This is a genomic window from Vitreimonas sp. (assembly GCF_036392335.1).
Lineage (GTDB): Bacteria > Pseudomonadota > Alphaproteobacteria > Caulobacterales > Aquidulcibacteraceae > Vitreimonas.
In genome coordinates, this window is the sequence record NZ_DASVYD010000017.1 from 1 (window position 1) to 57,157 (window position 57,157).

At 64.0% G+C, this 57,157-nt stretch carries 54 protein-coding genes (1 of these 54 cut by a window edge); 14 read left to right on the forward strand and 40 right to left on the reverse strand.

Going from position 1 to position 57,157, the window contains the following annotated elements; all coding sequences use genetic code 11:
* Positions 1–287: 287 nt before the first annotated feature.
* Together VF769_RS03455 and VF769_RS03460 are read left to right on the forward strand one after the other, a co-directional pair.
* Entirely contained in the window at positions 288–614 is a 327-nt protein-coding gene (locus VF769_RS03455) for a PadR family transcriptional regulator (RefSeq protein WP_331006972.1), read from the forward strand.
* Between the two features lie 5 nt (positions 615–619).
* A complete protein-coding gene (locus VF769_RS03460; protein ID WP_331006973.1) occupies positions 620–1,741 on the forward strand; it encodes a PspC domain-containing protein in 1,122 nt (373 codons plus the stop codon).
* 58 nt (positions 1,742–1,799) lie between these two features.
* On the opposite strand, the gene VF769_RS03465 is transcribed toward VF769_RS03460, so the two are convergent.
* The 13 genes from VF769_RS03465 to folK all read right to left on the reverse strand — a co-directional run bounded on the left by VF769_RS03465 (position 1,800) and on the right by folK (position 14,171).
* Positions 1,800–2,843, reverse strand: coding sequence for a M48 family metallopeptidase (locus tag VF769_RS03465; RefSeq protein ID WP_331006974.1), 1,044 nt, complete (start codon positions 2,841–2,843; stop codon positions 1,800–1,802).
* A gap of 12 nt (positions 2,844–2,855) precedes the next feature.
* Positions 2,856–3,434 (reverse strand): LemA family protein, encoded by a 579-nt coding sequence (locus VF769_RS03470; RefSeq protein ID WP_331006975.1) that lies wholly within the window; start codon positions 3,432–3,434, stop codon positions 2,856–2,858.
* A 104-nt stretch (positions 3,435–3,538) separates the two neighbouring features.
* Positions 3,539–5,782 (reverse strand): DNA topoisomerase IV subunit A, encoded by a 2,244-nt coding sequence (gene parC, locus VF769_RS03475; protein WP_331006976.1) that lies wholly within the window; start codon positions 5,780–5,782, stop codon positions 3,539–3,541.
* A gap of 101 nt (positions 5,783–5,883) precedes the next feature.
* Entirely contained in the window at positions 5,884–6,612 is a 729-nt protein-coding gene (gene recO, locus VF769_RS03480) for a DNA repair protein RecO (RefSeq protein ID WP_331006977.1), read from the reverse strand.
* A 3-nt stretch (positions 6,613–6,615) separates the two neighbouring features.
* Positions 6,616–7,545, reverse strand: a complete 930-nt coding sequence (gene era / locus VF769_RS03485; RefSeq protein WP_331006978.1) for a GTPase Era — start codon at positions 7,543–7,545, stop codon at positions 6,616–6,618.
* Entirely contained in the window at positions 7,538–8,236 is a 699-nt protein-coding gene (gene rnc, locus VF769_RS03490) for a ribonuclease III (protein WP_331006979.1), read from the reverse strand. Before rnc ends, era begins: the two co-directional genes overlap by 8 nt.
* Before the next feature lie 10 nt (positions 8,237–8,246).
* Entirely contained in the window at positions 8,247–9,011 is a 765-nt protein-coding gene (gene lepB, locus VF769_RS03495) for a signal peptidase I (protein WP_331006980.1), read from the reverse strand.
* Positions 9,012–9,135: 124 nt separating this feature from the next.
* Positions 9,136–9,561 carry a holo-ACP synthase gene (gene acpS / locus VF769_RS03500; RefSeq protein ID WP_331006981.1) on the reverse strand — a complete coding sequence of 142 codons (426 nt, stop codon included), beginning with the start codon at positions 9,559–9,561 and terminating at the stop codon, positions 9,136–9,138.
* A complete protein-coding gene (locus VF769_RS03505; protein ID WP_331006982.1) occupies positions 9,558–10,307 on the reverse strand; it encodes a pyridoxine 5'-phosphate synthase in 750 nt (249 codons plus the stop codon). The genes acpS and VF769_RS03505 overlap by 4 nt, the downstream gene beginning before the upstream one ends.
* Positions 10,304–10,888: an orotate phosphoribosyltransferase gene (gene pyrE / locus VF769_RS03510; protein ID WP_331006983.1), complete on the reverse strand. Its 585-nt coding sequence runs from the start codon at positions 10,886–10,888 to the stop codon at positions 10,304–10,306. Before pyrE ends, VF769_RS03505 begins: the two co-directional genes overlap by 4 nt.
* A 44-nt stretch (positions 10,889–10,932) precedes the next feature.
* Positions 10,933–13,179, reverse strand: a complete 2,247-nt coding sequence (locus VF769_RS03515) for a bifunctional (p)ppGpp synthetase/guanosine-3',5'-bis(diphosphate) 3'-pyrophosphohydrolase (RefSeq protein WP_331006984.1) — start codon at positions 13,177–13,179, stop codon at positions 10,933–10,935.
* 4 nt (positions 13,180–13,183) lie between these two features.
* Positions 13,184–13,534 (reverse strand): DNA-directed RNA polymerase subunit omega, encoded by a 351-nt coding sequence (rpoZ, locus tag VF769_RS03520; RefSeq protein ID WP_331006985.1) that lies wholly within the window; start codon positions 13,532–13,534, stop codon positions 13,184–13,186.
* A 109-nt stretch (positions 13,535–13,643) separates the two neighbouring features.
* Complete coding sequence (folK, locus tag VF769_RS03525) at positions 13,644–14,171, reverse strand: 2-amino-4-hydroxy-6-hydroxymethyldihydropteridine diphosphokinase (RefSeq protein ID WP_331006986.1); 528 nt, start codon at positions 14,169–14,171, stop codon at positions 13,644–13,646.
* A 49-nt stretch (positions 14,172–14,220) separates the two neighbouring features.
* Here folK and VF769_RS03530 point away from each other — a divergent pair, with 49 nt between their 5' ends.
* Positions 14,221–14,820, forward strand: coding sequence for an NYN domain-containing protein (locus tag VF769_RS03530; RefSeq protein WP_331006987.1), 600 nt, complete (start codon positions 14,221–14,223; stop codon positions 14,818–14,820).
* Positions 14,792–15,457, forward strand: coding sequence for a uracil-DNA glycosylase (locus VF769_RS03535; protein ID WP_331006988.1), 666 nt, complete (start codon positions 14,792–14,794; stop codon positions 15,455–15,457). Before VF769_RS03530 ends, VF769_RS03535 begins: the two co-directional genes overlap by 29 nt.
* A gap of 12 nt (positions 15,458–15,469) precedes the next feature.
* Here the strand turns inward: VF769_RS03535 and VF769_RS03540 are convergent, their stop codons facing one another.
* Genes VF769_RS03540 through dapA form a run of 3 tightly spaced genes read right to left on the reverse strand, consistent with a single transcriptional unit; the run spans position 15,470 to position 17,643 of the window.
* Complete coding sequence (locus VF769_RS03540) at positions 15,470–16,291, reverse strand: tetratricopeptide repeat protein (RefSeq protein ID WP_331006989.1); 822 nt, start codon at positions 16,289–16,291, stop codon at positions 15,470–15,472.
* Positions 16,291–16,767: an SsrA-binding protein SmpB gene (smpB, locus tag VF769_RS03545; protein WP_331006990.1), complete on the reverse strand. Its 477-nt coding sequence runs from the start codon at positions 16,765–16,767 to the stop codon at positions 16,291–16,293. The genes VF769_RS03540 and smpB overlap by 1 nt, the downstream gene beginning before the upstream one ends.
* Positions 16,768–16,770: 3 nt before the next feature.
* Positions 16,771–17,643, reverse strand: a complete 873-nt coding sequence (dapA, locus tag VF769_RS03550; RefSeq protein ID WP_349258090.1) for a 4-hydroxy-tetrahydrodipicolinate synthase — start codon at positions 17,641–17,643, stop codon at positions 16,771–16,773.
* Between the two features lie 125 nt (positions 17,644–17,768).
* On the opposite strand from dapA, the gene VF769_RS03555 reads away from it, so the two are divergent.
* Complete coding sequence (locus tag VF769_RS03555) at positions 17,769–19,832, forward strand: lytic transglycosylase domain-containing protein (protein ID WP_331006992.1); 2,064 nt, start codon at positions 17,769–17,771, stop codon at positions 19,830–19,832.
* On the opposite strand, the gene VF769_RS03560 is transcribed toward VF769_RS03555, so the two are convergent.
* Together VF769_RS03560 and hrpB are read right to left on the reverse strand one after the other, a co-directional pair.
* Positions 19,826–20,770 (reverse strand): threonine ammonia-lyase, encoded by a 945-nt coding sequence (locus tag VF769_RS03560; protein WP_414731761.1) that lies wholly within the window; start codon positions 20,768–20,770, stop codon positions 19,826–19,828. The two genes, VF769_RS03555 and VF769_RS03560, sit on opposite strands and share 7 nt — an antisense overlap.
* Positions 20,771–20,775: 5 nt before the next feature.
* Positions 20,776–23,214 (reverse strand): ATP-dependent helicase HrpB, encoded by a 2,439-nt coding sequence (gene hrpB, locus VF769_RS03565; RefSeq protein ID WP_331006994.1) that lies wholly within the window; start codon positions 23,212–23,214, stop codon positions 20,776–20,778.
* Positions 23,215–23,313: 99 nt separating this feature from the next.
* Here hrpB and VF769_RS03570 point away from each other — a divergent pair, with 99 nt between their 5' ends.
* Positions 23,314–23,859, forward strand: a complete 546-nt coding sequence (locus VF769_RS03570; RefSeq protein WP_331006995.1) for a hypothetical protein — start codon at positions 23,314–23,316, stop codon at positions 23,857–23,859.
* Here VF769_RS03570 and tgt read toward each other — a convergent pair.
* The 6 genes from tgt to gyrA form a co-directional block, all read right to left on the reverse strand.
* A complete protein-coding gene (tgt, locus tag VF769_RS03575; RefSeq protein ID WP_331006996.1) occupies positions 23,856–24,968 on the reverse strand; it encodes a tRNA guanosine(34) transglycosylase Tgt in 1,113 nt (370 codons plus the stop codon). The genes VF769_RS03570 and tgt overlap by 4 nt on opposite strands.
* Positions 24,965–26,023 carry a tRNA preQ1(34) S-adenosylmethionine ribosyltransferase-isomerase QueA gene (gene queA, locus VF769_RS03580; protein WP_331006997.1) on the reverse strand — a complete coding sequence of 353 codons (1,059 nt, stop codon included), beginning with the start codon at positions 26,021–26,023 and terminating at the stop codon, positions 24,965–24,967. The genes tgt and queA overlap by 4 nt, the downstream gene beginning before the upstream one ends.
* A gap of 133 nt (positions 26,024–26,156) precedes the next feature.
* The gene (locus VF769_RS03585) at positions 26,157–26,618 is read right to left on the reverse strand and encodes a peptidylprolyl isomerase (protein WP_331006998.1); all 462 of its coding nucleotides are present in this window, start codon (positions 26,616–26,618) and stop codon (positions 26,157–26,159) included.
* Positions 26,591–27,463, reverse strand: coding sequence for a peptidylprolyl isomerase (locus tag VF769_RS03590; protein ID WP_331006999.1), 873 nt, complete (start codon positions 27,461–27,463; stop codon positions 26,591–26,593). Before VF769_RS03590 ends, VF769_RS03585 begins: the two co-directional genes overlap by 28 nt.
* 20 nt (positions 27,464–27,483) lie before the next feature.
* Positions 27,484–27,987, reverse strand: a complete 504-nt coding sequence (gene coaD, locus VF769_RS03595) for a pantetheine-phosphate adenylyltransferase (protein WP_331007000.1) — start codon at positions 27,985–27,987, stop codon at positions 27,484–27,486.
* Positions 27,984–30,713: a DNA gyrase subunit A gene (gene gyrA / locus VF769_RS03600; protein ID WP_331007001.1), complete on the reverse strand. Its 2,730-nt coding sequence runs from the start codon at positions 30,711–30,713 to the stop codon at positions 27,984–27,986. Before gyrA ends, coaD begins: the two co-directional genes overlap by 4 nt.
* Before the next feature lie 116 nt (positions 30,714–30,829).
* On the opposite strand from gyrA, the gene VF769_RS03605 reads away from it, so the two are divergent.
* Positions 30,830–31,414: a superoxide dismutase family protein gene (locus VF769_RS03605; RefSeq protein ID WP_331007002.1), complete on the forward strand. Its 585-nt coding sequence runs from the start codon at positions 30,830–30,832 to the stop codon at positions 31,412–31,414.
* Here VF769_RS03605 and VF769_RS03610 read toward each other — a convergent pair.
* Positions 31,398–32,291, reverse strand: coding sequence for a DMT family transporter (locus tag VF769_RS03610; RefSeq protein ID WP_331007003.1), 894 nt, complete (start codon positions 32,289–32,291; stop codon positions 31,398–31,400). The genes VF769_RS03605 and VF769_RS03610 overlap by 17 nt on opposite strands.
* A 96-nt stretch (positions 32,292–32,387) precedes the next feature.
* Between VF769_RS03610 and VF769_RS03615 the strand changes: the two genes are divergently transcribed.
* Complete coding sequence (locus tag VF769_RS03615; protein ID WP_331007004.1) at positions 32,388–33,386, forward strand: hypothetical protein; 999 nt, start codon at positions 32,388–32,390, stop codon at positions 33,384–33,386.
* Here VF769_RS03615 and VF769_RS03620 read toward each other — a convergent pair.
* The 4 genes from VF769_RS03620 to ssb all read right to left on the reverse strand — a co-directional run bounded on the left by VF769_RS03620 (position 33,383) and on the right by ssb (position 36,356).
* Complete coding sequence (locus VF769_RS03620) at positions 33,383–34,384, reverse strand: LLM class flavin-dependent oxidoreductase (protein WP_349258091.1); 1,002 nt, start codon at positions 34,382–34,384, stop codon at positions 33,383–33,385. The genes VF769_RS03615 and VF769_RS03620 overlap by 4 nt on opposite strands.
* Positions 34,385–34,531: 147 nt before the next feature.
* A complete protein-coding gene (locus tag VF769_RS03625) occupies positions 34,532–35,068 on the reverse strand; it encodes a hypothetical protein (protein WP_331007006.1) in 537 nt (178 codons plus the stop codon).
* Positions 35,069–35,399: 331 nt separating this feature from the next.
* Positions 35,400–35,720: an endonuclease domain-containing protein gene (locus VF769_RS03630; protein ID WP_331007045.1), complete on the reverse strand. Its 321-nt coding sequence runs from the start codon at positions 35,718–35,720 to the stop codon at positions 35,400–35,402.
* Between the two features lie 156 nt (positions 35,721–35,876).
* Positions 35,877–36,356: a single-stranded DNA-binding protein gene (gene ssb / locus VF769_RS03635; RefSeq protein WP_331007007.1), complete on the reverse strand. Its 480-nt coding sequence runs from the start codon at positions 36,354–36,356 to the stop codon at positions 35,877–35,879.
* A 288-nt stretch (positions 36,357–36,644) separates the two neighbouring features.
* On the opposite strand from ssb, the gene ygiD reads away from it, so the two are divergent.
* Positions 36,645–37,421: a 4,5-DOPA dioxygenase extradiol gene (gene ygiD / locus VF769_RS03640; protein ID WP_331007008.1), complete on the forward strand. Its 777-nt coding sequence runs from the start codon at positions 36,645–36,647 to the stop codon at positions 37,419–37,421.
* Positions 37,418–40,393, forward strand: a complete 2,976-nt coding sequence (uvrA, locus tag VF769_RS03645) for an excinuclease ABC subunit UvrA (protein WP_331007009.1) — start codon at positions 37,418–37,420, stop codon at positions 40,391–40,393. The genes ygiD and uvrA overlap by 4 nt, the downstream gene beginning before the upstream one ends.
* A gap of 21 nt (positions 40,394–40,414) precedes the next feature.
* Here uvrA and VF769_RS03650 read toward each other — a convergent pair whose 3' ends face one another.
* From VF769_RS03650 to dapF, 5 genes are read right to left on the reverse strand one after another with little or no spacing between them, the layout of a single operon-like run.
* Positions 40,415–41,380 (reverse strand): hypothetical protein, encoded by a 966-nt coding sequence (locus tag VF769_RS03650; RefSeq protein ID WP_331007010.1) that lies wholly within the window; start codon positions 41,378–41,380, stop codon positions 40,415–40,417.
* A 47-nt stretch (positions 41,381–41,427) separates the two neighbouring features.
* Entirely contained in the window at positions 41,428–42,228 is an 801-nt protein-coding gene (locus VF769_RS03655; RefSeq protein WP_331007011.1) for a VOC family protein, read from the reverse strand.
* Complete coding sequence (locus VF769_RS03660) at positions 42,225–42,521, reverse strand: hypothetical protein (RefSeq protein ID WP_331007012.1); 297 nt, start codon at positions 42,519–42,521, stop codon at positions 42,225–42,227. The genes VF769_RS03655 and VF769_RS03660 overlap by 4 nt, the downstream gene beginning before the upstream one ends.
* Entirely contained in the window at positions 42,522–42,947 is a 426-nt protein-coding gene (locus tag VF769_RS03665) for a hypothetical protein (protein WP_331007013.1), read from the reverse strand.
* Positions 42,944–43,759, reverse strand: coding sequence for a diaminopimelate epimerase (dapF, locus tag VF769_RS03670; protein WP_331007014.1), 816 nt, complete (start codon positions 43,757–43,759; stop codon positions 42,944–42,946). The genes VF769_RS03665 and dapF overlap by 4 nt, the downstream gene beginning before the upstream one ends.
* A gap of 135 nt (positions 43,760–43,894) precedes the next feature.
* Between dapF and VF769_RS03675 the strand changes: the two genes are divergently transcribed.
* Entirely contained in the window at positions 43,895–45,997 is a 2,103-nt protein-coding gene (locus VF769_RS03675) for a prolyl oligopeptidase family serine peptidase (protein ID WP_331007015.1), read from the forward strand.
* Positions 45,998–46,002: 5 nt separating this feature from the next.
* On the opposite strand, the gene VF769_RS03680 is transcribed toward VF769_RS03675, so the two are convergent.
* Positions 46,003–47,970 carry an AsmA family protein gene (locus VF769_RS03680; RefSeq protein WP_331007016.1) on the reverse strand — a complete coding sequence of 656 codons (1,968 nt, stop codon included), beginning with the start codon at positions 47,968–47,970 and terminating at the stop codon, positions 46,003–46,005.
* Between the two features lie 70 nt (positions 47,971–48,040).
* Here VF769_RS03680 and VF769_RS03685 point away from each other — a divergent pair, with 70 nt between their 5' ends.
* Both VF769_RS03685 and VF769_RS03690 read left to right on the forward strand, forming a co-directional pair.
* The gene (locus VF769_RS03685) at positions 48,041–49,084 is read left to right on the forward strand and encodes a GTP-binding protein (RefSeq protein WP_331007017.1); all 1,044 of its coding nucleotides are present in this window, start codon (positions 48,041–48,043) and stop codon (positions 49,082–49,084) included.
* Positions 49,081–50,073 carry a hypothetical protein gene (locus VF769_RS03690; RefSeq protein WP_331007018.1) on the forward strand — a complete coding sequence of 331 codons (993 nt, stop codon included), beginning with the start codon at positions 49,081–49,083 and terminating at the stop codon, positions 50,071–50,073. The genes VF769_RS03685 and VF769_RS03690 overlap by 4 nt, the downstream gene beginning before the upstream one ends.
* On the opposite strand, the gene VF769_RS03695 is transcribed toward VF769_RS03690, so the two are convergent.
* Together VF769_RS03695 and VF769_RS03700 are read right to left on the reverse strand one after the other, a co-directional pair.
* The gene (locus tag VF769_RS03695) at positions 50,074–50,694 is read right to left on the reverse strand and encodes a LysE family translocator (protein WP_331007019.1); all 621 of its coding nucleotides are present in this window, start codon (positions 50,692–50,694) and stop codon (positions 50,074–50,076) included. It lies immediately after the preceding gene.
* Between the two features lie 10 nt (positions 50,695–50,704).
* Positions 50,705–51,682, reverse strand: coding sequence for a DUF3137 domain-containing protein (locus tag VF769_RS03700; protein WP_331007020.1), 978 nt, complete (start codon positions 51,680–51,682; stop codon positions 50,705–50,707).
* A gap of 83 nt (positions 51,683–51,765) precedes the next feature.
* Between VF769_RS03700 and VF769_RS03705 the strand changes: the two genes are divergently transcribed.
* Positions 51,766–53,322, forward strand: coding sequence for a carboxylesterase/lipase family protein (locus tag VF769_RS03705; protein WP_331007021.1), 1,557 nt, complete (start codon positions 51,766–51,768; stop codon positions 53,320–53,322).
* Here the strand turns inward: VF769_RS03705 and VF769_RS03710 are convergent.
* From VF769_RS03710 to VF769_RS03720, 3 genes are all read right to left on the reverse strand, one after another.
* The gene (locus tag VF769_RS03710; RefSeq protein WP_331007022.1) at positions 53,319–54,272 is read right to left on the reverse strand and encodes an NAD-dependent epimerase/dehydratase family protein; all 954 of its coding nucleotides are present in this window, start codon (positions 54,270–54,272) and stop codon (positions 53,319–53,321) included. The genes VF769_RS03705 and VF769_RS03710 overlap by 4 nt on opposite strands.
* Positions 54,272–57,001, reverse strand: coding sequence for a valine--tRNA ligase (locus VF769_RS03715; RefSeq protein ID WP_331007023.1), 2,730 nt, complete (start codon positions 56,999–57,001; stop codon positions 54,272–54,274). Before VF769_RS03715 ends, VF769_RS03710 begins: the two co-directional genes overlap by 1 nt.
* 118 nt (positions 57,002–57,119) lie before the next feature.
* On the reverse strand, positions 57,120–57,157 hold the 3' end of the coding sequence (locus tag VF769_RS03720) for a DUF2497 domain-containing protein (RefSeq protein WP_331007024.1). It continues 478 nt past the right edge of the window; only the last 38 of its 516 coding nucleotides appear in the window; its start codon lies beyond the right edge, outside the window; it ends in the stop codon at positions 57,120–57,122.

The following is a 57,157-nucleotide window of genomic DNA, read 5'->3' on the forward strand; positions in this document are numbered from 1 at the left end:
AGCTGCGCGGCCAGCGCTTCAATCTCGTGATTGCCGCGCCCGTCGCCGACGCCATCGTCAGCGCAGCCCCCTGCGCCATCATTCCCGCCGACAGCTCCTAACCCGCAGCGCCGGCCGCAGGCCGGCGACTGCGCTGCCCCACCCGTGTGAAGCCCCGCTTCACGCGGCCCAACGTGCTGGCCGCTTTCCGGCAAACCAAACCCTCGCCTCGCTCCCCGCTTCAACCCACCCTTGCCACGCTTGACATCCTTCACACGCCCCTATACCTTTTTATCGCAAGGTAGCTTATGTCGGATGCGAACGAACAATTTGCCGGGCTCCGCAAGGGGCTTTTGGAATTTGCCCTCCTGACCGTGGTGTCGGGACGGACCGTCTATGTGGGCGACATCCTCACGACCTTGGCTCCCACGCCGTTCGCCACCCAGGAAGGCACCCTCTACCCCCTCCTCTCGAAGCTCCGCCGGGAGGAATACGTCGATTACGAATGGGTCGAGAGCGGCCAGGGCCCGCCGCGGAAATATTACCGGCTCACCGATAAGGGCGCGTCGCGCCTCGACGAACTGGCCGCCTATTGGCGCCACCTCACCACCACCCTCGAAAGCTTGGGGCGCTAAGACTCATGGAACGCGTTGTCACCATCAATCTCGCCGGCAATCCCTATCAGCTTGAGGAGCCGGCCTACGACGCCCTGCGCGCCTACATCGCCCGCGCCGAAGCCGCGCTCGCCGCCAACCCCGACAAGGCCGAGATCGTGCGCGATCTGCAGCAAGCCATCGCCGACAAGTGCAACGTCTATCTCTCACCCGGCAAGAGCGTGATCTCGCACACGGAGATGGCGCGCATCATCGAAGAGATGGGCCCCGTGGAGGGCGGCGCCGAGCCGCGTGAAGAGCCGCGCGCCGAACAGGCAAGCTATGAAGGCCCACGCAAGCGCCTCTATCGCATCAAGGAAGGCGCCAATATCGCCGGCGTCTGCACCGGCATCGCCGCCTATTTCGATCTCGACGTCAACATCATCCGCTTGCTCTTCATCATCGCCGCGATCGCGACCTCGGGCGGCATGATCCTGATCTACATCGCGATGATGTTCCTGATCCCCTCAGCCAATACCAGCGCGGAATGGGCGGCCGCGCGCGGCGTCCCTTTTAACGCCCAAGAGATCATCGATCGCGCAAAACACGAATATCGCAACTTCACCGAAGAGAACGGCAAATCCTGGCGCGCGCAGATGCGCGCCCAGCGCCGCGCCTGGAACGCGCAAATGCGCAGCTGGGATCAATCCTGGCGCTCCAGCGATCACGGCGCCGGCCCCTCCGCCGCGCCCGCGCAGCCGGCCGGTTACCTGACGCGCGTGTTCGCCGGCTTCATGGCCTTCATCTTCAGCATCATCACCGCCGCGCTGCTGATCGCGTTCCTTGTCGCGTTCTTCTCGCTGCTCGGCGCGGGCTCGATCCTGAGCTGGACGCCGCCGGCGGACGTGCCGCTTTGGCTGGCCATCGTTGTGCTCTGCATCGTCTATGCAGCAATCTCGGCGCCGTTCAGCGCCTTGCGCAAAGCCTCCTACGCCACTGTCAGCGGTCGTCCGCAAAGCGGCGGCGGCGACGGGATCGTCACCCTCATTATCGTGGCCGTCGTCGCCTGGTTCGCGTGGATGTATCTGCCGGAAGCGCGCGAATTGATGGAAGGCGCCTATCTCGTCATCCGCGACTTCTCAGAACACTGGACCAAGGTCTGGAACTGATTTCGCAAATCGCTCCATAGCCTAGGGCGCGACTTTCGGGTCGCGCCCCTTTTTTTGTTCAACCCCAGGGACCGCGTTTGCCGGGCGTCGCCGCCACTGGCGCAGCTTGCGGCGCGCTGACGCGTCCGCCCGCGAACTTGACCAGCGCCTCAATGCGCTTGCCGATCGGCGGGTGCGTCGCAAACATCGAGGCGAAATCCGAGTGCGGGTTCTCAATAAACATCTCGCGCACTTCCGACGGCGCGTTCACCGCCGCGTTGCCGGAGATCTTCTGCAACGCCGAGATCATCGCGTCCGGATTCTTGGTCAGCTCCACCGCGCCAGCGTCGGCGAGATATTCCCGCCGCCGCGACAGCGCAAAACGAATGACGATCGCCAACGCATAGGCAATCGCAATCATGGCGAGCGCCACCAGGATGGCGATAAACGCGCCGCCCGCATTGCGATTGTCGCCAGACGACGATGAGCGCGTCCGCGTGCCGCCACCCGAATGCCAAAGCCCACGGAACGCCATCTCGCCCACGAACGAGAAGATGCCGACGAACACCACGGCGATGACAAGCAAGCGCACGTCGGCGTTTTGAATATGCGTCAGCTCGTGCGCGAGCACCGCTTCAAGCTCTTCATCATTTAATGTGTTCATCAATCCCCGGGTCACGGTGATCGAGTATTGTCCCTTGTGGAGCCCCGTCGCGAACGCGTTCAGTCCGTCGGTCTCCATGATCCGCAGCGCAGGCATGGTGAGGCCGCGCGAGATGCAGAGGTTCTCAAGCAGATTGTAGAGTTTCGGCTCCTGGCTGCGCTCCACTTTGCGCGCACCGGTCGCCGCGTCGATTATGCCCTGATAGAAGAGATAGGCGATGCCAAACCAAACCAGCGCACCCACGATGGCGAACGGCCAAGCGTTGGCCATCGCGTCGCCGGCCCAGATGAAATAGCCCGCGACCGGATCGTTGCCGGAGTACGTGCCGCTCAGCCCCGCGAACAGCAGGAAGAGCGCATAGGTCAGCAACAACAACAGGATTGGAAAACCGGCCATGAGCAGGACGGTCTTCCAATTGTTGTTCCAGATATGAGTCTGGAGGCCGAAGGCGCCGCCCACTGGCGTCGCTCCTTAGTTGAACTTCACCTGCGGCGGGGCGGCGTCCATCGAAGCACGGCTTTCTTCGCCGACATCGAAGAAGTCGCGCGGTCCGAAGCCGAACATGCCAGCGAAGATCACGGCCGGGAATTGTTCGCGCGCGGTGTTGTATTCGCCGACGGCGTTGTTGAAGAAGCGGCGCGCGGCGGCGAGCTTGTTCTCGATGTCCGAGAGTTCAGCCTGCAATTGCTGGAAATTCGTATTGGCTTTCAGGTCCGGATAGGCCTCCGCCAACGCGATCAAACGGCCCAGGGCCGCACCCAGCACGCCTTCGGCGGCGCCCATCGCCTTGGGATCGCCGGTGCGCTCGGCGCTCACCGCCGCATTCCGCGCTTGGATCACGGCTTCAAGCGTGCCCTTTTCGTGGCTCGCATAGCCCTTCACCGTCTCGACCAGGTTCGGGATCAGGTCGTGGCGTTGCTTCAGTTGGACGTCGATGTCGGCAAACGCCTGATTGCAATTCTGCCTCAGCGCGACGAGGCGGTTATAGATGCCGATCAGCAGCACCGCCAAGACGACGACGATGATCAGGACGATAAGTAGGCCGCTCATTGAGGCTCCCTCTGACTACGAGTCATGGGCCTACATACAGGAAAGCCCAGGCGGGAGCACGTTTTCAGTGTGACCGTGGTCTCTAAAAAAACGCCGCCGGCTCCCTAGCCGATCACGTCAGAGAAACGCCCGGAGCGCGAAAAGCCCTTGGGCGCCACCTTGCCGGCGCCGCCGCGCTTACCGCGATAGTCCTTCCATTCCGCCACCACGCGGGTGCGGCCTGCGGAATCCTCCCAGCTCAGGCCCTCTTCCTTCCCGAAGGTCTTCACGTCCGCGAGACCCCGGTCGGCATAGCTCTGCAATTTCACGCCCTTGCCGCGCGTCATCTCGGGCAATTCGGAGAGTGGGAAGATCAGCAGCTTCTTGCGCTCGCCGATGACGGCCACCTGATCGCCCACCACTTTCGCCGCCTGCATCGCGCGGCCATTGAGGATTTGCTTGCCCGAGCGCTTGGTCGCCAGCATTTCGCTTTCGGGAATGATGAAGCCATAGCCCTCGTGGCTCGCCACCACGCGCTTCGAACCCTCCTCGTATCTGAAGAGCGCCACCGCTTCGTCGATGTCGCCGAGTTCAACGGAGAGGCGCACCGGCTCGCCATGCCCGCGTCCACCCGGCAACTTGTGTACGTCGAGCGTGAACGCTCGACCGTCCGACGCAAAGAGCAGAAGCTTGTCCGTCGTCTCGCACTGCACGATGTGCTGCGGCCCGTCGCCCTCTTTGTATTTGATCTCGGAGAGATCAGCGAGGTGGCCCTTCATGGCGCGGATCCAACCCTTCTCGGAGAGCACGACCGTGACCGGCTCGCGCACGACAAAGGCTTCCACATCGATCTCTGTCGGCACTTCGCCGGCTTCGCCGAGCTCGGTACGGCGCTTGCCCCACGGCGTGCCGGCGCCGAACAATTTCTTGGTTTCCTTCAGCTCGCCCGCGATCTTGCGCCATTGCTTACGCGTGTCTTCGAGCAAGCCTTGCAGCTCCGCCTGCTCGGCGCGCAACGCGGCGTCCTCGCGGCGGATTTCCATTTCTTCCAACTTGCGCAATTGGCGCAGACGCGTGTTGAGAATGGCTTCGGCTTGCGTCTCATTCAGCTTGAAACGCGCGATCAGCTTCGCCTTCGGATCATCCTCGTTGCGGATGATGCGGATGACTTCATCCAGATTGAGATAGACGATCAGCAGGCCCGCCAACACATCCAAGCGTTGCGCGATCTTCTCAAGGCGATAGGCCGTGCGCCGTTGCAGCACATCGCGGCGGTGATCGAGGAACGCGCGCAGCACGTCCTTCAAGCTCATCACGCGCGGCACGCCAGCCGCGTCGAGCACGTTCATGTTGAGCGAAATCCGCGCTTCGAGCGCGGTGAGCTTGAACAAGCTCTCCATCAGCACCGCAGGCTCGACCGTGCGCGATTTCGGCTCAAGCACGAGGCGCATGTCCTCGGCGCTCTCGTCGCGCACGTCGCCCAAAAGCGGCGCTTTCTTGTTTTCGATCACCGCCGCCAAAGCTTCCACCAGCTTCGACTTCTGCACCTGGTACGGAATCTCGGTGACGACGATGCGCCATTGGCCGCGGCCCAAATCTTCCGTCTGCCAGCGCGCGCGCACGCGGAAACCTCCGCGCCCCGTTTCATAAGCTTCGAGGATGCTCTCCGGCGATTCAACGACGATGCCGCCCGTTGGGAAGTCAGGGCCGGGCATGACCTTCAGAAGATCAGCCGTCGTCGCTTTGCCATTGTCGATCAGCAGCAGCGATGCATCGATCAATTCCGCCACGTTGTGCGGCGGCACAGAGCACGCCATGCCGACGGCGATGCCGGCCGCGCCATTCGCCAACAAGTTGGGAAACGCCGCCGGCAGAACGACCGGCTCTTCCTTCGAGCCGTCATAACTTGGCCGGAAATCCACGGCATCTTCATCGATGCCCTCAAGCAGCGCTTCCGCTGCTTTGGTCATGCGGCTTTCGGTGTAGCGCATGGCGGCGGGGCTATCGCCGTCGATGTTGCCGAAATTGCCCTGGCCGTCGATCAGCGGGTAACGCGAGTTGAAATCCTGCGCCAAACGCACGAGCGCGTCATAGATCGATTGGTCGCCGTGCGGGTGATAATCGCCCATCACGTCGCCGACGACTTTCGCGGATTTGCGGAACGCGGCGTCGGCGGTGAGGTTCAGCCGCTTCATCGCGTAGAGCACGCGACGGTGCACCGGCTTCAACCCGTCGCGCACATCCGGCAGCGCCCGGCTCGTGATCGTGGAGAGCGCGTAGGCGAGATAGCGCTTCGCCAGCGCCTCGCCGATCGGCTCCTCAACAATGCGCCCGCCTTCTTCCGGGGTCCGTGTCGCGTCGTCAGCCATTCTAGCTTCCAGGTGTCAGGTACCAGGTTTCAGGTGTCAGAATTCGCCGCCGAACGCCAGCGGGCGCTGACACCTGATTCGTGACACCTGACACCTGCTAATCAGAGTCGGCCAGCAAAACCCAAGCGCTCGATCAGTCTGCGCCGTGCTTCTGGCAGCCCCTCGCCCTTTTGATCGAACAATCGGCGCTCAATGAAGTAGCCGGCGATGGCAAAGGCGTCGGCGACGTCGCCCGATTCCAGTTCCGCTTCCGAATTGACCAGGAACGGCGGCAGGCGGAACAGCACATCCTTGTGCGGCGCGCCCGCTTCGTAGGTCGCCGCTCGGCCGGTACGCGGACTGACCCAAGCCAGGTTCTCCGTCTCGCCCGTCACCGCGCAGCGTGTGAGATCGAGGCCGTAACCAAGCGCCGAAAGCAGACCCAATTCAAAGCGCGCATAGATCGCGGGCCAAATATCGTGATGCGGCATCGCTTCGATCAACACAATCAGCGCGTCATAAAGTTGCGGATAGGCTTGCCGCTCGGGCGTAGCGCTGCGGATTAGGGTCAAGGCCGAGGAGAGCCCTGCCAACGCAATCGGATCGTCCAATAGGCGCGTCGCGTGCGGCTCGATGAGTTCAAGCGGCGAGTAAAAGCCAAGCTGCTCGGAGAGCCGCGCTTTCCACCCCGCATGCACGACGTTGCCCGCCTGCAGGATCGGTTGCGATTTACGGCCCGCATGCACGACGCCGCCATAGCGGCCATGCTCACGCGAGAACACTTCCGCCACCAGTTTGCCTTCACCGAAATGGCGCGCGCCCAGCACAATGGCGTCGTCGACCCATTCCATCGCCTAAGCTTCGTAGTCCAAGCCCAGCCGCTGATAGAGCGCGCGTTCTTCGGACCAGTTTTCGCGCACCTTCACGTGCAGGAAGAGGTGAATACGGCGATCGAACGCCGCTTCCATTTCCTTACGCGCGGCTTCGCCGATGATCTTGATGGTTTTGCCGCCCGCGCCGATGGCGATTTTGCGCTGGCTCTCGCGCGCAACATAAATCGTCTGATCAATCTTGGCCGAGCCGTCCTTGCGCTCTTCCCACGATTCAGTTTCGACGATCATGTCATAGGGAATTTCGTCGTGCAGACGCAGCATCGCCTTTTCGCGTGTAATCTCAGCTGCCAGCACACGCGCGGGCGCATCCATGGTTTGATCTTCCGGAAAGAGCCAAGGGCCCTCTGGCGCGCGTTCGGCGAGGACGCGCGTGATGTCGTCCACGCCGTCGCCGGTTCTGGCCGAGATCATGAAGACGTCGGTGTAGAGCCCTTCCTCAACGAGCTTCGTCGTCAGCGCCAGCAAAGCGGGGCGCGGCACGAGATCAACTTTGTTCAGAACGAGGATGGAGGCGAGATTCATCTCCTTCAGCTTCGCGGAAATCGCCGCAGCATCCGAGACCGCCAACGCATCAGCGCCCTTCGGGTTTTCCGCCGTGTGGGCCGCCGCATCGACCACGTGAATGACCGCGTCCGCGCCCTCAAGCGCGCTCCAGGCCGCGGCCACCATGGCGCGATCCAGGCGGCGCTTCGGCGCGAACACGCCGGGCGTGTCGATCAGGATCAATTGCACTTCGTCGTGCATGGCGATGCCGCGCACGAGCGCCCGCGTCGTCTGCACCTTTTGCGTCACGGCGGCGACCTTCGCGCCGACGAGCGTGTTTACGAGCGTAGATTTGCCCGCGTTCGGCGCACCCAGCACCGCAACCACGGCACAGCGTTGCTCAGCCATGGACGCCACGCTCCTTCAGAAACGCCGCCGCGGCCGCGCGTTGGGCGTCGCGCTTGGAACCACCCTCGCCCTGCGCCGGCGGAAACCCGTCAACGTGCGCCTCAATGATGAAATGCGGCGCGTGTTCCGGGCCGGTCTGCTTGATCATGACATAGCTCAAACCACGTTTCCGCGCCGCCGCCCACTCCTGCAGCGCGGTTTTGGCGTCCCGCGGCGCTGACTTCACATCGTCGAACGCGTCGCCCCAGAATTTGGTTACGAACGCCCGCGCCGTCTCGAATCCGCCGTCCAGATAGAGCGCCGCGATCACGGATTCGCAGATGTCGGCCAGGATTGCCTCTTTCAGCCGCCCGCCGCTCGCCTCCTCGGAAGGGGAGAGCACAAGCGCCGCGCCCAATTCCGCCGCACGGGCGGCGCGAGCGCAGGCGTGCTTATTGACGAGCGCATTGTAGCGCGGGGCCAATTGCCCCTCGGTCTCATTCTGATGCTCAGCCAGCAAGCGCTCGGCCACGATCAGGCCGAGCACACGGTCGCCGAGGAATTCCAGGCGGTCGTAATCGCGTTTCTTGCGCGCGCCATTGTCCACACTGCCATGCGTCACGGCCTCGCGCAGCAACGCGCGGTCGTTGAACACATAGCCGATGCGTTGTTCCAGCTCAGCGAGCCGGGCGTCGTGATCCCGCCCGCTCATTGCTGCAAGCTCATTCGACCGCCTTCAAGAAGCGTTCGCCGCGGAAGCCGGTGAACAACGTCCATGGCCGGAAGAGCGAGGTTGTTCCGTCAAATGAAACGACGACGAATTGCGCGGGGCCAACGAGATTGTCGTACGGCACATAACCGACGACAGAGGGCACGCGGCTATCGGCCGAATTATCCCGGTCGTCCCCCATCATGAAATAATGGCCTTCGGGCACTTCATAGACGCGCGTGTTGTCGAGTTCGCTGCGGGGATTTTTGTCGAAGACCGTATAGCTGACGCCGTTGGGCAGCGTCTCGCGATAGGCAGGGATGCGTTCGATGAACCCGTCCTCATTCTCAAAGTCGATGACGCCCAATGCTTCGCGTTGCACGGCCTGGCCGTTGATATGCAGCACGCCGTCGATCATCTGGATGCGGTCACCGGGCATGCCGATCACGCGCTTGATGAAGTCGCGATCCGGCTCCGGGGTCGGGCGGAAAACGACAACGTCGCCCTGATGCGGCGCACTGCCGAACAAACGTCCGTGCGGCAGCAAGCCCTCAAGCGGTGCAAACGAGAATCGGCCATAGCCATAGGACCATTTGGTCACCACGATATAATCGCCGATCTCCAGGGTCGGTTGCATCGAGCCCGAAGGAATGCGGAACGGCTGCGCGATCGTGAAGCGCAGCACCATGGCCAGCGCTAGCGCATAGAGGATCGTTTTCACGTTGTCCCAAAAGACGGCCATCGCCGGTTCTGAACTCCCCGTCGTCGACATGCTCATGCGCTTCTCACTCGCGACCCGCCCCGGCGACGCCCCAACCGGGCGCCCAACGACACGAGCGTCTTTTCACTGACGTACCGGGCCCCAGCGCGGCCAAGCTTTTCCCCATCCGGGCGGAGGTATCTCACGCGCCAACACCCGGCTCTGTCGGCGTCAACTCGGCCGAAATAATGACGAAACTGACAGCAAGCGGGTAGTCGTCGGTCAATGTGACATGGATGTATGCGGTATGCCCTGGAGGCGTGAGCTTGGCCAGTCGCGCCGCCGCGCCGTTGGTCAAAATCATGGTCGGCTGGCCGCTGGGCAGGTTCGAGACCCCCATATCGCGCCAGAACACCCCCTGCTTCAGGCCGGTTCCCAGGGCTTTGGCGGTCGCCTCCTTGGCCGCGAAGCGCTTGGCGTAGGTCGCCGCCCGCTCAAGCGGACGCCGTTCGGCGCGGGCGCGTTCCTTGTCCGTGTAAATGCGCTGGATAAACCGGTCGCCAAAACGCTCCAACGTCTTCTCGATCCGGCGGATGTCGATGATATCGGAGCCGATGCCCAGGATCATGCGGCGCTCCGCGCCAGATCGATGCGGCGGCGCATCTCGGCGATCGCATTGGGCAGGCCGACGAAGATGGCCTCACCGACGATGAAATGGCCGATGTTCAGCTCACGCACTTCAGGCACGGCCGCGATTGGCGACACGCTCTCGTAGGTGATGCCGTGGCCGGCGTGGATTTCGAGACCGCGCGCTGCGCCATCCTTAGCGGCGACGCGGATCGCTTCCAACTCGCGCGCGGCGCGCGCCTGGTCGTCCTCGGCGACAGCTTCGCAAAACGCGCCGGTGTGAATCTCCACGACCGGTGCGCCGAGACTCTGCGCAGCTTCCATCTGGCGTAGGTCGGGATCGATAAAGAGCGAGACGCGCACGCCCGCTTCACGCAGCTGGCGCACGAAGGGCGCAACGTGATTGTGCTGGCCGGCGACGTCGAGCCCGCCTTCGGTCGTGCGTTCTTCGCGCCGCTCCGGCACGAGACAAACCGCGTGCGGTTTCACCTTGAGCGCGCTGGCGAGCATTTCCTCCGCGCACGCCATTTCCAGATTGATGGGCAGTTTCACCGCTTCAACCATGCGGAAGAGATCATCCTCGCGCACGTGACGGCGATCTTCGCGAATGTGCAGTGTGATGCCATCCGCGCCGGCTTGTTCGGCGATGATCGCCGCGCGCACCGGATCGGGCGCCGCCCCGCCGCGGGCGTTACGGATGGTGGCGACGTGGTCGATGTTCACGCCAAGCCGCACGCGCGTGCTCATGCGGCGAGACCTCGTGAACCCGGCTTGATTGCCGGCAGGGCCGCCAGATCTGGCGGCAATTGATCGGCGGGATAAGCGGGCGCCGAGACGCTTGCCAGCGAGACGAGCTTCACGCCGATGTCGGCTTTCCCGCCCGAGCGATCGATCAGGCACGCCGCGCCAACGAGTTCGCCCGGGTGACCGCGAATGGCGTCCAAGCATTCGCGCGACGAGAGACCGGTCGTCACGACGTCTTCGACCATCAGCACGCGCTCGCCCTGCTTGATCTCGAAGCCGCGACGCAATTGGAATTCGCCGTTTTCCCGCTCCACGAACATCGCCCGTGCGCCAAGATGGCGCGCCGTCTCATAGCCTGGGATGATCGCCCCCACCGCCGGCGACACGACGGCGTCGATTCTGCCGAACGCAGCTTGCGCCTTCTCGGCGAGCGCCTTGCACAGCCGCTCCGTGCGGGCGGGATCCATGAACACCGCATTCTTCTGGAAGAAGACAGGGGAGTGGAGCCCCGAGGACAGGATGAAATGCCCTTCCAGAAGGGCGCCCGCCGCGCGGAATTCGTCGAGAACTTGGTCTTGATTCATGGCCGCCTAGATAGCCTTCCGCCCGCGCCCCGTCACGTGGCCGCTCAGCCCTTGACCCGTTCGGCTTCCTTCACCGCCCGGATGGCGCGCAACGCGGCCAGGATGTTGGTCAGGTGCTTGGCGTCGGCGACTTCGATATCGAACACCATGTCGAAGAAGTCCGCCGTGCGTTTGGCCAGCCGCAGATTAATGATGTCGCCTTCGTTTTCCGCGATCGTGCGGCACAGGTCCGCCAGCACGCCGCGCTTGTTTTCCACAGTCACCAGCACGCGGCTGGTCGCGAGCGCGCGATTGAGCGCCGTTGGCGTCCAAGCCAGATCGACCCAGGTGACATCCTTGTCGTCCTCCAGCGCCGCGAGTTGCTCGCAGTCGATTGTGTGGATGACCACACCTTTGTTCGGAATCTGCACGCCAATGATACGGTCGCCCGGGATCGGCGAGCAGCACTCGGCGAAATGCAGCGCCACACCGGGCGTGAGATCGCCGCCCTTGACGTAGAGCTTGGCCTTCTCCGCATCCATCGGCTTGCGGCCGGAATCCTTGCGGACTCGCTCTTCGAGCCCCGGAAAGGCGGCGACAGCGACGGCGTTGGCCTTCAACGCGCCTTCGCCCACCGCGATGAAGACATCCTCTTCGTCTTCCTTGCCCAAACGTTCGGCCGCCTGCTGAAGCGCGGTATCGGCCAGTTCGTGCCCATAGCGATGCAAAGCATGGGCGACGAGATCACGGCCAAGGCGGATGAATTCGTCACGCTTGGCTTGCCGCTCCAGGCGTCGTTGCGCGGATTTCGCGCGGCCGGTTTTGGTCAACGCTTCGAAGCCCGGCACCGGCGCGACTTTGTCGCCGATAATGATTTCCACGACATCGCCATTGCGCAGCGACGTGCGCAAAGGGCGCTCGACGCCGTTGATCTTCGCGCCGGTCGTGCGGTCGCCAATGCCGGAGTGCACGGCGTAGGCGAAGTCAAGCGGCGTCGCGCCCTGCGGCAGCGGGATCAACGCGCCCTTGGGCGTGAAGGCGAAAACGTGATCCTGGTACATTTCGAGCTTGGCGTGCTCGAGGAATTCCGAAGCGTCACCGCCGTGCTCGGCGATTTCCAACAGCGAGCGCGTGGCCTCGCGCGCATCAAGCCCCACCGAGGCGGCGGTCTCTTCGTCGAAGCCGTAGGATTCATTCTTGTAGCGCCAGTGCGCGGCGACGCCGTTTTCGGCGATCTGATCCATGTCCTCGGTGCGGATTTGGATTTCGACACGGACATTGCCCGGGCCGATCACGATCGTGTGGATCGAGCGGTAGCCGTTCGGCTTCGGGTTCGAGATATAATCCTCGACCTTGTCCGGCACACAGCGCCACGTCTGGTGCACGAGACCCAGGGCGCGATAACAATCGTTCGCGTCGCTGACGATCACGCGGAATGCATAGACGTCGGCGAGATCGGAAAACTCCACACTCTTGCGCTGCAGCTTGCGCCAGATCGAATAGGCCTGCTTCTCGCGCCCGTACACGCGCGCATCGATGCCGGCGAACTCGAACACTTCCATGATGGTCTGAATGATGATGGCGACATTGGCGCCCTTTTCGACGCGCAGCTGTTCAAGGCGCGCATTGATCGCCGCTTCGGCTTCGGGAAACGCTTCGTGGAAGGAGAGGTTCTCCAACTCACGCGCCATCTTCTCCATGCCGATGCGGCGCGCGAGCGGGGCGTAAATTTCCAGCGTTTCGGTGGCGATGCGCCGGCGTTTCGTTGGGTTCGGAATGTGGCTCAGCGTGCGCATGTTGTGCAGGCGATCCGCCAGCTTCACGATCAGAACGCGCACGTCCTTCGACATCGCGAGGATGAATTTCTGCAGGTTCTGCGCCTGCTTATTCTCCTCGGATTGGATTTCGAGCTTCGAAAGCTTGGTGACGCCCTCAACCAGATCGGCGATCTGCGCGCCGAAGCTGGCTTCGATCTCTTCGCGCGTAGCGTCGGTGTCTTCGATCGTGTCGTGCAGCAGGCCCGCGACGATCGTGGCGGCATCGAGCTTATACTCGGTGAGAATGCCCGCGACCTGAATGGGGTGCGCGAAATACGGGTCGCCGGAATGGCGCTTCTGACTGCCATGCTTCACCGTCGCGTACACGTACGCGCGGTTCACCAAGCTTTCATCGAGCGAGGGATCGTACTCGCGCATCCGCTCCACCAGCTCGAACTGGCGGAGGAAGCGTGTGCGTGGCGGCGCATCTCCCGCGCCAGCTGGTTTAGAGCCGGCGGGGATCTTGGCGGCGACAGCGTCGTCACCGCCCGCCATCGGCTCAGTACCGTTCGTCGCGCTGCGCTTCGGCTTCTTGCTGCAGCGCGCGCAGCACGTCCTCTTCGCTGGTCTCGACCGGGGCGGCCAGCGCCAGACGATCCTGCTCGTCCTCGGCCTGCGCGGCCGGTGCGACATCCTGGTAGAGGTTCACGTAGCTGTCGCGCAGCTCTTCCGGACTGATCGCGGACTCAGCGATTTCGCGCAACGCCACCACCGGATCTTTATCGCGATCGCGGTCAACCAGCGGCTCGGAGCCCGAGGAAATGTTACGCGCCCGATGGGCGGAGAGCAGCACCAGCGAGAACCGGTTCGGAATTTTATCAACGCAATCTTCGACGGTTACGCGGGCCAAGGCGTGCTTCCTTAAGGTCAGTTGGACGGATCGGGCAGATAAACTAGTGCCCCGCGCGGTATTTCGCAATGCGAAGCACCACCGCAAGCGCGAAAAGGACAGCCCTTCCCTACCCCGCCGGCGGCTGGAAATCACTAATTCGGCGGTAACCCCCGGCCGGAGGGAGGCCCGCGAGCAGCTCCGCGGCGGTCCGCCCCAGTCCTGGGTGCGGCCAGCCCGGGGCCAGCTCCGCCAGCGGCGCCAATACGAACGCCCGCTCGGCCATGCGCGGATGCGGCAACTCAATGCCGTCAAAGAAGCCGCTCAGCCCTCCCATCGCCACAATATCGAGATCGAGCGTGCGTGCGCCCCAACGCTCACGACGCGCGCGGCCAAAGCGCTCCTCAACCAAGCGCAGTAGATCGAAGAGCGCGCGCGGATCGCGATCGCCGACGTCTGCTTCGATCACCGCGTTGAAGTAATCAGGCTGATTGGTTCCCGCGGGCCACGCCGCGGTTTGCCACACGCCGGAACAACGCAGCACGCTCACGCCTTCACTGAGCAACGCATCGCGCGCGCGCGACAGCAAATCGGCGCCCGACACGCCTGCAAAAGGCATGTTGGTTCCCATTGCGATCCAGGCAGTCGTGTTGTGCATGTCCGTTTATTGAATCGCGCGCGTCGCTCTTTGGGACCAAATACGACACATGAATTTACTCGACCGCCTCATTCACCCTGACGAACGCGTCGCGCTCTTCATTGATGGCGCGAACCTCTACTCGGCGGCGAAAGGCCTGACCTTTGACATCGATTACCGCAAGCTCTTGGACGAGTTCAAGCAGCATGGCCGGTTGGTGCGCGCCTATTATTATACGGCGTTGGTGGAGGACCAGGATTTCTCCCCGATCCGGCCGCTCGTCGACTGGCTGGACTACAATGGCTATTCGTTGGTCACGAAGCCCGCGAAGGAATACATCGACCCCAATGGTCGACGCCGCTTCAAGGGCGACATGGATGTCGAGATCACGGTCGACCTGATGCAAGCCAGCGCTTTCGTCGACCACGCCTTCCTCTTCTCCGGCGACGGCGATTTCCGCGCCGCCATCGAGGCGGTGCAGCGCAAGGGGATGCGCGTCAGTGTCGTCTCCACAATCAAGTCGAATCCGCCGATGGCCTCGGACGACGTGCGGCGCGCGGCGGACAATTTTGTCGATCTCGTCGATCTGGCTAATCTAATTGGCCGCCCGCCACGCGAGCGCTCGGAAGGCCGACACGATTATGCCCACGAAGACGAAGATCGAGACTAAGGCCCCGCCCGAAGCGCCGCCAGATTGCCCCCTCTGCCCGCGTCTCGTCGCCTATCGTGAAGCCAATGCGCGCGCCGAGCCGACCTGGTTCAATGGCGCGGCGCCCTCGTTCGGCGACCCGGATGCGCGGTTGCTCATCGTAGGTCTGGCCCCGGGCCGTACAGGCGCCAACCGCACCGGCCGCCCGTTCACCGGCGACTACGCCGGCGACCTGCTCTACGGCACGCTGAAAAAACTCCAGCTGGCGGAAGGCGAGTATCGCGCCGATCCAAATGACGGCTTCACCCTGAAAGGGGCGATGATCACCAATGCGGTGCGCTGCGCGCCACCAGAAAACAAACCCACTCCCGCCGAGATCGCGACCTGCCGGCCCTTCCTCAGCGCGCGCACGCAGGCTCTCCCGAACCTGCGCGCGATCATGGCGCTCGGCTCGATCGCGCACGAGAGCGTGTTGCGGGCGCACGGGCTGAAGCCGACAGCGGCGAAGTTCGGCCACGGCGTCGAAACGGCCCTGCCGGGCGGGGCGTGGTTGGTGTCGAGCTATCATTGCTCGCGCTATAATACGCAGACGCGCCGGCTCACCGCTGAAATGTTCGAAGCCGTGATGGCCCGCGCGAAACAGCTTGCCTTCGCCTAGGCGGCCAATGCGTCACAGCCCATAGGTCGCATATTGGGCGCCGATGCCGGGCTCAGCGGCTTCGGCGCGTGCAAGATCGGTCGCGGCCTCATCCTTGGCGCCCAACCCCTGACGCGCCAAGCCGCGCCCGTAGAGGTAATGTCCGTTGTTCGGCTCAAGCGCCAAGGCCGCATCGTAATCGGCGAAGGCCGCTTGGAAGTCGCCGCGCTTCAGATGCACAAGCCCGCGGCTATCAAGCACGGCGCCGTAGCGCGCATTCAGACGGATCGCCGCATCACAATCAGCAAGCGCGAGATCCAAATCATCGCCGTTCACAGCGCGCGTCCAGCAACGATTGTTGAGGAGTTCAACATTGGTCGGATCCTGGGCCAATGCCTGATCCAGCCACGCGATCTCACCGCGCCAAGGATCAACCACATATTCCAACGCCTCCGCGCGGCGCCGCAGCGCCATGTCGAAGTCAGGCTGAATGGCGAGCGCGGCGTCATAACTCGCCACGGCGCTCTCGTACGCGCCCCGATCATGGTGCACCGCGCCGCGTTCGAAATACGCCAAGGCGTTCTCCGCATCGATGCGCAGGGCGCGGCCAAAATCGGCCACAGCCCGGGCATGTTCGCCAAGCCGCGCCCGTTGCGATCCACGGCTTATGAGGGCCTGCACGCGCCGATCATCGCTCACACCCGGGTCGGCGATGATCGCCGAGCAATCGATCAAGCGCTGCTGCGGAAACATGCTGGTTTGGCAGGAATTGTAGCGCTGCTCAGCTAAGACTTCGGGATCGCTCGGCGCACACGCCGCCAGCGCCAGGGCGCAGAGGACGAGCGCGGGGCGCATCAACCGCGATCCCGGATCAAGCGCGCCTGCTGGCGCTTCCAGTCGCGATCCTTTGACGCTTCGCGCTTGTCGTGCGCCTTCTTGCCCTTGGCGAGCGCGATCTCGAGTTTGGCGACGCCGCGATCGTTGAAATAGAGCTTGAGCGGGGCGATCGTGCGTCCCTCGCGCTCCACCGCGCCGACCAGCTTCTTCAGCTCACGCGATTTCACCAAGAGCTTCCGCGGACGGCGCGGCTCGTGATTGAACTGCGCCGCCGGCGCGTATTCTGGAATATACGCGTTGATCAGCCACAATTCGCCCTTCTCCGGGCTGGCGTAGCTCTCGGCGATATTGGCGCGACCGCTGCGCAGCGCCTTGACCTCGGTGCCCAGCAATTGAATGCCGGCTTCCATCGTTTCTTCGATCAGATAATCGAAACGGGCGCGTCGGTTCTCGGCGACCAGCTTGCGATTGTCGGCTTCCTTCTTCTTGGCCATGGCCTAAATCAGCCCCGCCTGTGTCATGGCCTGACGCACCTGCGCCTTCGCGCCATCCGTCAGCGTGAGGATCGGCAAGCGCACGTCTTCCGTGCACAATCCCAACAGCGCACACGCGAATTTTGCGGGTGCGGGCGATGGTTCGACGAACATGGCTTTGTGCAGCGGCGCCAGCCGATCATCGATCGCGCGCGCCGCGTCGAACGCGCCCTGCGCGGTCAGATTTTGGATTTCAGCGCAAAGCCTCGGCGCCACGTTCGCCGTCACCGAAATCACGCCCTTGCCGCCATGGGCGTTGAACCCAAGCGCGCTCGGGTCGTCGCCCGAGATGAGAATGAATTTGTCGCCAGCCAAGGCGCGGTGGCGCGCCAGGCGCGTCATGTCGCCTGTCGCATCCTTCACGCCTAGACCATGCTTGAGCGCAGCGATCCTGCCCATCGTCTCGACGCTGATGTCGACCATCGTCCGCGACGGCACGTTGTATGCGACGATGGGAATATCGACGGCGTCATTGATGGCCTTGAAGTGCGCGAAGATGCCGTCCTGACTGGGCTTGCTGTAATAGGGCGCGACGACCAGTACGGCATCGGCGCCGGCGCGCTTCGCGTGCTTGGCGAGTTCGATGGCGTGCGCGGTATTGTTAGAGCCCGCGCCGGCGATCACCGGCACGCGCCCGTCCGCCGCCTCCACACACAATTCGACCACGCGCACATGCTCGTCCAAGCTCAGCGTCGACGCCTCGCCGGTGGTGCCGCAGGGAACAAGTCCATGTGAACCTTCAGCAATCTGGCGCTCGACCAGCGCCTGGAAGGCTTGTTCATCTACGATTCCGTTTCGGAATGGCGTAATGAGAGCTGGGATCGAGCCGTGAATCATCGTGCGGTCTGGACGGGATGGCATTGGCGCGATTCCTGCCACACTGTGCGGCAAGGTTAAATAGCGCTCGGCCCTTCCGGACACCTCGGAAGGCCCTTGTTTCGGAATGGTGCGGAGGGAGAGACATGGATGCAGCGCGGCTGATCCGCGTCGGCTTGGCGGTCGTGGCCTGCAGCGCCCTGTTGGGCTCGGGCGAGGCTGGCCTATCCACAGCCCAGCCCCGCCCCGCAACCGCGGAATCCGCCGCCTACACAGCACCGCCGGGACTGCCGGTTTCGGCCGAGCGCATGCGTTTGCGCGATGGTTTGGCGGCCGCCGAGCAGCGTGACTGGGTGGGGCTCGCACAATTGCGCGACAACGCGTCCGATCCGCTCGTGCGACGTATGCTGCAATGGCGCTGGGCCGCCTCGACGGATGCGCCGCTCTACTTTGACGACCTTTCCCGCGCGCTCAACGATCTCCAGGGCTGGCCGGGCCGCACCACGATGCGGACGCGCGCGGAGCAGGCCATCCTGGATTCGCGGCTCTCGGCGTCGGAGCGTGTCGCCTTTCTGCGCAGCGACAATGGCCCCGCCACCGGCGACGGCCGCGTCGCGCTGGCGCTGGCGCTTCAAGAACTTGGCCAGCGCGCCGAAGCCAACGAGATCGCCCGCGCTTCCTGGCGTGAGGACGTGTTGAGCACGAACGCCGAGGATCGCGTGATGGCCGCGTTCTCTTCGGCGCTCACCGCGGAGGATCACGCCGCGCGCGTCGACGCACTCCTTTGGCGCGACCAGCGCACCGCCGCCCAACGCCTGATGCCGCGCATCCCGACGGCGGATCGCCTGGTCGCTACCGCGCGTATCGCGCTGCAGACGCGCCAACGTCGCGGTCTGCAAGCGGCGGTCGACGCGGTGCCGGCGTCGCGTCAAGACAATCCGGGCTTCATGTACGATCGCGCACAATATCGCCGTCGTACCGGCAATCCCGAAGAAGCGCTGCCGCTGATGGTCGAAATTGATCCGCGCCAAGCGCCGATGGCCGCGCGAGACGACATCTTTCGCGAGCGCCGCCTCTACCTGCCGCGCGCGCTCCGCGCCGGCAATTATCGCCAAGCCTACCAGCTCGTCTCCAATCATGGTTTGACCTCGGGCGAATCCTTCGCCGACGCCGAATGGCTTGCCGGCTGGCTCTCGCTGCGCTTTCTCAATCAGCCGCAACGCGCGCTGGAACATTTTTCGCACCTGAGCGAGAATGTCTCTTCGCCGGTCAGCTTGTCGCGCGCGCTCTATTGGCGCGCCGAAGCCACGCGGGCGCTCGGCCGCAATGGCGAGGCCGATCAACTTTACGATCAGGCCGCCCGCTTCAACTTCACCTATTACGGGCAACTCGCCGCCACGCGCGGCAACCGCACGGCGACGCTCTCACTGCCGGACACGGCGCAAGTCTCTAGTGCGGCGCGCGAGCGCTTCAACAATCGCGAACTCGTACAGGCGCTGCGTCTCATGTCGGAGGTCGGCACGCAGCGGGACTTTGAATCGATCGCCTTCTATCTCGACGACACGCTCGACGACCCGATGGAGCTTGAACTGCTGTCGGCCATGGCGCGCGAGCAGAATTATCAGCGCACCGCCCTGCGCAGCGCCAAAGCGGGCCTGTTCCGCAACGTCGTCGCCACCAACGCGGCCTACCCAACCATCGAGTTGCCGTCTGTCGTGCGCTCCGGCAATCGCATCGAGCCGGCGCTCGTGCATGCGATCATTCGGCAGGAGAGCGAGTTCGACCCTTCCGCGATCTCGAACGCCAACGCGCGCGGTCTCATGCAGCTCATTCCATCGACAGCCCAATTACAGGCGCGGCGCGAGGGCCTGACTTATGAACGCGCGGCGCTCACCAGCGACCCCCAATACAATGTCACGCTTGGGTCCGCGCACCTTGCCGATCTGATCGACGATTTCGGCGGCTCTTACGTGTTGGCGATCGCGTCCTACAACGCAGGCCCACAGAATACGCGCAACTGGATCAATGATTGGGGCGATCCCCGCTCGCGCTCGGTGGACGTCGTGGATTGGATCGAGCTCATCCCGTTCTCCGAGACGCGCAATTATGTGCAGCGGGTGACTGAAAACCTGCAGGTCTATCGCCACCGGCTCGCGGCGCGACCGGTCGAGATTCAGCTTGAACGTGACCTGCAGCGCGGGCGTTATTGAACCGCGAGCGCGGTCACGAACGTCTCGGCGTCAACATTGCCGCCGCTGGCGATGATGGCGACCGTTTGGCCGGTGACGTCCACGCCGCCTTCAAGGGCTGCCGCCAGCGCGGCCGCACCTGACGGTTCGAGCACGACTTTGAGGTTAAAGAAGGCAAACTTCATCGCCCGGCGCACGGCGTCATTGGACACAATGATGACGCGTTCAAACCGCTTGCGCGCGATCTCGAACGTGATGTCGCCCATGCGGTCGGTGAGCAGGCCGTCACAGATCGAGCGGATCCCAGGCGGATTTTGCTGAATCGCACCTGTCGCCAACGTCCGCGCGATGTCGTCATGCCCCTCCGGCTCGACAACGATCACGCGCGCATTCGGCAGCGCCAAAGACACCCCGGACGCCAGACCGCCGCCCGATGCCTGCACGAAGACAATATCCGGACCGATCTCCTCAGCAATTTCCAAACCCAACGTGCCTTGGCCGGCGATGACGAACGGATCGTCGAACGGCTTGATCAGAGTGCCGCCTTTCTCGCGCAGCAAGCGCGCGCCAATCTCCTCGCGGCTTTCGCCAACGCGGTCGTAAGTGACCACGTCCGCGCCCAGCGATCGCGTTGTCTCCAACTTAATCTTCGGCGCATCCGCGGGCATGACGATGGTGGCGGGAACGCCAAAATGCTTGGCGGCCGTCGACACCGCGATCGCATGATTGCCTGAGGAGAATGCGATTACGCCTTTCGCGCGCACATCCGGCGCCAGCGCCGAAATCGCATTCGCGGCGCCGCGCATCTTGAACGCGCCGCCACGCTGCAGGCACTCGGCCTTCACGAAGGCCTTCGCGCCAAGGCGCGCGTCCAGCACATCATTGCGCAGAAGCGGCGTGCGCACGGCGATGCCCTTGATGCGGTCGGCGGCGGCTTTCACGTCGTCAATCGTCGGCACGTACATTAGGAGCCTCGTGGTTTGGCGCGGCGCGTCGGCGGCGCGGTCAATGGGTCTTCCGGCCAGGGGTGCTTCGGGTAGCGTCCGCGCATTTCACTGCGAACGGCGGCATACGACCCGCGCCAGAAACCTGGCAAGTCTTTGGTCGTCTGTACCGGCCGATGCGCTGGTGAGAGCAAGCGCAAGCTCAGCGGCACACGGCCATTCGCCACGCTCGGGTGCTTATCCTGCCCAAACAATTCTTGGAGCCGCACATCCAGCGCCGGTCCGCCATCAGCGGCGTAATCGATCCGCAGCGAGGAACCCGCTGGCGTCTCGAACCGTGCCGGCGCTTCGGCATCAAGCTTCCGGCGCAACTCGTAAGGCAACGCGTTCGCCAGCGCCTCGGCAACGTTGACGTCCTTCAACCGCGACTTGCTCATCAGAGCCGGCGCCAGCCAATCATCAAGGGAGGCGATCAACCCCTCATCGCTCCAGTCTGGCCAGCTCTCCGAATCCAGCCCCTGCATGAAGGCGACACGCGCCCGCATCTGCAGGGCTGTCTCATCCCAATCGAGCAGCGCCAAGCCTTCGTCACGCACGGCGCCAAGTAGCGCTTGCTGCAGCTCCTCGCCGCTCAAGCGCTCCAACGGCGCTTCATACAAGACAACACGACCCAATCGCCGCGTTCGCCGCCCACGCACCGCGCCAGTGGCGGCATCAACCGTCGCCGAAGCGGCGGTTTCGATCTCGCGCGCAAACATCGTCTCAATATCGGCCAGTGCAATCGGTGCGCCCAACAGGATTTGCGCGCGGCCAGCGGTCCCAGCAATGTCCGCGATCACCAGAAAAGGCGCGCGCGCCAAGGGCGACGCCGGCTCAATCGTCGCCGCGCGGCCATTGACCATTGTGAACGCGCCGCCGCGCGATTTCGCGACGCGGTCGGGATAGGCCAGCGCCAGCACCGCGCCTGCACGCTCTTCATCCGCGTCGCCCCGCCCGCCGCCGGCGTTGCGCGCGATGCGATCGGCCAAGCTTCGCGCCGCATCCGCGCGCGGGCCACGTTCCGTGACGAAGCGATGCAAGCGCTCACGCAGATCGGCGCTGCGCCCGCCTAGGCCTTGCTCTGTGAGCAGCATGGCGATCCGCGCCGCGAGCAGACCTTCGCCATGGCGCGAAGCCTCAATCACCATATGCGCCAGACGCGGCGGCAAGGGCAGACGCGCCACGGCGGCGCCGTGCTCCGTCAGCCGCCCACTCTCATCCAGCGCGCCAATGCGCCTCAGCAGCGCCATCGCTTCATTCCAAGCCGGCTTCGGCGGCGGATCGAGCCACGCCAATGTCGTCGGATCGCTCACGCCCCACGCGGCCAAATCCAACGCGAGCCCTGAGAGATCGGCATCGAGCATTTCCGGTCGATCAAATTCCGGCAGCGCGCGCGTTTCGCCTTTACTCCAGAGTCGCCAGCAGACGCCGGGCTCCAAGCGCCCGGCACGGCCCGCGCGTTGTGTGATCGCCGCTTGGCTGGCGCGCACGGTTTCGAGCCGTGAAAGCCCGAGCGCTGGTTCAAAACGCGGCCGTCGCGCGAGACCGGCATCGACAACAATGCGCACGCCGTCGATCGTCAAACTGGTTTCGGCGATTGATGTCGCCAACACCACTTTGCGACGCCCCGGCGGCGCCGGCGAAATGGCGGCGTCCTGATCCGCTGGGCTCATCGCGCCATAGAGCGGGCGAATGTCGACGCTGGGATCGCTCAGTGTCGAACGGAGCGCCTCCGCCGTCCGCTCGATTTCGCGGACGCCCGGCAAGAATACGAGCGCGCTGCCGCGCTCGGCCGATAGCGCTGCGCGCACGGCCGCTGCCGTCTCATCCTCCAAGCGCCCACGCGGATCGCGCGGCCGATAGACATGCGCCACCGGAAACATGCGGCCTTCGCTGACGATCACTGGCGCATCGTCCAACAGCGACGCGATCCGGGCCGCATCGAGCGTCGCCGACATCACCACGATTTTCAGATCAGGCCGCAGCGCGCCTTGCGCATCCCGCGCCAACGCCAAACCGAGATCGCCCTCCAAGCTGCGCTCGTGGAATTCATCGAACAGAACCGCCGCGACGCCCTTTAATTCCGGATCGTCCAGGATCATCCGGCTGAACACACCTTCGGTGACGACCTCGACGCGCGTCTTCGGGCCGATCTTGGAATCGAGGCGTACGCGATAGCCGATCGTCTCGCCCACGCGTTCGCTGCGCTCCGCCGCCATCCGCGCCGCCGCCGCCCGCGCCGCAATCCGGCGCGGCGAGAGCAGAACGATCTTGCCGGACTGCGCCCACGGTTCGCCCAGCAGCGCCGGCGGCACGCGGGTTGTCTTGCCCGCGCCAGGGGGCGCCACCAGCACAGCCTCGCTGCGCGCAGCCAAGGCGGCGCGCAGATCGGGCAGAACTTCCTCCACGGGCAAGGACATGCGCTGGAATTAGCCTTTCGCGCCGTCCATGTCTCGCCGCATTGGCGTTGTCATCTGGGATCGGTATAGGCTGGCCGTCACAGGCACACGGAGTGGGATATGCGGGCGAAAACTTGGAGCGCGTTGGCTGCGGTTCTTGTCTTGAGCATCGGCGTCGCCGCGTGCTCAACCGGGCGCACAGCCGATACGCGCCGCGGCGTCACCGACGCCGCCTATAGCCCGTTGCGCGACGTGAACCTCATCCGCCCTGAAATCCCGTTGGTGCTGCGCAATCTGCAATATCCTTACTCCACCGCCACGCTGACCGATTGCGCGGCGGTTGCGCGCGAGATCGGCAATCTCGACGCCGTGCTTGGTCCCGAGAGCTATCAACCCGGCCCCGATCGCAACATCTGGGACCGCAGCGGCGATTTCGTCGAGGAGCAAGCCATCGAGGCCGTGCAAGGCACGGCGCAGGATTTGATCCCGTTCCGCTCCTGGGTGCGCCGCATCTCCGGCGCCAGCCGCGCGGAGCGTGAAGCATTGCGCGCCGTCGCCAACGGCCAACAGCGGCGCACCTTCCTGCGCGGCTATGGCGCGTCGTTAGGCTGCCCCAGCATCATCCCGCCGCCGCCGCCCGCGCAACCGGCGCGCAATCGCGACTAGGCGCGTTGCGCGGCGCGAAACTGGTCGAGGAAATCTTGTAGTCGGCCTGCGGCGATCGCATCACGCAGGCGCTGCATCAGAGATTGGTAATACGCGATATTGTGCCACGAGAGCAGCACCTGGCCGAGCAGCTCGCCGGCTTTGAAGAGGTGGTGCAGATAGGCCTTCGAATAGTCGCGGCTCGCCGGGCACTCGATGCTCTCATCGAGCGGCGTGGCATCCTCGGCGAAGCGCGCATTGGTGATGTTGATCGAGCCGCTCTCCAGCCAGGCTTGGCCGTGGCGACCAGCCCGCGTCGGGAGCACGCAATCGAACATGTCCACGCCCCGCGCGACGCTCTCAACGATATCGATCGGCTTGCCGACACCCATCAAATAGCGCGGCCGCTCTTGCGGCAGGAATGGCGTTGTCACTTCCAGCGTCGCCAGCATCGCCTCGTGACCTTCGCCGACCGCTAGCCCGCCGATCGCATAACCATCGAAGCCCTCCGCCACCAAGGCTTCCGCCGAGATGCGGCGCAACTCGGGATCGACGCCGCCTTGCACGATGGCGAACAAATTCTGCGCCTCGCGCGCGCCGAACGCACGTTTGCAGCGCCCCGCCCAATCGAGCGAAAGCCGCATCGCCTTCTCGACCGTCTCGCGTGGCGCCGGCAGCGCGGGGCATTCATCGAGCTGCATGATGATGTCGGCGCCGATCTGGTCGGCCTGCAGTTGCATCGCGCGCTCAGGTGTGAGGCGATGCTCGCCGCCATCGATATGGCTGCGGAAGGTCACGCCGTCCGCATCAAGCTTGCGCAGCTGTGAGAGCGACATGACTTGATAGCCGCCGCTGTCGGTCAGGATTGGCTTGTCCCAACGCATAAAGCGGTGCAGCCCGCCGAGCTTCTGCATGCGCTCGCCGCCGGGGCGCAGCATCAAATGGTAGGTGTTGCCGAGAATGATGTCGGCGCCCGTCGAAGCAACTTGATCAACCGTCAGTCCCTTCACGGTGCCGGCGGTGCCCACGGGCATGAAGGCCGGCGTACGAATGGCGCCGCGCGGCGTTTTCAGAACGCCGGTGCGCGCCGCGCCATCGCGGGCATGGATTTCGAAGGGAAAGCCGCTCATCGCGGCCGCCATAGCAGCGAGCCGTCGCCATAGGAATAGAAGCGATACTTGTTGGCGATCGCGTGTGCATAGGCTTCCTGCATCCGCTCCAAGCCGGCGAAGGCGGAGACGAGCATGAAGAGCGTCGAACGCGGCAGGTGGAAATTGGTCCAAAGCCCGTCGACCACGCGGAAGCGATAGCCCGGCGTGATGAAGATATCCGTGGCGCCGGCTTGCGGCTGGATGCGGCCGTTCTCGTCGGCCGCCGATTCCAGCGAGCGCAGCGCGGTGGTGCCGATCGCGATCACCCTGCGGCCTTCGGCCTTGGCGCGATTGATCGTGTCCGCCGTTTCCGGCGAAATCTCGCGCCATTCGCTGTGCATGACGTGCGCTTCGGTATCCTCCGCCTTCACCGGCAGAAACGTGCCAGCGCCCACATGCAGCGTGACGCGCGCGCTTTCCACGCCGCCAGCTTTGAGACGCTTCAACAGCGCATCGGTGAAATGCAGACCGGCCGTGGGCGCGGCGACCGCGCCGTCCTTCTCGGCGAACACGGTTTGGTAATCGTCGCGGTCGGCTTCATCCGGGGTGCGTTTGGCCGCGATATAGGGCGGCAGCGGCGGCGCGCCGATTTGGGCGATGGCTTCATCGAGCGCAGCGCCCGCGCGATCGAAGCGCAGCGTGAGTTCGCCCTCTTCGCTTTTGGCGGTGATCGTGGCCGTGAGACCGCCGTCAAAATTGAGCGCGTCGCCTTCCTTCAACCGCTTGCCTGGCTTGCCGAGCGCGCGCCAGCTCGCGCCGTCGACGCGCTCGATCAGATTGAGCGAGACCGCCACGTCCGGCGATTGCGCATCGCGCGCCGGACGCGTCGCCTTCAGCGCGGCCGGGATCACGCGCGTGTCGTTGAAGATCAGCAGATCGCCGCGCCGAAACAGCGCCGGCGCATCACGCACGAAGCGATCCTCGATCATGCCGTCATCGCGCAACAGCAAAAGTCGCGCAGCATCGCGCGGACGCGCTGGTCTGAGCGCGATCAGCTCTTCCGGCAAATCAAAATCAAACAGATCGACGCGCATTATGCTCCCCCGCGTGCGGGGGAGCTGTCCGAGCGCGCAGCGCGATGACTGAGGGGGGCGTTATTCCAGGACTGGAGCACGCGCCCCTCCGGCTCGCTTTGCTCGCCACCTCCCCGCCTGCGGGGAGGATAGCTCACTCCGCCCGTGCGCTGATGATCTTGCCGGGCGTACGCGGCGGTTCGCCTTTCGGCAGGGCGTCAACAGCTTCCATGCCTTCTTCGACCACGCCCCAGACCGTGTATTGGCGATCGAGGAAACGCGCGTCGTCGAAGCAGATGAAGAACTGGCTGTTGGCCGAGTTCGGGTCATTGGTGCGCGCCATCGAGCACACGCCGCGCACGTGTGGTTCGGCGCTGAATTCCTGTTTCAGGTTGGGCTTCGACGAGCCGCCCGTGCCGTTGAAATTCTTGCCGTCGCCGCCCTGGGCCATGAAGCCCGCGATGACGCGGTGGAACGGGACGTTGTTGTAGAAGCCTTCGTTCGCCAGTTCGCCGATGCGCTGAACATGGTTCGGCGCCAGATCCGGACGGAACTTGATCTTCACCGTGCCGGTGTCGAGTTCGAGCGTCAGGGTATGAAAGGAATTATCGACCACCAGCTTCTCTCTCTTTGGCCGTCGCGCGGAACGCGCGTCGGGATTTGAACGTCACAGACCGAAAAATCGGCGCGGCGATCGCGACGAGTCTCCTCGATCAGTTCGCGGAATTGCGGACCATCGGTGCGCAAGATGTAGATCGGCGCCCGCTCGCTTTCAGGCACGTCAGCCGCAAGGCGCACAGCGAGCATCCGATCCGGGTTCGGTGGCGGATTGCCGACGGCGATGCGCATCACCGCATCCATGCCCCAAACGACGCGGCCGAAAATCGTGTAGCGCTTGTCGAGCGCGGTATTCGGCTGGCGCATGATGAAGAATTGGCTGTTGGCCGAATTCTCCGGCTCCGCCCGCGCCATCGAGACAACGCCCTGGCAATGCAACGCGTTCGCGGACACGCGGCCATCTGCCGTGACCGCCATTTGCGCATCCGGTTGGCTCTCGATCGGCAGCGCCTTGTAGAAGCCCAGCCGCGCCCGGCTTTGCACCGCCGCTTCAACGAACGGCATGTCAGGCCCGCGACGGAACATAAATTCCTGGCGCAAGTCCGGCAGGCTCGACGCCCCTTCGCCGGTGCCGAGCGGATCGCCCGTCTGCGCCATGAAGTCATCGATGACGCGATGGAAGATGATGCCGTCATAGAAGCCGGCGCGAGTCAGCGTCTTGATGCGCTCGACATGACGCGGGGCGACCTCGGGGTACATCTCCACGACGATGCGGCCGTGCACCGTATCGATATAGAGCGTGTTCTCCGGATCGACCTGGCGCCAATTGCGTGGGTCCGGCGCCTGCGCCGCCGCCACGTCAAAACCGCCGACCAGGACCAGCGCCAGCAGGGCCCCGGCCAATATTCCTCTCAAGCGCAGCATCAAGACACCCCGAACTTGGCCTTCAGTCGTCCTTCTACTTCTTGAGGCACGAAGTGCGCGACGCTTCCTTGCAGTCGCGCGATTTCCTTGACCAGCCGCGACGCGATCGCCTGATGCGTCGGGTCGGCCATGAGAAAAACCGTTTCGATGGCAGGATTTAGCTTTTGGTTCATCCCAACCATAGCGAATTCGTACTCGAAGTCGGCGACCGCTCGAAGTCCCCGGACGATGATATGCGCCCCTACGCTCTCGGCGAATGACATCAGCAATGTGTCAAAAGGTTGGATCACGATCTCGGCTGCGCCTTTGATCTTGGCGCATTGCTCCTCGACCATCGCCACGCGCTCCTCCAGCGAGAAGAGCGGGCCCTTGTCCTTGTTGATGGCGACGCCGATGACGAGGCGGTCCACAAGATTGGCTCCCCGGGTGATGATATCCACATGCCCGTTGGTCACGGGATCAAACGTGCCCGGATAGAGCCCAACGCGGACCTTGCTCTTCACTCACCGCCCTCCTCGGCCGCCGCTTCGCCTTCGCCGCCCAGCGCTTCCAAGCGCTCGGCCGCCACGACGTGCTCGTCATCGCTGACATTAATCAGGATGACGCCCTGTGTCGCCCGCCCGGCGATCCGGATTTGATCGATGCCGGTGCGGATGAGCTGGCCCTTATCGGTGACGAGCAGCAATTCTTCCTCGTCTTTCACCGGGAAGGAGGCGACCAGGTGGGCGTCTCCCGTGAGACGGTGCGCGATCAGGCCTTTGCCGCCGCGATTGGTGACCCGATACTCATAGGCCGAGGCGCGTTTGCCGAGGCCGTTCGAAGTGACGGTCAGGATGAATTGCTCCTGCGTCTTCAGCCAAGCGAGGCGTTCAAACGGCACGTTGGCGTCGCCGCTCGCTGCCGGCGTTTCGTCGTCCGCGCTCACCTCGACATCGCCGCGCGCTTGCGCGTCCCATTTGAAATAGGCGCCCACCTCCTCGGTGGTGACGTCGACGTGCTTGAGCACGGCCATGCCGATAACGTGATCGCCGTCTTTCAGATCGACGCCGCGCACGCCGGTGGAATCACGGCCCTTGAACACGCGGACGTCGGTGGTGCGAAAACGCACGCACATGCCGTTCGCCGTGGTGAGCAGCACGTCATCGTCCTCGGTGCAGATTTGCACGCCGATAATTCCGTCGCCCTCATCGGGCTTCATGGCGATCTTGCCGTTGCGGTTCACCTGCGTGAAGTCGCCCAGCTTGTTGCGGCGTACGCCGCCCGAGCGGGTGGCGAACATCACATCGAGCTTATCCCAGTCGCGCTCGTCCTCCGGCAACGCCATGACCGACGTGATGGTTTCGCCCTGCTCCAAAGGCAAAAGGTTGACCAAGGCGCGGCCCTTGGTGCGCGGATCGCCCGACGGGATACGCCACGCCTTGATCTTATAGACCATGCCCGACGACGAGAAGAACAGGATCGGCGCGTGCGTGGAGGCCACGAACACGCGCGTGACGAAATCCTCGTCCTTCATCTGCATGCCGGCGCGGCCTCTGCCGCCGCGACGCTGCGTGCGATACGCCGCCAAGGGCGTGCGCTTCACGTAGCCGCCATGCGTGACGGTGATCACCATGTCTTCGCGCGGGATCAGCGCCTCGTCATCGATGTCGCCATCAGCCTCCGAGAAGTGCGTACGGCGCGGCACGCCGAATTGCGTCTTCACGTCCAGCAATTCGCCGCGAATGATCTCGAGGATGCGCTCGCGCGAGCCCAGAATAGAGAGCAATTCCTTGATCTCTTCGGCGATCTCGTTGGCGGCTTTGGCGATATCGTCGCGGCCAAGGCCGGTGAGACGCGAAAGTGTCAGCGCCAGGATCGCGCGCGCTTGTTCATCCGAGAGACGGACTTTGTCGCCATCGCTGACCACGGTGCGCGGGTCGGCGATCAGCGCGATCAGCGGCATCATATCGCCGGCCGGCCAATCGCGCGCGACCAGGCGCTCGCGCGCCACGCCCGGATCGGGGCTTTCGCGGATGAGCCGGATCACTTCGTCGATGTTGGCGACGGCGATGGCCAAGCCCACGGTTTCGTGGCCACGCTTGCGCGCTTTGGCCAACCGGAATTTGGTGCGGCGGGTGACGACCTGTTCGCGGAACGAGAGGAAGATCTCGAGGATCTTCCGCAGGCCCATCTGTTCGGGCTTGCCCTGGTTCAGCGCGAGCATGTTCACGCCAAACGAGGTCTGCAGCGACGAATAGCGATAGAGCTGGTTCAGCACGACATCAGCCACCGCGTCGCGCTTCAGCTCAACCACGAGGCGCACGCCGAGGCGGTTCGATTCATCGCGGATTTCGGCGATGCCTTCGATGCGTTTTTCGCGCACCTGCTCGCCGATCTTGTCGACCATTTCGGCCTTGTTCACCTGATAGGGAATTTCGGTGAAGACGAGCGCTTCGCGACCGCGAATGGTTTCGGTGTGATGCTTGGCGCGGATCGCGACAGAGCCACGCCCCGTCATCAGCGCCATGCGTGCGCCGGCGCGGCCCAGGATCTCGCCGCCGGTCGGGAAGTCTGGACCAGGCACGATATCCAAAAGATCGAGATCGGCGATGTTCGGGTTGTCGATCAGCGCCACCGTGGCGTCGATCACTTCCGACAGATTGTGCGGCGGAATGTTCGTCGCCATGCCGACCGCGATGCCGCCGCCGCCATTGACGAGCAGGTTCGGGAAGCGCGCCGGCAGAACCGTCGGCTCTTGCACCGAGCCGTCGTAATTGTCCTGGAAATCGACGGTGCCTTCGTCGATGTCGTCGAGCAGCGCGCGCGCGGATTTCGCGAGGCGCGCTTCAGTGTAACGCATCGAGGCCGGCATATCGCCGTCGATCGAGCCGAAATTGCCTTGGCCGTCGATGAGCGTAAGGCCCATCGAGAAATCCTGCGCCAAACGCACCAGTGTCAGATAGATCGCCTGGTCGCCGTGCGGGTGGTAATTACCCATCACTTCGCCGACAGATTTGGCGCTCTTGCGATACGGCTTCTCGTGCGTGTTGCCGGTCTCATCCATCGCATAGAGGATGCGGCGGTGCACCGGTTTCAGGCCGTCGCGCGCGTCGGGCAGAGCGCGTGAGACGATCACGCTCATCGCGTAATCGAGATAGCTCCGCTTCAGCTCATCCTCGATGGTGATGAGCGAGACGCCTTTGGGAAGGGATGGACCGCCGGTATCGGCGGGATCGGACGTGTCTGACACGGATCGCCGGTCTATTCTGGACTAGGGAAAACAACGGAAAATGATCCAAGAACCCTGTTCTCGAATCCCCGGTAAACTAACATCCTGGGCCTGCCCCCGCAAACCAAGGACACCCTATGCGCCCCATCGCCGCTCTGATTTTCGCAGCTTTTCTGGGTGCGTGCGCCAGCTTCGGCGGCGGCGGCGACAATGCGGGGCCTGTACCCTCCCGAACGGCCTGGATCGTGACCCAGGATGGGCGCGCCATTGGCCAGGCGACTTTTACCAACGCGCCGGCAGGGGTTTTGATTCGACTTGAGTTTTCAGAGCGCGCCCTGCCCCCAGGCTGGCACGGCCTGCATCTCCACGCGCGCGGCGATTGCTCAGATTTCGCGGCGGGATTCCAGGCAGCGGGTGGGCATTTGGGCATGGCTGAACGTGTGGAACACGGCTTGCTCAACCCAGACGGGCCGGAGGCGGGCGACCTGCCCAACTTGTTCGCGCCGCCAGCCGGACCGTTTGGAGCGGAATTCTTCTCCCCCTCCACCGTCCTGGGCGCCGAGCGTGTGCCGGCGACCGCCCGGAACGTCGCGCGCGAGGCCCTGCTCGACGCGGACGGAACCGCGCTGATGATCCACGCCAATCCGGACGATCAGTTGAGCCAGCCAATTGGCGGCGCCGGCGCGCGCATCGCGTGCGCTGCGCTTACGCAACTGCCTTAAAGCGCCGCTCGGCCAGGGCGACCAGGGCGACGCCGCTGATGGTCAGGGCCGCGCCGGCCAGGATGCGCCAGGTAATGGTGTCGTGCAGGATCAACACGGCCAGCGCGAACGAGATCACCGGCGTGAGCAAGAGATACGGCGTCGTGCGCGAGACTTCGTATTTCTGCACCAGTTTGAACATGAAGGCGTTGGCGACGATCGAGGACACAATGGCGCCAAAAGCGATGAACACCCAGACGCTCCAATGCGCCGCCTGGGCCGCCGCGACATGGCCCCGTTCGAACAGCGCCGAGCTGAGCAGCAGCGTCGGCGCGGCGACGAGCGCGATCCAGGCTTGCGTCGCCCAAGGGTCGAGCCCGCCGCCTAATTTGCGCACCAAGACAGTGCCCAGCCCATAGAACGCAGACGCTAGAGCGACGAGCGCGAGCGCCCCGCCTTGGGCGAAGACAGCGGGATCGAAGGTCATCGAGGCCGCGCCCAGGAAGGCGATCATGACGCCTGCCCATCGCAAGGGGCTGACCCGTTCGCCCAAGAGCAGCGCCGCGAACACGACCGAGGCGGGCGCCCAAAGCTGCATCGCCACGATCATGGGCGGCATCTCGGTCGCCAGCTTCAGACCGATCGATTGGATCGCGAAGTGGAGCGGGCCGATGAACGCCAGCATGGCGAAAAACAGCTTCCATTGCCCTTTGGGCGGCGGCTTCAACCAAATCGCCAGCAGCACCAGGACAATCGTGAAGCGCAGCCCCGCCATCAGCATCGGCGGCAGGGCGTCGATCGCGATCTTGGCAAGGATGTTATTCACACCCCAGATCAGGGCGATGGAGATCAGTTGTAGAAAATCGAGCGGCGCGAAGGCGCGCGAAGGCGAGGTCACCCCCGCTCGCTACGCCGGTAATCTGCGACGCGCAAGCGCAGGACGGTCAAGACGAACGCCGCAGACAAGGACGCAGGGAAGGACTACATAGCGGCCATGATCAGCCGTCGCGCGTTCGCCGTCTCCCTCGCGGCGTCCCCTTTGCTCGCCGCGTGCCAGGCAGACCCTCAGGCCGCACCGCCGCCCACGCCAACTTGGCGCGTGGCCGCGCCTGCGCCGATTGCTGTACAAGAAATCTATCCCGTCCTGCATCGCGGCGAACTTTGGATCGCGGGCGGCTTCTCGCCGGCGACGCGCGGGGCGACCGAGCGCGTGATCGTGCTCAATCCCGAAACCGGCGTGTGGCGCGATGGCCCGGCGCTGCCGGAGGCGGCGCATCACGTGCATCTGGCCTCGGTTGGCGACGCGCTCTACGCGGTTGGCGGCTTTCTTGGCGGCGAAGCGCGCACGCGTTGGACCTGCACGGCGCGCGTGCTGAAGCTCGACGGCGAAACCTGGATCGAAGCGCCTGCACTGCCTAAGCCTATTGGCGAAGCAGCGCCTATCGTTATCGGCGGACGCATTCATTTGATCGGCGGCCGCTCTCCGTACGGCGGCGACAACGCCAATTGGCAAGATCATGTCGATGTCGCCGACCATTACGTATTCGAGCCGGGCGCGCGCGGCTGGACGCGCGCAGCGCCTTTGCCAACGGCGCGCAATTCAGCGGCGGCGGTGGTGCGCGACGGCATGATCCATGTGATCTCCGGGCGCACAGTCATCGGCGGTCAATTGCCGGCGCACGACATTTACAATCCCGAGACGGACAATTGGAGCGTCGGCGCGCCCTATCCCGACCCGCGCGGCGGTTTGGCGGCGGCGGTGATCGGCAGCGAAATTTTCGCTGGCGGCGGCGAGATTTTCAATCCGCCCTCGGTTGGCCAGAACCTTTGGAAGTACGACGCCAATGGCGCCTGGACGCAGGCCTATGTGATGCCGACGCCGCGCCACGGTCATGGCTTCGTCACCATCGACAGCGCGATTTACATGGTCGGCGGCGCGCGCGGCGTGAGCGCAAGCGGCACGCTCAACGTCGTCGACGTGCTGGCGCCCTAAGCTTCCGCCGCCAATTCATCGCGCACCTGCGCCGCGATTTCGTACGCGCGAATGCGCGCGGCATGATCGTAGATGTGCGAGGCGAGGATCAACTCGTCCGCGCCGGTGCGACGGATGAAGGCTTCGATGCTGCGCTTCACCGTGCGGGGCGAGCCGATGGCCGAACATGCGAGCACGGATTCAAGCGCCGCGCGTTCTGGCACGCTCAGATTGCTTTCGAAATCTGGATCGGGCGGCTGCAACTTTCTTGGCTCGCCCCGGCGCAAGCTGGCGAAGGCTTGCATCAGCGAGGTTGAAAGCAAACGCCCTTCGTCGTCGGTGGGCGCGGCGAAGATGTTGAAGCCGAGCATGACGTACGGCTCTTTCAGATCGCCAGAGGGCTTGAAGCGCGCGCGATAGATGGCGATCGCTTCCATCATTTGCGCCGGCGCAAAGTGCGAGGCGAACGCGAACGGCAGGCCAAGCAAGGCCGCGAGTTGCGCCCCGTATGTGGACGAGCCCAGAATCCAAAGCGGCACGTTGGAGTTTTCGCCCGGCACGGCGCGCAACGCTTGGCCGAGTTCGCTGGGCCCCAGCAGCGCCTGCAGTTCGAGGACGTCCTGCGGGAAGCGATCTTCGCCGCCGACAAGCGTACGCCGCAGCGCGTTCATGGTGACGCGATCGCCGCCCGGCGCGCGGCCGAGGCCCAGATCAATGCGGCCTGGGAAAAGCGCGTCGAGCGTACCGAATTGTTCGGCGATGATGAGCGGCGCGTGATTGGGCAGCATGATGCCGCCGGCGCCGACGCGGATCGTGCTTGTCGCGGCGGCGGCGTTCATGATGGTCAACGCGGTTGCGGCGCTGGCGATGCCCGGCATGTTGTGATGTTCGGCGAGCCAGAAGCGCTTGTAGCCAAACCGCTCCGTCGCTTGCGCCAATTCGCGACTGTTGCGCAACGCTTGCGCCGCGTCCGCCCCCTCCACGATGGGGGCCAAGTCGAGAACGGAGAACGGGATCATGAATTGAATATGGGCGCTGGCGTGGATGTCGCCAACGCCTGTTTGCGCGACGTTCTGATGAAGGCGCAGCACTTATGGCCGCGCGGAGCTGGCTCGGCGCGGTTCGGGTATGGCGGAAAGATGCCGGCGAGGGCGCCGGCGGTCCGATTAAGAGCTATCGGTGGCAAGCACTTGTGGCGTCGCTAGCGTGCGAACGGCATCGTGCGGTGGTTGTACGGCGCGGATGGCGAAGAGACGCGTCAGGCCATGGCGCAAGCGGCGCGCGGCGCGGGCGGCCAGTGCGTCGATATCATTGAGCGCTTGAACTATGAGGCCAAGGCGCGTCAGCAGATTGCGATGATTGAGACGGCGACGCAGCCAGACGCCTTGGCCGGCGCGCAGGATGTTGCGCACGTGGGTGCGCAGCGCAAAGCCTGCGCCGGTGTAATCGCGCAGTTTGAAGGGTGTGCCGCCGCTGCTGGGATAGCCGAGTTTGGCGAAGGCGTGCAGCAGCACGATATTGGCGATGGTCGCGGCGACGCGGTCGAGATTGGTGTAATACATGCGCGCCAGCAGATGGCGTTCGCTGATCTTGCCGAGCGTCGTGGAAAACATCAGCGCCCCCACCCACGCCAGCATGAGACGGGCCCAGGCGACGAGCCTGGCGTTTCTCTGCGTGCTGAGGATGGGGGGCGGTTTTTTCATGCGTGGGAGTATGCGGGCGGTGTGAAACCGGTTGAATAAAAGCACCGCCGACTTCCAGCCGGCGTCTTCTCCTGTGTGCAAAACCTTTGAGCTTCTTGGGCTTTCCACCACGCCGGCTGGAAGCCGGCGGTCCGAACAGGGTGGAATAGACCTGCGTGAAGCCCCGTATGCACTTCCGCCCTGCTCGCCCTTGATGGGCGAGCTGTCAGCGCGCGAAGCGCGATGACTGAGTGGGTGACTGCGCGGTGCTCCAGGGACGGAGCAGCCACCCACTCCGTCTTGCGGCTCCGCCGCAAGCCACCTCGCCCATCGAGAGCGAGGATGTGCGCTGTCAGGGCGGCTCGGGCCGCGTGTTCAAAACTGCATGTTCAATAGTTCGCCAAACGCCATCGAGGTTTTCATCGACCTCCACATTCCAAAATCGGAGGATAGAGAAACCGCCGCGCCGCAGCGTTTGATCGCGAATTCGATCCCTCGCGGCTCCGCTCTCGGAGCCATGCTGACTGCCGTCGAGTTCGATGATCAGGCGCGCCTCGAAACACGCAAAATCGACAATGTAGCCACGCAAGGGAACTTGGCGGCGAAATTTGACGCCATGCTGCTTCCGCATGTCGCGAAGCGCGCGCCAGAGTTTGACTTCATGCGGCGTCATATTTTTGCGGAGCTGACGCGCGAAATCGTTGGCCACGGGATCGTCTCCTGACCGGACGATGGGCGACGCAATCGGTTACGACGCGCCGCCACCCACTCCGTCGCGCGGGCGGTCGCCCGCGCGCCACCTCGCCCATCGAGGGCGAGGATGATGGAATTAGAACGGGATCTCGTCGTCCAGATCTTGGTTGAAGCTTTCGCGGGGGCCGTCGCTAACGCGTTTGGCGCCGGCTTTGCTGCTGAAGGAGCCGCCGCCGTCGTCATCGTAGGACCGGCCGCCGCCGTCGCCCTTGCCGCCGAGCATGGTGAGTTCGCCGCGATATTTCTGCAGCACGACTTCGGTCGTGTATTTCTCGACGCCGTTCTGCTCGTATTTCCGCGTCTGCAGCGAGCCTTCGATGTAAACCGTGGAGCCCTTCTTCAGATATTGCTCGGCCACCTTGGCGATGTTTTCGTTGAAGATCACGACGCGGTGCCACTCGGTCTTTTCTTTGCGTTCGCCGCTCTGCTTGTCGCGCCACGTTTCCGAGGTTGCGACCGAGAGGTTCACGACCGGATCGCCATTGTTGAGACGACGGATTTCAGGGTCCTTGCCCAGATTGCCGACCAAGATCACTTTGTTGACGCTGCCAGCCATCGCCGACCTCCTGTTTCCTTCGCTGTACTCGATGGTGAGGCATCCGCCGGGCATATCCGGACAAATGTTCTCTCTATGTTCTATACGCCGACTCGCGCGATTGGTAAAGACTCATTAACTGTCCGAACCGGTGGAGTGAATTTGGCGGAGCCGGAACGAAGCTGACGCCAAGCCAGGCACACCCATGTGGCCGCGACTGTCGTTCCATCTTTGTTCTTGATGCTTCGGCGACTCTGACTACTAAATATGGTGTCCGCCGGGCTCGCTGGCGGCCCCCAAGAAAGACCCATGAGCACCAAAGCGCCCGCCCTTTTTGTTGGCCACGGCTCGCCGATGAATGCGATCGAGGACACGCCCTCCGCGCGCGGCTGGGCTGAGATCGCGGCGCGCTTTCCGAAGCCCCGCGCGATCGTGGCGATCTCGGCGCATTGGGTGACCGAGGGCGTGCGCGTGATGTCCAACGCGCAGCCGAAGACGATCCACGATTTCGGGCGGGGCTTTCCGCAGGCTTTGTTTGACGTTCAATACCCCGCGCCTGGCGACCCGGCTTTAGCTGGGGAGATTGTCAGGCTGCTGACACCTTTTGGCGCTGAGCTCGACGATAGCTGGGGTTTGGACCACGGCGCTTGGAGCGTTCTCGTGCACATGTATCCGCGCGCCGATGTGCCGGTGGTGCAAGTCAGCCTCGATGTCCGGCGCGGGCCGGCGCAGCATTATGAGATCGCGCAGGCTTTGGCCCCGCTGCGCGATGAGAATGTGCTGATCCTGGGGCTGGGCAATATCGTCCATAATTTGCCGGCCTTCTTCCGCACGCGCGAGCTGCTGTCGTGGGTGCGGAGCTTCGATGATTTCGTGACGAATGCTGCGACAAGCGGCGATGCGGCTTCCGTTCTCAATTACGGCGCGCGCGAAGATGCGCGCGAGGCCGCGCCGGATTGGGAGCATTTCTTCCCCGTGTTCTACGCGCTCGGCGCTCGCCAAGGTGACGAGCCGGCCTACATCTTCAACAAGCACTACGCCCCTGGGATTTCGATGACCGCGTTCGCCTATGGCTTGCCGCAATGAAGGACGGCCTCACCCACATTCGTATTCGCGGCGCGCGCGAGCACAATCTCAAGGGCGTGAATGTCGATATTCCGCGCAATGAGCTGGTGGTGATCACAGGCTTGAGCGGCAGCGGCAAGTCTTCGCTGGCGTTTGATACGATCTACGCGGAAGGCCAGCGGCGTTACGTGGAATCTTTGTCGGCTTATGCGCGTCAGTTCTTGGAACTGATGCAGAAGCCGGACGTGGATTCGATCGAAGGCCTATCGCCGGCGATTTCGATCGAGCAGAAGACGACGTCGCGCAATCCGCGCTCGACCGTCGGCACCGTCACCGAGATTTACGACTACATGCGTCTCCTCTGGGCGCGCGTGGGCGTGCCCTATTCGCCGGCGACGGGCCAGCCGATCGCGGCGATGCAAGTCAGCGAGATGGTCGATCGGATCATGGCGCTGCCGGAAGGCACGCGTTTGTATTTGCTGGCGCCGGTCGTGCGCGACCGCAAAGGCGAATACAAAAAGGAAATGGCTGAGTACCTGAAGAAGGGCTACCAGCGCGCCAAGATCGATGGCGAGTTCTACGAGCTGGCGGAGCCGCCGACGCTCGACAAGAAGTTCAAGCACGACATCGACATCGTCGTCGATCGCATCGCGGTGAAGGCGGGCATTGAAACACGGCTGGCGGATTCGCTGGAGCAAGCGCTGAAGCTGGCCGACGGCGTCGCCTTCGCAGAGTTCGCGGATAAGGGCGAGACCGGCGGCGGCAAGGCGACGTTGAAAAACAAGGCGAGCGCGCCAGAGCGCATCATCTTCAGCCAGAAATTCGCCTGCCCGGTCTCGGGCTTCACCATTCCGGAAATCGAGCCGCGGCTCTTCTCGTTCAACAATCCGGCAGGCGCTTGCCCCGCGTGCGATGGTCTGGGCGTACAACTGAAATTCGACGCTGATCTGGTGATCCCGGATCACGACAAGTCGCTGAAGGACGGCGCGGTGGCGCCTTGGGCCAAAGGCCCCTCGCCGCTTTATGCGCAGACGCTTGAGTCGTTGGCGAAGCATTTCAAATGCAAGCCGACGACGCCGTGGAAGGAGCTTTCCAAAGAGCTGCGCGGCGCGATCCTGCACGGCACCAAGGAGCCGATTAAGTTCGTCTATGACGATGGCGTACGCCGTTACGAGACGACGAAGAATTTCGAAGGCGTGCTGCCGAATTTGGAGCGTCGCTGGAAGGAAACGGATTCGACCTGGGTGCGCGAGGATTTGGAGCGCTACCAATCGGAGGCGCCCTGCCCGGTATGCGAAGGCAAACGCCTGAAGCCGGAAGCGCTCGCGGTGAAGGTGGCGATGCTCGACATTTCGGCGGCGTCGAATTTCTCGATCCGCAACGCGCGCGATTGGTTCGCGGCGTTGAATGACCAGCTGACGCCGAAGCAGAAGGAAATCGCGGTTCGGATTTTGAAGGAGATCAATGATCGGCTGCGCTTCCTGGTGGATGTGGGCTTGGATTATCTCTCGCTCGGACGCGCGTCAGGCACGCTGAGCGGCGGCGAGAGCCAGCGGATTCGTTTGGCGTCGCAGATCGGCTCGGGCCTGACGGGCGTGCTTTACGTGTTGGACGAGCCGTCGATCGGTTTGCACCAGCGCGACAATACGCGGCTGCTCGATACGCTGAAGCGGCTGCGCGATCTGGGCAATTCGGTGCTTGTCGTCGAACACGACGAAGAAGCCATCCTGACGGCGGACCACGTCATCGATATGGGGCCGGCGGCGGGCATTCATGGCGGCACGATCATCGCCGAAGGCACGCCCGAGCAGATTCAGAAGAATCCGAATTCGATCACCGGCGCCTATTTGACCGGCGCGCGCGAGATTGCGATCCCCGAGAAGCGGCGCTGGACCGACAAGAAGCGCAAGATCACGATCAAGGGCGCGCGGGGCAACAATCTGCGCAATGTCGATGCGGAGATTCCGCTGGGTACGTTTACCTGCGTAACCGGCGTCAGCGGCGGCGGCAAATCCACGCTTGTAATCGAGACACTCTACAAAGCGGTCGCGCGGCAATGGCATGGCGCGGGCGATGTGCCGGCCGAGCACGACGCGATCTTGGGGCTCGAACACATCGACAAGATCATCGACATTGATCAATCGCCGATCGGGCGCACGCCGCGCTCAAACCCGGCGACGTACACGGGCGCGTTCACGCCGATCCGCGATTGGTATGCGGGCTTGCCGGAATCGAAGGCGCGCGGCTACGGGCCGGGCCGGTTCTCGTTCAACGTCAAGGGCGGGCGCTGCGAGGCGTGCCAAGGCGACGGCGTGATCAAGATCGAGATGCACTTCCTGCCTGACGTCTATGTCACCTGCGATACGTGCAAGGGCAAACGCTATAATCGCGAGACGCTGGAAATTCTCTACAAGGGCAAATCGATCTCCGACGTGCTCGACATGACGGTGGACGAAGGCGCGAACCTGTTCAACGCGGTGCCCAGCATTCGCGACAAGCTGGAGACGTTAAAGCGCGTGGGCTTGGGCTATGTGCATATTGGCCAGCAAGCGACGACATTGTCGGGCGGCGAAGCGCAGCGGGTGAAGCTTTCGAAGGAGCTGAGCAAGCGCGCCACGGGCCGCACGCTCTATATTCTCGATGAGCCGACGACGGGGCTGCATTTCGAGGACACCAAGAAGCTGCTCGAAGTGCTGCACGAGCTGGTCGACAACGGCAATTCGGTGCTGGTGATCGAGCACAATCTCGATGTGATCAAAACGGCGGATTGGATCCTCGACCTCGGGCCCGAAGGCGGCGATGGCGGCGGACGCATCGTGGCGCAAGGCACGCCGGAAGACGTGGCCAAGGTCAAGGAGAGCTGGACCGGCCGCTATCTCGCCGAGACGCTGGAGAAGCAGAACGCGCGCAAGGCCGCGCCAGTGAAGCGCAAGGTCGCGGCGGCGGAAGCGCCCGCGCCCAAGGCCACGAAGAAGAAGCGCGCCTCCGCTTAGGAGACGCGCCCGCGCCGGCGGTCAGCTCGCCGGCTGTTGTTCGATCTTGGCCTCTTCGAGTGCGACCGCGGCGGCGCGCGCGTTCACGCCATACATGGCGATGTAGAACGTGACCGCGAGCGCCATGGAGGCGATCTGCATGACAACATAGGAGATGAGGCCGGTCGGCGTGCTCATGGCGTTGAGCACGGCGGCGTTGATGGCTTCGGCGGCCTGGGCTGGGTCGCCTGCGCCGCGGTTCATGGCGTCGGTCATGACGTTCACCATGGTCGCGCCCATCCACATGCCGATCACGATCGAGACGGCCACCGTGTAGATGAGCCAGAGCAGCAGGAACGCGCCGAACAGCGCCCAGAAGCGCTCGCGCGACACTTTCCAGGCGTCGAAAAAGGCGAATTTGCGCTCGGCCACCGAGGTTGCGGCCGCCGGCGCCAAGCGCACGCTGATATAGATCGGCACAATGAAGGCGATCAGCAGCGGGATCAGCATGAAGGGCGAATCCGCACCGAGTACGGCGCCGAGCGCGCCCGTAAGCAACGCCAGCAGCAGCGCGAACACAATCGTGCCGATGACAAACGCGATCAACCAGACCCAATAGACGCCATAGACGCGCCAAGTGTCGGCGCCGAGTTGGAGGCCGAGAAAGCCGCCGCCGGATTCGCCGCGGATCAGCCAACGCAGGCACGCCGCCTCGAACGCCGCTGTCAGCACGAAAAAGGCGAACAGGAAAACGAGATAGATCAGCATAACGCCGCCCAACGCCGCCGGCGACATCATCTGGGCGATCGCATCGGGGTCGGTCTGCCCAGCCATCGCCGCTTGGCTAAAAGCGGCGCCGCCGGTCACGCCGTAGATCGCGCCGATAAAGGCCGCGATCAACACGATCGCGAGGATCACAAAGCCCAAGGCGGCCTGGAGCAAAACCCCGCTCTTCTCGCGCTTGCGAAAAGCAAAAAATGTCGCGTTCAGCGCTTGCCGGTCTGACATGACGGTCCCCTCCGTTTGCGCGAGCATCGCAAGCAAACGTGACAGGATCAATCGCGTTTTGAGCTGGGTTCGATCATGAGTGTGGGTACGCCGCACGTGCCGTCGCGCACAGTGAAGACACGGGTTCCAGGCTTAAGGCCGGTGCGCACCTCAGAAACGTCGAGGCCGGCTGCAGCGAGCCGAGCGCGTGCAAGCTCGGCGTTGGCGACACGCCAAGACAGGCCCCAGACATTGTCGCGGCCATTGTCAATGCTGGAGTCCTGGACAATTTCCATGATCGCGTCGCCGCAGCGAAAAAACATCAAGCGACGGCCGGCGATTTCTCGATCGAGCCGCATGTCGAGCCCGAGCCGCGCGCCATAGAGCGCGGCGGCGCGTTCAGCGTCAGGCGTACGCACGACGATATGATCAATGCCGCTGACGCCCGCCCCGGCCTCGTGCGAGCGCTGCGTCGGCGCGCGACGTTCTTGCGCCATCAAGCGGACGCCGTGCGTGCGTTCCGTCGAGAAGCGAAACACGTCGTAATCCTCGCGTTGCGTGATTGCTTCCGGCGCCAATCCCACCCGCTCGGCGCGGCGATGCAACGACGGCAGGTCGCGCGCGGCGAAGACGATGCTCTTGAGACCTTCGCCGTCCTCCAGCGCCACGCGCAATCGGTCGGCGCCCGCACCGTCCGCGCCCGGCGCGATGAGTTCCACTGAGATGTTGTCGAGCCCGATCAGCGCCGCATCGATGCCGTCGCGAGAGACGCGTCGTCCAATCGACCGACCAAGCAGGGTTTCATACGCCGCAGCGCCCGCTTCCAGATCGCGCACCGCGATCACCACGTGATCGAAGCCGCTGATCACTTTGGCATTCCCTTCATGAGCCCGAATAGGCCCGCGACACTCAATAGCAGCAACGGGCCAAGGATCAGCGCGCCAAGCAAAGCAAAATCACTCCGCGTCACGACAACGGCAAACCAGAACGCATGAAGCGGCAGCAAAGCCGCGGCGAATGGGCTGGAGATCGCAATCCACAGTCGCCAGGGCCACGCGCCCTCGATCGGTGGCGCCAATTTAAAGAAGCGCATGGCGGCCAGAGCAAGCAGCGCCAGCGTCCAGATGATGCCTGCGACGAGAAGAGTCTGGCCGAGACTCATTCAATCGCAGCCGTCGCGGCGGCCCTGGAAGATGGTGCGTTCGGCGCCGTCGCCGACGATGCTGATGCGCAAGCGGTCAGCATAGGCGTCGATGAAGGCGCGACCGCCTTCGAGCGAACCGTCCTCGCCTTGCGCAACCACCCAACAGGCGGTCGCGTGATTAGCGTTATCCAGCGCGCAGAGCGCGTGACCGCTCTCGTTGGGCTCAAGCGTGTAACGGGTTGAGATAGGATCGCCCGAGGCGCGGTATTCAAGCTTGTCACCGCGCAACACGCCGGGCCGTTCGCGATCTGGCAGCCAGCGCATGGTCGTCGTGCTGGCCGTGCCGGTGCGTGCGATCCAGCACCCTGCGACGCGTTCGGGCGGCGGGGACGCTTGCGTGGTGGCGCAGGCGGAAAGTGCGAGGCAGGCGAGCAGACGTTTCATGCGGCAGGCAGCTCCCCCGTGGCCTCTAGCTCGACCGGACCCGTCATCAATACCCGGTCGTCGCCCGCGCGCCATTCAATCTCAAGTGAACCTCCGTCCACCAAGACTTCAACCTTACGCTCCGTCCGCCCCTGACGATGCGCGGCGACCACGGCCGCGCAGGCGCCTGTGCCGCAGGCCTTGGTGAGCCCGGCGCCGCGCTCCCACACGCGCAAGCGGATTTGCGTCGGCGCACGCACCTCGGCGAAGCCGACATTAACCTGCTTGGGAAAGAGCGGATCGTGCTCGATGCGCGGCCCAAGCGTTTCGATCGGCACAGCCGAGACGTCGTCGACGAAAAACACAACGTGCGGATTGCCCATGTTCACGGCGCCCGGCGCCTCGAAACCCTCCACCGCATAATCCATGCGATCCGTCGGCATGGCGCGCGCGAGTGGGATTTCCTCCCAGCGCAGCAAGGGCGAGCCCATATCGACCGTGATCACACGCTCGCCGGCTCGCTCGGCGTAGAGCATGCCTGCCGGGGTTTCGATCCGACGCGAGGCGGCCCCGCCTTCCTCCATGAGCAGCCACGCGACGCAGCGCGTGGCGTTGCCGCAGGCGTCGACCTCACCGCCGTCGGCGTTCCAGATGCGCATGAAAGCGTCCCCGCGAATCGAGCGCTCGAGCGCAATGACCTGATCGCAGCCCACGCCCCGCTCGCGGTCCGCGATGGCGCGGGCCTGCGCATGGCTCAGCGGCAACGCGCCGCGTGAGCGGGCGTCGATGATGACGAAATCGTTGCCGCAGCCGTTCATCTTGAAATAGCGCATCGCCTTCAAATGTAGGGGGCTTTGTGGTTCCGCGCTACGGCTCTCCGACGAAGCGAAGCGGTTGCGACGAACCGCCCTTGCCCCCGGGGGCGGCGATCTGCTTGTTTGCCCGCTCAATTGATTAGGGGACCCTATATGCGCTTAGCCGCACTCGCCGCCGGATTCGGCGCTCTGATCCTGGCCTCATGCGCCACAACACCAACCACAGGCTCTGCATTGATGACGGAAGACCCCTACCTTTGGCTTGAAGAGGTCGAAGGCGAACGCGCTTTGACTTGGGTGCGCGAACAGAATGCGCGCTCTTTGGCGCAGCTTGAACGCGATCCGCGCTTTGCGTCTCTCCATGCCGATGCGATCGCGTTGGCCAATAGCCGTGACCGCCTCCCGACCGGAGGCATTCATGAGGGCTATTATTACAATTTCTGGCAGGACGAGACGCACGTGCGCGGCATTTATCGCCGTACGCCGATCGCGCAATTCAGCAGCGGCAATCCGGTCTGGGAAATTGTGCTCGATATCGACGCAATCGCCGCGGCCGAAAACGCCAATTGGGTGTTCAAGGGCATCGACTGCCTGGAGGGCACAACACGTTGCATGGTGTCTCTCTCCGATGGCGGCAAGGACGCCTCGACCTATCGCGAATATGATCTGGCGACGCGCAGCTTCGTCGCGAACGGGTTTGTGGTGCCGGAAGCAAAATCCGGCGTGGCTTGGCTCGACCAGAATACGCTGCTTGTCGCCACCGATTGGGGCCAAGAGAATGGCGCCAGCACGATGACGGAAAGCGGCTATCCGTTCGTGTTGAAGCGCTGGACGCGAGGGACGCCGCTTGAGAGCGCGACGGAAGTCATTCGCGGTCAAGCGAGCGACGTCGGCCTTTTCGCGGGCGTGTATCAGGACACGGACGGCCGTCGCGTTCCCATCGCCATCGAAGCCAATACGTTCTTTGAATCGGTCAATTGGCGCATCGACGGCGCCGCGCCACAGCGCATCAGCTTGCCTGAGAAATCCTCGATCCAGGGGCTCTATCAAGGCTATCTGATCGCGACGCTGCAGGAGGCATGGCTTGGCCATCCGCAAGGCGCCCTGATCGCCTATCCGCTAAGCGAAAGCGGCAGCGCGACGCCGCAGGCGACGGTGCTGTTCGCGCCGAATGCGCGCCAATCCATCGAAGGCGTCTCGATCACGCGCGATGCGATCCTCGTGGCGGGCTATGAAAACGTACGTGGCCGCTTGTTGCGCATTGCGCGCGCGGGCGGTCAATGGGCGACGACCACGATCGCTCTGCCGGAGAATGGCTCGGTGACGATGGCCGGCTCCTCGCCAACCGACAGCGCGGCGTTCGCGGTGTTCGAGGATTTCCTGACGCCCGACACGCTCTACGCGCTTGAACAAAACGCCACGCGCGCGCGCGCCATTCGCGCCCTGCCGGCGCAGTTCGATGCTTCGCCCTACGTGACCGAGCAATTCGAAGCCTTGAGCGCCGATGGCACACGCGTGCCGTATTTCGTGTTGCGCCGCCGCGACATGGCGTTCAATGGCGAGAACCCGACCCTGCTCTATGCCTATGGCGGGTTCCAGGTGTCGATGACGCCGGGCTATTCGCCCAATCTCGGCAAGCTCTGGCTCGATCGCGGCGGCGTCTATGTGATCGCCAATATCCGCGGCGGCGGCGAGTTCGGGCCGGCCTGGCACCAAGCGGGCCTGCGCACCAATCGCCAAGTGATCTATGACGATTTCTACGCGGTTGAGCGCGATCTGGTGGAGCGCCGCATCACCAGCCCGCGGCGGCTCGGCATCATGGGCGGCTCCAACGGCGGCTTGCTGATGGGCGTGATGCTCAATCAGCATCCGGAAATGATCAATGCGGCCGTCGTGCAAGTGCCGCTGCTGGATATGTTGCGCTACGACCAATTGTTGGCGGGCGCCTCCTGGGTCGATGAGTACGGCTCGCCCTCGAATCCGGAGGAGCGCGCGTTCCTGGAGACCATCACGCCGTACCAGAATCTGCGCGCACGCGATGATTTCCCGGTTCCGTTCGTGGTGACCTCCACCAAGGACGACCGCGTCCATCCGGGCCATGCGCGGAAATATGTGGCGCGGATGATGGAGCTCGGCATGCCGGTGCTCTATTTCGAGAATATCGACGGCGGCCATTCGGCGGCGGCAAATCTCAATGAAGCCGCGCGCCGTCGGGCGCTTGAATACACTTACCTGATGCAGCGGCTGATGGACTGACGGACTCAGTTCGCGGCCGCGGCGCGCGACGCTGCCTGCGTCGCGCGCACGCGGGCGAGGATTTCGCGTTGGGCGCGGTCGTTGATGTCGCTGTTATAGGCGAATTGATTGAACGGCCCGCGCACCGAGAACGGGAAGACGATGCCGCCCCGCGGCGAACGCGGCGCAAGACGCACGTCGAGCCGGCGCTGAGGCAGGTCGATGACGCCGATGCCGGGGATACGCAAATCCTCGGTGTTGAAACTCAGATTGTCAGACGCGAGTACGCCATCGGCGATGGAGAAGGTGCCGGAGAAGCCTTGAAACGGCGTGCGTGCTTCCGGCGCGATCAGCTCGCCGCGCAGCGCGTTGCGGATCGTGGTGGCGACGCCGCCGAGGTCGACGCCGTGCAGCACGCCGGACACGACTTCCAAATGCGTACGGCCATCCACACTGGCGATGAGCTCGCTTTGCGTGAGCCCCTGGGCGACGAGATTCAGGCTCAGCTCCGCGCGGCCTTCGATGCCTGCGAAATTGATAGCGTCGCTCAAGAAGCGTTGGGCGTCGAGGCCGGTGAAAGCGAGGTCCTGGACGATGCGGGCGCTCGGTTGACGTGCATCGATCTCAAAGCGGCCGCGGCCCGAACCGCCGTAAAGCGTCATATTGTGCAGCGTCGCGGCCAAGTATCCGTCATTGAGCACAAGGTTCAGCCGCGTGCTGTCGAGGCGCATGTGCTGGAACAGCACGGCGTGCGTCACCAGTTCGAGATCGGCGTTGAAGATGCGCAGACCGGCCCAATCGATCGGCGTCTCGCTCGCCTCCGCCTGCACGTCGAGCGCGCGTGGCGCGGCCTCGACGGCGGCGATTTGCGCGTCCGGCGCGCTCTGCACGGCGTCAGGCATGGCGGCGGCGATTTCTGCTTGCGCCACGGGCGCCGCCGGCGGCGCTTGGCCGGAGAGATACGGGTTGAGATCGAAATCGAAGAGTTCGAGACGGCCGCTGAGATACGGCTTGTTGCGCAGCGAAGAGAGCACGAAATCGCCGCGGCCGCGGATGAGATCGAGCGCGAAGCCGGCGTTGGAGAACGCGTAGCGCCCGCCGCTGATTTCGAGGCGGCCTGCTACGGCGAAGGCCTCAAGCCCGACGCCGCCCTGGATGGGTGAGCCGCCCCAGGCGGCGAGCTGGCGCAAGCTCGGGCCCGAGGCGCGCACAAGGCCGGCCAGTTCGCCGGAGACGGCGAGCGTCTGGCCTTCGAAATGCATGTTCAGCAATTCGCTCTGCACATCGATACTGAGCGGCATGCGCTCACCGCGCAGCATCGCGCTGGGGCGACGCATGTCGATCGTGAGTTCGACCGGGCGATCGGCGTACCGGATCGAACCGGCCACGTTCATCGGCTCATCCAAGCCATTGAGCGCCGTTGTCAAATCGACATCACCGACGACCCAGCCGACGCCGCGGCGCGCATCGAAAAAGCTGGCCTCACCATCGACGATGCGCACTTCGCGCAGGCGGGTGCGGCCAACGTCGACGTTGGGCTCGGACGGCGTTGTCGTTGGCGGCGGCGTGGGTGTGGGTGTTTGGCCTTCTGGCTGACGCGGCCTGAGGATCCAATTCGGGCGCCCCTCGGCGTTCACTTCGAAGGCGATGTTTGGGCGCTGCAGCACCAGCCGGCGCACCACGACTTGGCGATCCAGGAGCGGGCGCAATTCGACGCCGATGTCGATCTCCTCGGCGGTGACGAAGGCGGGCGCGCGTCCTCCCTCGACATTGGCCAAGGTCGCCTGCTCGGCCCGCAAGCCCAGCACCGGCCAGAAGCTGACGCCGACGTCGCCCGCGATGGTGAGGTCGCGGCCGGTTCCGTTTTCCACCGCCCGCTCGACCTCGGCCCGGACGTCCAGGCGCAGGATCAAATAGGCCAGGGCGCCCGCCCCGATGAGCGCGGCGGCAACGAGGCCGCCACCGATCAGCAGAACCCACCGCTTCCAGCTCATGCCGGCTCTCCCCACCTTTGGCCGCAGCCTAGCCGCTAGCGCTCGGGGCCGGAATAGCTATCTAGGGGCCATGACCCAACCCGTTCCCGTCACCGTGCTCACAGGCTTCCTGGGCGCGGGCAAAACCACCCTGTTGAACCGCATCCTGACCGAGCCGCACGGCAAGAAATACGCCGTCATCGTCAATGAGTTCGGCGAGATCGGCATCGACAACGACCTGATCGTCGACGCCGACGAAGAAGTGTTCGAGATGAACAATGGCTGCGTCTGCTGCACGGTGCGCGGCGACCTGATCCGCATCATTGAAGGTTTGATGAAGCGCAAAGGCCGCTTCGACGCGATCCTGGTGGAGACCACCGGCCTCGCGAAGCCCGCGCCCGTGGCGCAGACGTTTTTCGTGGACGCGGACGTACGCGCGAAGACAAAGCTCGATGCGATCGTGACGGTTGTCGATGCGAAGCACGTCGCCGGCCAGCTCGCGAACCAAGAGGAAGCGGCCGAGCAGATCGCGTTCGCGGACGTGATCCTGCTGAACAAGACCGATTTGGCTTCACCAGAAGAACTCGCCGCTGTGGAGCGCCAGGTTCGCGCGGTGAACGCCACCGCCCGCATCCACCGCATGAACCGCGGCGACATCGCGCTCGACAAAATTTTGGACGTTGGCGCGTTTGACCTCGATCGCGTGACCGAGATCGATCCGCACTTCCTGCCCGATCACGATTGCGACGAGGCCTGCGCGCATCACGACCATGATCACGACCATCATGGCCACGATCACCACCATCATCACCACGATGAGCACGACCACGTCGCCGCCTCCGGCATCGCCAGCGTTTCACTGTCGACCGACAAGCTGATCGACCCGCAAAAGCTGCTGCCATGGCTGAACGACATCACCCAGCAGCGTGGGCCTGACATTCTGCGCCTCAAAGGCATTTTCGCCTTCCCGGACGAACCGAAGCGCTTCGTGGTGCAAGGCGTGCACATGATCATTGAAGGCGACACGCAGCGCGATTGGCGCGCGGATGAAAAGCGCGTGTCGCGTCTCGTGTTCATCGGCCGCAATCTCGACCGCGCCGAACTCGAAACCGCTTTCGCGGCCTGCGCAGCGTGACCGCGCAAGTTTACGAGACCGGCCGTCGTCTGGCTTTAGGCGCTGGGGCCACTTCAGTACATTGGATCGGCGACGAGGCGCTGTTTGCGCTGAGCGACGGCCAAGTGCTCATCGCGCCGCGCACGGGTGACACTCGCCGCATTGATGCGCATGACGGCGTGATCCTCAGTGCGGCGCTGCATCCGGATGGCAAGCGCATCGTCACCGGCGGCGATGATGGACGATTGAAAACCATTGCGCCGGGCGGCGAGGTGCTGACGCTCGCAGAAGCGCGCAGATGGGTCGATCACGTCGTCACAAGTGCGGCGACCAATCTGATCGTTGCGGGCGTCGGCAAGGAAGCCATCGTTTTCCAAGCCGACACGGAAACGCATCGCTTTGCATATCCCACCAACCTCGGCGGCTTGGCGCTCGACGCCAAGGGCCGGCGCTTGGCCGCGAGCCATTATGGCGGCGCGACCCTGCGTTACGTGCTGACGCCCACCGACAAGGGCGTGGCGCTGAATTGGCAGGGCTCGCATCTGGCCATCACCATTTCGCCGGACGCCGCTTACGTGATCACCGGGATGCAGGAAAACGCGCTGCACGGGTGGCGACTACCGGAAAAGACCGATTTGCGCATGGACGGCTATCCGTCGAAGACGCGCTCGTTCTCGTGGGACAGGCGTGGGCGTTGGCTCGCCACGTCAGGCGCGAACGCCGCGATCGTGTGGCCGTTCGTCGGCAAGCTGGGGCCGCAAGGCAAGCCGCCGCTTCAGCCCGGGGAGCGCGAGGCGCTGGTGACGGCGGTGGCGTTCCATCCGACCGAAGAAGTGTTGGCGATTGGATATGCCGATGGCGCAGCGCTCGTTGTCCGCTTCGCCGACAGCATGGGCATGGAACTCGATGAGCCCGGCGAAGGCGCCGTCAGTGCGCTGGCCTGGAGCGCCGACGGCAAGCGGATCGCCATTGGCGACGACGCCGGACGCGGCGCCATCGTGGACGTCTGATCAGCGCGTCTCCCAGGCAAGCCAAACAGCGATCAAAGCAATGCTGAGCGCGAGCGCGCGGCGCAGGGCCGGCGCGTGCGATGTTGCGGCGATGAGCTGGCCCGCCCGCGCCGCGCCGAGCACGATCAGTCCATGCACGAGAAGGGCGATGAGCAAATGGGCCGAGCCCAAGATCAGCGCCTGCAGCCAAAACGCGCCGCGACCGTCGGCGATGAAGCCCGGCAACAAGGTCACGTAGAACACCGCGGCCTTCGGGTTCAGCACGTTGGCGATCAGCCCGCGCCAGAAGGGTTTGTGATCCACGACGCGCGTGTGGGCGGGCGATGCATCACTGGCGCCGCGCCACGCTTCCCACGCGAGGTAGAGCAGATAGAGCACGCCCGCCCAACGCAGCGCGCCATAGACGATCGGCGCCGCCGCGATCAGTTCGGCGATGCCGAATACGGCGAGCAACATGTAGAAGGCGAGACCGACCGTGACTCCCAGCACGGCCTTGAATCCAGCGATGCGACCCTCGCTCGCGGACAGCGCGGCGAGGTAGCCCATGTTTGGACCCGGCGTGAGTTCGATCAGGCTCACGGCCAGCAGGAACGGCAGTATGACGCTTGGCTCGACCGGCAATGGGGGCATCTCAGCGCGGTCGCGTATTCTGCGCCGTCAGCACCTGATCCATCACCTTCACCACGCTCGCGATCTCGTCAACGATGCGGCGCGCGCGGGAGGGATCGACCAAGGGCTTAAACAGATCGCCCGGTTCAAACAGATTGCCGCCCTCCACGGCGACGAGCAGATCGCCATTCTCGAAGGCGCAGCGAATGCGCTTGCCGTGCAGCGCCGTCTCGAGCGCGATCAGCCGTTCCATCATCACCGGATGCAGCAAATAGCGCGCCTCGACTTGATCCGTGCTCCACACCTCAAACGCCTTCTCAAACTCAGAGGCGACGAGCCGCACCCGCTCCAATTGGCGCCCATCCGCCTTGCCGCCGCCGAACACGTTGAACACGCCAGCGTCGCGCCGCACGATGGTGACGCCCAGAAATTCGATCGGGAAATGCATGCGGATCAGCTGGCCGCGAAACACCGTGGTGTAGCGCGTGCGGCCCTTGCTGTCGGTGGAGCGTTGTTCGAGATGCGCCTCGTAGAGATCGAAGGAGCAATCCTTGTAATTGCCGTGAAACCAATCCTCGAACTTGGAGCGCGCGAAGCTCGGCACGAGCTGCAATTGCTGGAGGCGCGGAAACGCCGGCGGGCTGAAACCGCTCAAAGAGAAGGACGCGCCCATCGCTTCAGCGATCGCGGCGCAATATTGCCGCTTTAAGGTCTGCCCGACTTTCGCGAGCGGCTGGTAAGCCAACACGCCGCCGACGACGAGCACGGCGAGCGCGAGCATGAGGCCGTGCACCATTTGCTGGGTGGACAAGACGAGCGCTATTGCGGCCGCCGCCGCCAACCCGACCGTGATCCACATCCACTTCTTGAATGTCGCCACCGCCTCCACGCGATCGGCCTCGTTTGCGACGAAACACGGCTCGATCCGTTCTTTGTAGAGTCGGTCGAAGGTCGCGTCGTCCAATCGAGCGAGGTCGATGAGTTGCGGCTGCGCGTCCACGGCGATTCCCCGTGAGACATTCCTAGCCTGCCCTGCGTCGCGCGCCTATTGCCACCGGTTTCCTCTTGCGTAAGTCTTGGCCCATGCAGATTGACCGCCGCGCCCTCCTGGCCGCCTCGCTCGCCGCCGCAACCCCAGTTCCGGCGTTCGCGCAAGCCACGCCGATCGCCCGCACCCAGCACGGCCGCGTGCGTGGCGCGACGATGAACGGCGTTCATGTGTTCAAAGGCGTACGCTATGGCGCGGACACCGCCCCGCGCCGTTTTCAGGCGCCGGTCGCTCCGCGGCGTTGGTCCGGTGTGCGCGACGCGCTGGCGTATGGCCCCGCTTGCCCGCAGCGTGGCGATGACGAGGCGCAGAGCGAGGATTGTCTCTTCCTCAATATTTGGACGCGGGGCTTGCGCGACAACGCGCGGCGGCCGGTGATGTTTTACATTCATGGCGGCGCCTATTCGTCCGGCTCCGGCTCGCACCCGCTTTATAACGGCGCACGGCTCGCGCAACGCGGCGACGTTGTCGTGGTGACGATCAATCACCGCCTGAACGCCTTCGGCTATCTCTCGCTCGCGCGGCTTGGCGATTTCCCCGACAGCGGCAATGCCGGCCAACTCGACATCATGCTGGCGCTGCGTTGGGTGCAGGAAAACATCGCGGAATTCGGCGGCGATCCGGATTGCGTGATGGTGTTCGGCCAATCCGGCGGCGGCGCGAAGATCGCGACCATGATGGCGCAGCCGGCGGCGGCTGGCCTGTTTCACCGCGCGGCAACCATGAGCGGGCAACAAGTAACGGCGTCCGGCCCGTTGAATGCCGAGAAGCGCACGCTAACGTTCATGGAAGCGCTTGGCCTGGCGCGCGGCGATGTGGAGCAATTGCGGACACTACCCGCGCAGCGTTTGGTCGAAGCGCAAAGCGCGCGCGATCCGATCCTGGACAATAGCGGGCTCTATTTTGGGCCGGTGCTCGATTTCGTGCATTTGCACCGCCACCCGTTCTATCCCGACGCCGCGCCGCAATCGCTGCACATCCCAATGATGCTCGGCAACACGCGTGACGAGACGCGCGGCTTTACGGGCCAGGATCGCGCGCCCTTTAATTTCACTTGGGCGCAAGTGGCCCCGGCGTTGGTGACGCAGATGCGCATCGATACGGACCCCGCGCACGTTGTCGCCGCCTATCGCCAACGCTTTCCAGATTGGACGCCGAGCGAGGTGTATTTCGCCGCTTCCACCGCTGCGCGTTCGTGGCGTGGTCAAGTGATCGAGGCGGAAGAACGCGCCCGCGCGGGCGCGCCGGCCTATGTGTATCAACTGGATTGGCGTAGCCCTCGCGAGGGCGGGATTTTCCGCGCGCCACACACGCTGGATATTCCGTTGGTGTTCGGCAATCTGGAAGCGTCCAGCTTCATTGGCGAGCGCACGGAAGCGGGCGAGCACATTTCGACGCGGATGATGGATGCGTTTATCGCCTTCGCGCGGACGGCCGATCCGAATTGCGCGACGATCCCGCGCTGGGCGCCGCATACGCTGCCGGCGCGCGAGACGATGGTGTTCGATACCGAGACGCGCATGGAAAACGATCCGCGCCAGTGGGAGCGGGAGTTTTTCTCGGCGATCCCGTACGTGCAGCCGGGAACTTAAAGCGTCCGCAATCCCTCTTCGACGCTGATCACCGGCGCATAACCCATCTCGGCGCGCGCCTTGTCGTCCTTCAGGATCGCGTCGCGCGACATGATCATGGCGCTGAAGCGCGTCAGCGGCGGCTCACCCTTCATCGGAAACGTGCGCCAGAGCGTTTCGCAGGTCGCGCCGATCGCGTCGGCGACCCAGCCGGGCACGGATTTATCCGCGAGCGACACGCCGCGCGCGGCGGCCATGCCGCTCATCATCTCGCGCATCGGGCGGACGCCGTCATCGAGGATGAAATAGGCTTCGCCGGGCCGGCCCTTGGTGAGCGCGAGGTCGATCGCGTGCACGAGATTGGCGATGTGGGTGGTGGAGGTCATGGCGCCGCCGCCATTGATCCACATGAATTGGCCGGCCTTTGCCATCGCGACGATAGTCGGCAGCAGAGTCGTGTCGCCCGGCCCCCAGATGAAACGCGGACGGAGCACGATGGCTTCAAATCCAGGCGCGTTGGCCGCGCGCACCAGCTGCTCGGCTTGCGCTTTGGTGGAAGAATATGGGTATGGCGAGTGCGGCGCGAGCGGATAGGTCTCGTCAACGCTACGCAGATGCTGGCCGTGGAAGAGCCCCGCTTCCGTACCGATATGGATGAAGCGCTTCACGCCCGCTTCGCGCGCCGCCGCCAGCATGCGCGCCGTGCCATCGACATTGAAGCGCTTCCAGGCGTCGCGCGGGCCCCATTGCTCCACGAACGCGGCGCAATGGATCACGGCCTCTGCGTCGCCGATATTAGCGGCTGTTACGTCTTCCAGATCGCAGCGCACCGGCTTGCCGCCGAGCGCGGCGATCTTTGCATCGGACTTTTCCGAGCGCGACATGGCGCGGACATCATGCCCCGCCGCCACAAGTTTCTGCGTCGCCGCCCCGCCGACAAAACCTGACGCGCCGGTGACGAAGATGCGCATTAGCCGGCTCCACCAATCTGCTTCAGGGCATGTGCGAGTTTCGCGGCCGTTGTCGTCGCGTCCTCACGCCGTTCGCGCAATTCCTCGACCACCTCTTCCGGCGCCTTCTTGATGAATTCGGCGTTGTTGAGCTTCGCGTCCATCTTGCCGATTTCCGCCTCGAGCTTGCCGATCTCCTTCGCCAAGCGCGCGGATTCCGCCGGCAGATCGACCACGCCTTCCAGCGGCAACGCCACCGTCGCGCCATCGAGCACGAACGTCACCGAGCCTTTCGGCGCGTCCTTGGCGCTGGTCGAATATTCGAGCCGCGCCATGCGATCGATCAGATCTTGGTAACGCTCCAGCCGCGCCTCGGTGGCCGCATCGGCGCCGATCAGCAGCAATGGAATCTTGGCGCCGGCGGGCACATTAAGTTCGGAGCGGGTGGAGCGCGTCTCTTCGATCAGGCGCACCATCCAATCGATCTCGGCTTCGGCGGCCGCGTCGATCAGATCGTTGCCCAGGCGCGGCCAGGTCTCCGAGATCAACATGCGCTCGCGCTTGTGGCCATATTCGCCCATGCGGGTCCAAATCTCTTCGGTGATGAAAGGCATGAACGGGTGGAGCAGGATCAGGATTTGATCGAGCACCCAGGCGGCGGTGCGGCGCGTCTCAAGCTTGGCGGCTTCGTCTTCACCGTTCAACAACGGCTTGATGAATTCGAGATACCAATCGCAATAGACGTTCCAGACGAATTTATAGAGCGCGCCCGCCGCTTCGTTGAAGCGCCGCGCCTCCAATTCGCGCGTCACCGCCGCCGCCGCTTTCGCGGTTTCGCCGATGATCCATTTGTTGACGATTTGCTGCGGCGAACGTGGATCGTAACTATCCCACACCGCGCATTCGTTCATTTGCGCAAAGCGGGCGGCGTTCCAGAGCTTGGTGCCGAAATTGCGATAGCCTTCGATGCGCTGTTCGCTGAGCTTGATGTCGCGCCCCTGCGCCGCCATCGCCGCCAGCGTGAAGCGCAGCGCATCGGCGCCGTATTTATCGATCAGGTCCAAGGGGTCCATCGTGTTGCCCTTGGACTTGGACATCTTCTGGCCCTTCGCGTCGCGGACCAGGGCGTGGATATAGACTTCGTGGAAGGGGACTTCCTTCATGAAGTGCATGCCCAGCATCATCATGCGCGCGACCCAGAAGAAGATGATGTCGTGCGCGGTGACGAGCGTGGAGGTCGGATAGAAGCGATCAAGCTCCTTCGTCTTCTCCGGCCAGCCGAGCGTCGAGAACGGCCACAGGCCGGACGAGAACCACGTGTCGAGCACGTCTTCGTCTTGGCGCAGCTCCGCCTCTTTGCCGTAATGCTTCTTCGCGGCGGCTTTCGCTTCGGCCTCGCTCAGTTCGACGAACACGTGGCCATCTGGCCCGTACCACGCCGGAATGCGGTGGCCCCACCAGAGCTGCCGCGACACGCACCACGGCTCAATGTTGCGCATCCATTGGTAGTACGTTTTCGTCCACGCCTCCGGCACGAACTTGGTGCGGCCGTCTTCGACCGCCGCGATCGCGTCCTTCGCCAGCTCGCCCGCGTTCACGTACCATTGGTCGGTCAGCATCGGCTCGATGACGACGCCGGAGCGGTCGCCAAACGGCTGCATGATCTTTTTGTTCTCAACGCCGGCGAGCAAACCCAGCGCTTCGATGTCGGCAACGACTTGTTTACGCGCTTCAAAGCGATCAAGGCCGCGATATTTCGCCGGCACGTGCGCAGCGTCGGCCATGCGGCCCTTCGTATCCATCAGGATATACATGGGCAGGTTGTGTGCGCGCGCGACTTTGTAATCGTTGAAATCGTGTGCGCCGGTGATCTTCACCGCGCCTGAGCCGAAGTCCGGATCGGGGTATTCGTCGGCGATGATCGGGATGTAGCGATCCGCGAGCGGCAACAGCACGCGCTTGCCGACGATCGGTGCATAACGCTTGTCGCTTGGATGCACGGCCACGGCGCCGTCGCCCAGCATCGTTTCAGGGCGCGTCGTAGCGATGGCGATGTAATCGCGCGTTTCCCATTCCGTCGGATTGCCTTCTTCGTCGTAGGCGATCGGGAATTGATAGGTCTCGCCGTTTTCCAGCGGGTATTTGAAGTGCCAGAAATGGCCGGCGACTTCCTTGTTCTCGACTTCGAGATCGGAGATCGCCGTTTCAAAGTGCGGGTCCCAATTCACAAGGCGCTTGTCCTTGTAGATGAGGCCCTCCTTGTAGAGCTGCACGAACACTTTCAGCACCGCGGCCGACAAGCCTTCGTCCATCGTGAAGCGCTCGCGCGACCAATCGCACGAGGCGCCCAAGCGGCGCAGCTGCTGGAAGATCATCCCGCCGGATTCTTCCTTCCACGACCACACGCGCTTCAGAAACTCTTCACGGCCGAGCGAGCGGCGATCTTCGTTCTTGCCGGCTTGCGCGAGCTGGCGCTCGACCACCATCTGCGTGGCGATGCCGGCGTGATCCATGCCGGGCTGCCAGAGCACGTTCTTGCCGCGCAGGCGCTCGAAGCGGCAGAGCACGTCCTGCAGCGTGTTGTTGAGCGCGTGGCCGATATGAAGGGAGCCTGTCACGTTGGGCGGTGGGATGACGATGCAGAACGCCTCGGCGTTCGGGTCGTCCTTGGGCTTATAGGCGCCGGATTTCTCCCAAGCCTCGCTCCAGCGCGGCTCGACTTCCTTCGGATTAAACGTCGTCTCGATCATCGGGAGGCTATAGCAGGCCCCGATGCTGCAATGCGAGAGGGCCGCTTCACCCCGGACGCGCAAAAGAAAACGCCCCGACCAGGGCCGGGGCGTCCTCAAATCTCAAAGGCTGGAGAGCCTACCGCGCCAAGCGCGCGATCCGTTCCAGCTCGGCCT

Bases quoted from the DNA above. Each gene is read 5' to 3' on its own strand.
- rnc (WP_331006979.1), bottom strand. From the start codon at position 8,236: ATGAGCGGGCGGGATCACGACGCCCGGCTCGCTGAGCTGGAACAACGC.
- VF769_RS03665 (WP_331007013.1), bottom strand. From the start codon at position 42,947: ATGAAACGTCTGCTCGCCTGCCTCGCACTTTCCGCCTGCGCCACCACG.
- VF769_RS03530 (WP_331006987.1), top strand. From the start codon at position 14,221: ATGAATTTACTCGACCGCCTCATTCACCCTGACGAACGCGTCGCGCTC.
- VF769_RS03680 (WP_331007016.1), bottom strand. From the start codon at position 47,970: ATGAGCTGGAAGCGGTGGGTTCTGCTGATCGGTGGCGGCCTCGTTGCC.
- VF769_RS03675 (WP_331007015.1), top strand. From the start codon at position 43,895: ATGCGCTTAGCCGCACTCGCCGCCGGATTCGGCGCTCTGATCCTGGCC.
- uvrA (WP_331007009.1), top strand. From the start codon at position 37,418: ATGAAGGACGGCCTCACCCACATTCGTATTCGCGGCGCGCGCGAGCAC.
- VF769_RS03605 (WP_331007002.1), top strand. From the start codon at position 30,830: ATGCGCCCCATCGCCGCTCTGATTTTCGCAGCTTTTCTGGGTGCGTGC.
- VF769_RS03660 (WP_331007012.1), bottom strand. From the start codon at position 42,521: ATGAGTCTCGGCCAGACTCTTCTCGTCGCAGGCATCATCTGGACGCTG.
- VF769_RS03470 (WP_331006975.1), bottom strand. From the start codon at position 3,434: ATGAGCGGCCTACTTATCGTCCTGATCATCGTCGTCGTCTTGGCGGTG.
- VF769_RS03620 (WP_349258091.1), bottom strand. From the start codon at position 34,384: ATGATCCCGTTCTCCGTTCTCGACTTGGCCCCCATCGTGGAGGGGGCG.
- VF769_RS03615 (WP_331007004.1), top strand. From the start codon at position 32,388: ATGATCAGCCGTCGCGCGTTCGCCGTCTCCCTCGCGGCGTCCCCTTTG.
- VF769_RS03625 (WP_331007006.1), bottom strand. From the start codon at position 35,068: ATGAAAAAACCGCCCCCCATCCTCAGCACGCAGAGAAACGCCAGGCTC.
- VF769_RS03710 (WP_331007022.1), bottom strand. From the start codon at position 54,272: ATGCGCATCTTCGTCACCGGCGCGTCAGGTTTTGTCGGCGGGGCGGCG.
- recO (WP_331006977.1), bottom strand. From the start codon at position 6,612: ATGGAATGGGTCGACGACGCCATTGTGCTGGGCGCGCGCCATTTCGGT.
- dapA (WP_349258090.1), bottom strand. From the start codon at position 17,643: ATGATTCACGGCTCGATCCCAGCTCTCATTACGCCATTCCGAAACGGA.
- VF769_RS03705 (WP_331007021.1), top strand. From the start codon at position 51,766: ATGCAGATTGACCGCCGCGCCCTCCTGGCCGCCTCGCTCGCCGCCGCA.
- VF769_RS03460 (WP_331006973.1), top strand. From the start codon at position 620: ATGGAACGCGTTGTCACCATCAATCTCGCCGGCAATCCCTATCAGCTT.
- ygiD (WP_331007008.1), top strand. From the start codon at position 36,645: ATGAGCACCAAAGCGCCCGCCCTTTTTGTTGGCCACGGCTCGCCGATG.
- VF769_RS03570 (WP_331006995.1), top strand. From the start codon at position 23,314: ATGCGGGCGAAAACTTGGAGCGCGTTGGCTGCGGTTCTTGTCTTGAGC.
- VF769_RS03650 (WP_331007010.1), bottom strand. From the start codon at position 41,380: ATGTCAGACCGGCAAGCGCTGAACGCGACATTTTTTGCTTTTCGCAAG.
- VF769_RS03540 (WP_331006989.1), bottom strand. From the start codon at position 16,291: ATGCGCCCCGCGCTCGTCCTCTGCGCCCTGGCGCTGGCGGCGTGTGCG.
- VF769_RS03515 (WP_331006984.1), bottom strand. From the start codon at position 13,179: ATGGCGGGCGGTGACGACGCTGTCGCCGCCAAGATCCCCGCCGGCTCT.
- dapF (WP_331007014.1), bottom strand. From the start codon at position 43,759: ATGCGCTATTTCAAGATGAACGGCTGCGGCAACGATTTCGTCATCATC.
- acpS (WP_331006981.1), bottom strand. From the start codon at position 9,561: ATGATCCTGGGCATCGGCTCCGATATCATCGACATCCGCCGGATCGAG.
- pyrE (WP_331006983.1), bottom strand. From the start codon at position 10,888: ATGAATCAAGACCAAGTTCTCGACGAATTCCGCGCGGCGGGCGCCCTT.
- VF769_RS03685 (WP_331007017.1), top strand. From the start codon at position 48,041: ATGACCCAACCCGTTCCCGTCACCGTGCTCACAGGCTTCCTGGGCGCG.
- VF769_RS03455 (WP_331006972.1), top strand. From the start codon at position 288: ATGTCGGATGCGAACGAACAATTTGCCGGGCTCCGCAAGGGGCTTTTG.
- queA (WP_331006997.1), bottom strand. From the start codon at position 26,023: ATGCGCGTCGATCTGTTTGATTTTGATTTGCCGGAAGAGCTGATCGCG.
- ssb (WP_331007007.1), bottom strand. From the start codon at position 36,356: ATGGCTGGCAGCGTCAACAAAGTGATCTTGGTCGGCAATCTGGGCAAG.
- folK (WP_331006986.1), bottom strand. From the start codon at position 14,171: ATGCACAACACGACTGCCTGGATCGCAATGGGAACCAACATGCCTTTT.
- VF769_RS03505 (WP_331006982.1), bottom strand. From the start codon at position 10,307: ATGAGCACGCGCGTGCGGCTTGGCGTGAACATCGACCACGTCGCCACC.
- VF769_RS03630 (WP_331007045.1), bottom strand. From the start codon at position 35,720: ATGACGCCGCATGAAGTCAAACTCTGGCGCGCGCTTCGCGACATGCGG.
- tgt (WP_331006996.1), bottom strand. From the start codon at position 24,968: ATGAGCGGCTTTCCCTTCGAAATCCATGCCCGCGATGGCGCGGCGCGC.
- VF769_RS03535 (WP_331006988.1), top strand. From the start codon at position 14,792: ATGCCCACGAAGACGAAGATCGAGACTAAGGCCCCGCCCGAAGCGCCG.
- era (WP_331006978.1), bottom strand. From the start codon at position 7,545: ATGGCTGAGCAACGCTGTGCCGTGGTTGCGGTGCTGGGTGCGCCGAAC.
- VF769_RS03715 (WP_331007023.1), bottom strand. From the start codon at position 57,001: ATGATCGAGACGACGTTTAATCCGAAGGAAGTCGAGCCGCGCTGGAGC.
- smpB (WP_331006990.1), bottom strand. From the start codon at position 16,767: ATGGCCAAGAAGAAGGAAGCCGACAATCGCAAGCTGGTCGCCGAGAAC.
- parC (WP_331006976.1), bottom strand. From the start codon at position 5,782: ATGGCTGACGACGCGACACGGACCCCGGAAGAAGGCGGGCGCATTGTT.
- lepB (WP_331006980.1), bottom strand. From the start codon at position 9,011: ATGAGCATGTCGACGACGGGGAGTTCAGAACCGGCGATGGCCGTCTTT.
- hrpB (WP_331006994.1), bottom strand. From the start codon at position 23,214: ATGTCCTTGCCCGTGGAGGAAGTTCTGCCCGATCTGCGCGCCGCCTTG.
- VF769_RS03555 (WP_331006992.1), top strand. From the start codon at position 17,769: ATGGATGCAGCGCGGCTGATCCGCGTCGGCTTGGCGGTCGTGGCCTGC.